General features: G+C 69.0%; 40 protein-coding genes, 1 tRNA gene and 2 riboswitches. Of the genes, 29 read left to right on the top strand and 12 right to left on the bottom strand.

Going from position 1 to position 45,275, the window contains the following annotated elements; genetic code table 11:
• Positions 1-847 (bottom strand): glycoside hydrolase family 3 protein (locus VE172_RS07245; RefSeq protein WP_324799210.1); only part of this gene is annotated, 847 nt, incomplete at its 3' end.
• Positions 848-989: 142 nt separating this feature from the next.
• Between VE172_RS07245 and VE172_RS07240 the strand changes: the two genes are divergently transcribed.
• On the top strand, positions 990-1,568 hold the full coding sequence (locus VE172_RS07240) for a TetR/AcrR family transcriptional regulator (protein WP_414715070.1): 579 nt from the start codon (positions 990-992) through the stop codon (positions 1,566-1,568).
• On the opposite strand, the gene VE172_RS07235 is transcribed toward VE172_RS07240, so the two are convergent.
• Positions 1,500-2,012, bottom strand: coding sequence for a DUF5319 family protein (locus tag VE172_RS07235; protein WP_324799205.1), 513 nt, complete (start codon positions 2,010-2,012; stop codon positions 1,500-1,502). The genes VE172_RS07240 and VE172_RS07235 overlap by 69 nt on opposite strands.
• Before the next feature lie 105 nt (positions 2,013-2,117).
• Here VE172_RS07235 and guaB point away from each other — a divergent pair, with 105 nt between their 5' ends.
• The 3 genes from guaB to VE172_RS07220 are packed head-to-tail and all read left to right on the top strand — an operon-like array spanning position 2,118 to position 5,523.
• Positions 2,118-3,659 carry an IMP dehydrogenase gene (gene guaB / locus VE172_RS07230; RefSeq protein WP_324799203.1) on the top strand — a complete coding sequence of 514 codons (1,542 nt, stop codon included), beginning with the start codon at positions 2,118-2,120 and terminating at the stop codon, positions 3,657-3,659.
• Between the two features lie 42 nt (positions 3,660-3,701).
• Positions 3,702-4,817: a GuaB3 family IMP dehydrogenase-related protein gene (locus VE172_RS07225; RefSeq protein WP_414715072.1), complete on the top strand. Its 1,116-nt coding sequence runs from the start codon at positions 3,702-3,704 to the stop codon at positions 4,815-4,817.
• Between the two features lie 46 nt (positions 4,818-4,863).
• Positions 4,864-5,523: an O-methyltransferase gene (locus tag VE172_RS07220; RefSeq protein WP_324799198.1), complete on the top strand. Its 660-nt coding sequence runs from the start codon at positions 4,864-4,866 to the stop codon at positions 5,521-5,523.
• On the opposite strand, the gene VE172_RS07215 is transcribed toward VE172_RS07220, so the two are convergent.
• On the bottom strand, positions 5,520-7,613 hold the full coding sequence (locus tag VE172_RS07215) for an FUSC family protein (RefSeq protein WP_324799196.1): 2,094 nt from the start codon (positions 7,611-7,613) through the stop codon (positions 5,520-5,522). The genes VE172_RS07220 and VE172_RS07215 overlap by 4 nt on opposite strands.
• A 79-nt stretch (positions 7,614-7,692) precedes the next feature.
• On the opposite strand from VE172_RS07215, the gene guaA reads away from it, so the two are divergent.
• The 8 genes from guaA (at position 7,693) to VE172_RS07175 (ending at position 16,730) form a co-directional block, all read left to right on the top strand.
• A complete protein-coding gene (gene guaA / locus VE172_RS07210; protein ID WP_324799194.1) occupies positions 7,693-9,240 on the top strand; it encodes a glutamine-hydrolyzing GMP synthase in 1,548 nt (515 codons plus the stop codon).
• Between the two features lie 50 nt (positions 9,241-9,290).
• A complete protein-coding gene (locus VE172_RS07205) occupies positions 9,291-10,229 on the top strand; it encodes an NUDIX hydrolase (RefSeq protein ID WP_324799191.1) in 939 nt (312 codons plus the stop codon).
• Positions 10,230-10,522: 293 nt separating this feature from the next.
• Positions 10,523-11,467: a CDP-alcohol phosphatidyltransferase family protein gene (locus VE172_RS07200; protein ID WP_414715071.1), complete on the top strand. Its 945-nt coding sequence runs from the start codon at positions 10,523-10,525 to the stop codon at positions 11,465-11,467.
• Between the two features lie 145 nt (positions 11,468-11,612).
• Positions 11,613-12,422, top strand: coding sequence for an ABC transporter ATP-binding protein (locus VE172_RS07195; RefSeq protein ID WP_324799186.1), 810 nt, complete (start codon positions 11,613-11,615; stop codon positions 12,420-12,422).
• Entirely contained in the window at positions 12,419-13,177 is a 759-nt protein-coding gene (locus VE172_RS07190) for an MlaE family ABC transporter permease (RefSeq protein WP_414715069.1), read from the top strand. Before VE172_RS07195 ends, VE172_RS07190 begins: the two co-directional genes overlap by 4 nt.
• Before the next feature lies 1 nt (position 13,178).
• Entirely contained in the window at positions 13,179-13,967 is a 789-nt protein-coding gene (locus VE172_RS07185) for an MlaE family ABC transporter permease (protein WP_324799183.1), read from the top strand.
• Positions 13,964-15,322, top strand: a complete 1,359-nt coding sequence (locus VE172_RS07180; RefSeq protein ID WP_324799180.1) for an MCE family protein — start codon at positions 13,964-13,966, stop codon at positions 15,320-15,322. The genes VE172_RS07185 and VE172_RS07180 overlap by 4 nt, the downstream gene beginning before the upstream one ends.
• A 331-nt stretch (positions 15,323-15,653) precedes the next feature.
• On the top strand, positions 15,654-16,730 hold the full coding sequence (locus VE172_RS07175; RefSeq protein ID WP_324799177.1) for a glycerophosphodiester phosphodiesterase: 1,077 nt from the start codon (positions 15,654-15,656) through the stop codon (positions 16,728-16,730).
• A 370-nt stretch (positions 16,731-17,100) separates the two neighbouring features.
• On the opposite strand, the gene VE172_RS07170 is transcribed toward VE172_RS07175, so the two are convergent.
• From VE172_RS07170 to VE172_RS07150, 5 genes are all read right to left on the bottom strand, one after another.
• Positions 17,101-17,907 (bottom strand): ABC transporter substrate-binding protein, encoded by an 807-nt coding sequence (locus VE172_RS07170; protein WP_324799175.1) that lies wholly within the window; start codon positions 17,905-17,907, stop codon positions 17,101-17,103.
• 14 nt (positions 17,908-17,921) lie between these two features.
• A complete protein-coding gene (locus VE172_RS07165; RefSeq protein ID WP_349258286.1) occupies positions 17,922-18,851 on the bottom strand; it encodes an amino acid ABC transporter ATP-binding protein in 930 nt (309 codons plus the stop codon).
• A 7-nt stretch (positions 18,852-18,858) separates the two neighbouring features.
• The gene (locus VE172_RS07160) at positions 18,859-19,683 is read right to left on the bottom strand and encodes an amino acid ABC transporter permease (protein ID WP_324799172.1); all 825 of its coding nucleotides are present in this window, start codon (positions 19,681-19,683) and stop codon (positions 18,859-18,861) included.
• A 6-nt stretch (positions 19,684-19,689) separates the two neighbouring features.
• A complete protein-coding gene (locus VE172_RS07155; protein WP_324799169.1) occupies positions 19,690-20,466 on the bottom strand; it encodes an ABC transporter substrate-binding protein in 777 nt (258 codons plus the stop codon).
• Positions 20,467-20,643: 177 nt separating this feature from the next.
• Positions 20,644-21,099: a GatB/YqeY domain-containing protein gene (locus tag VE172_RS07150; protein ID WP_324799166.1), complete on the bottom strand. Its 456-nt coding sequence runs from the start codon at positions 21,097-21,099 to the stop codon at positions 20,644-20,646.
• A 25-nt stretch (positions 21,100-21,124) separates the two neighbouring features.
• Between VE172_RS07150 and VE172_RS07145 the strand changes: the two genes are divergently transcribed.
• The 10 genes from VE172_RS07145 (at position 21,125) to VE172_RS07100 (ending at position 31,321) form a co-directional block, all read left to right on the top strand.
• Positions 21,125-22,015, top strand: coding sequence for a metallophosphoesterase (locus VE172_RS07145; RefSeq protein ID WP_324799163.1), 891 nt, complete (start codon positions 21,125-21,127; stop codon positions 22,013-22,015).
• Between the two features lie 96 nt (positions 22,016-22,111).
• Positions 22,112-22,188, top strand: a tRNA-Pro gene (locus VE172_RS07140).
• A gap of 175 nt (positions 22,189-22,363) precedes the next feature.
• Entirely contained in the window at positions 22,364-23,542 is a 1,179-nt protein-coding gene (sucC, locus tag VE172_RS07135; RefSeq protein WP_324799161.1) for an ADP-forming succinate--CoA ligase subunit beta, read from the top strand.
• A 1-nt stretch (position 23,543) separates the two neighbouring features.
• The gene (gene sucD, locus VE172_RS07130; RefSeq protein ID WP_324799159.1) at positions 23,544-24,431 is read left to right on the top strand and encodes a succinate--CoA ligase subunit alpha; all 888 of its coding nucleotides are present in this window, start codon (positions 23,544-23,546) and stop codon (positions 24,429-24,431) included.
• Between the two features lie 140 nt (positions 24,432-24,571).
• On the top strand, positions 24,572-25,618 hold the full coding sequence (locus VE172_RS07125) for a ComEA family DNA-binding protein (RefSeq protein WP_324799156.1): 1,047 nt from the start codon (positions 24,572-24,574) through the stop codon (positions 25,616-25,618).
• Positions 25,619-25,651: 33 nt separating this feature from the next.
• The gene (locus VE172_RS07120) at positions 25,652-26,944 is read left to right on the top strand and encodes a cell division protein PerM (RefSeq protein WP_324799153.1); all 1,293 of its coding nucleotides are present in this window, start codon (positions 25,652-25,654) and stop codon (positions 26,942-26,944) included.
• 55 nt (positions 26,945-26,999) lie between these two features.
• On the top strand, positions 27,000-27,614 hold the full coding sequence (gene purN, locus VE172_RS07115) for a phosphoribosylglycinamide formyltransferase (RefSeq protein WP_324799149.1): 615 nt from the start codon (positions 27,000-27,002) through the stop codon (positions 27,612-27,614).
• A gap of 3 nt (positions 27,615-27,617) precedes the next feature.
• Positions 27,618-27,721: riboswitch (ZMP/ZTP riboswitch) on the top strand.
• Positions 27,722-27,774: 53 nt separating this feature from the next.
• The gene (gene purH / locus VE172_RS07110; RefSeq protein WP_324799146.1) at positions 27,775-29,331 is read left to right on the top strand and encodes a bifunctional phosphoribosylaminoimidazolecarboxamide formyltransferase/IMP cyclohydrolase; all 1,557 of its coding nucleotides are present in this window, start codon (positions 27,775-27,777) and stop codon (positions 29,329-29,331) included.
• Between the two features lie 103 nt (positions 29,332-29,434).
• Positions 29,435-30,385 carry a malate dehydrogenase gene (gene mdh / locus VE172_RS07105; RefSeq protein WP_324799144.1) on the top strand — a complete coding sequence of 317 codons (951 nt, stop codon included), beginning with the start codon at positions 29,435-29,437 and terminating at the stop codon, positions 30,383-30,385.
• A 213-nt stretch (positions 30,386-30,598) separates the two neighbouring features.
• Complete coding sequence (locus VE172_RS07100) at positions 30,599-31,321, top strand: hypothetical protein (protein ID WP_324799142.1); 723 nt, start codon at positions 30,599-30,601, stop codon at positions 31,319-31,321.
• 82 nt (positions 31,322-31,403) lie between these two features.
• On the opposite strand, the gene VE172_RS07095 is transcribed toward VE172_RS07100, so the two are convergent.
• Positions 31,404-33,416 carry a translation factor GTPase family protein gene (locus VE172_RS07095; RefSeq protein ID WP_324799140.1) on the bottom strand — a complete coding sequence of 671 codons (2,013 nt, stop codon included), beginning with the start codon at positions 33,414-33,416 and terminating at the stop codon, positions 31,404-31,406.
• Positions 33,417-33,601: 185 nt separating this feature from the next.
• On the opposite strand from VE172_RS07095, the gene VE172_RS07090 reads away from it, so the two are divergent.
• The 4 genes from VE172_RS07090 (at position 33,602) to VE172_RS07075 (ending at position 39,832) form a co-directional block, all read left to right on the top strand.
• On the top strand, positions 33,602-35,263 hold the full coding sequence (locus tag VE172_RS07090; RefSeq protein WP_324799138.1) for an ABC-F family ATP-binding cassette domain-containing protein: 1,662 nt from the start codon (positions 33,602-33,604) through the stop codon (positions 35,261-35,263).
• An 88-nt stretch (positions 35,264-35,351) separates the two neighbouring features.
• On the top strand, positions 35,352-35,681 hold the full coding sequence (locus VE172_RS07085) for a hypothetical protein (RefSeq protein WP_324799135.1): 330 nt from the start codon (positions 35,352-35,354) through the stop codon (positions 35,679-35,681).
• A 3-nt stretch (positions 35,682-35,684) separates the two neighbouring features.
• The gene (locus VE172_RS07080; protein ID WP_324799132.1) at positions 35,685-37,814 is read left to right on the top strand and encodes a M91 family zinc metallopeptidase; all 2,130 of its coding nucleotides are present in this window, start codon (positions 35,685-35,687) and stop codon (positions 37,812-37,814) included.
• Positions 37,815-38,188: 374 nt separating this feature from the next.
• Positions 38,189-39,832 carry a beta-N-acetylhexosaminidase gene (locus VE172_RS07075; protein WP_324799129.1) on the top strand — a complete coding sequence of 548 codons (1,644 nt, stop codon included), beginning with the start codon at positions 38,189-38,191 and terminating at the stop codon, positions 39,830-39,832.
• A gap of 605 nt (positions 39,833-40,437) precedes the next feature.
• Here the strand turns inward: VE172_RS07075 and VE172_RS07070 are convergent.
• Both VE172_RS07070 and VE172_RS07065 read right to left on the bottom strand, forming a co-directional pair.
• Positions 40,438-41,424, bottom strand: a complete 987-nt coding sequence (locus VE172_RS07070) for a C40 family peptidase (protein ID WP_324799126.1) — start codon at positions 41,422-41,424, stop codon at positions 40,438-40,440.
• A 119-nt stretch (positions 41,425-41,543) separates the two neighbouring features.
• Positions 41,544-42,494 carry a C40 family peptidase gene (locus VE172_RS07065; RefSeq protein WP_324799123.1) on the bottom strand — a complete coding sequence of 317 codons (951 nt, stop codon included), beginning with the start codon at positions 42,492-42,494 and terminating at the stop codon, positions 41,544-41,546.
• Between the two features lie 13 nt (positions 42,495-42,507).
• Positions 42,508-42,678, bottom strand: a riboswitch (cyclic di-AMP (ydaO/yuaA leader).
• A 212-nt stretch (positions 42,679-42,890) separates the two neighbouring features.
• On the opposite strand from VE172_RS07065, the gene VE172_RS07060 reads away from it, so the two are divergent.
• From VE172_RS07060 to VE172_RS07050, 3 genes are read left to right on the top strand one after another with little or no spacing between them, the layout of a single operon-like run.
• On the top strand, positions 42,891-43,178 hold the full coding sequence (locus tag VE172_RS07060; protein WP_324799120.1) for a metal-sensitive transcriptional regulator: 288 nt from the start codon (positions 42,891-42,893) through the stop codon (positions 43,176-43,178).
• A 23-nt stretch (positions 43,179-43,201) separates the two neighbouring features.
• Positions 43,202-43,417 carry a heavy-metal-associated domain-containing protein gene (locus VE172_RS07055; RefSeq protein WP_324799118.1) on the top strand — a complete coding sequence of 72 codons (216 nt, stop codon included), beginning with the start codon at positions 43,202-43,204 and terminating at the stop codon, positions 43,415-43,417.
• Entirely contained in the window at positions 43,418-44,350 is a 933-nt protein-coding gene (locus tag VE172_RS07050; RefSeq protein WP_324799115.1) for a hypothetical protein, read from the top strand.
• Here VE172_RS07050 and VE172_RS07045 read toward each other — a convergent pair.
• On the bottom strand, positions 44,331-45,275 hold a 945-nt coding region (locus tag VE172_RS07045; RefSeq protein WP_324799113.1), incomplete at its 5' end, for a class I SAM-dependent methyltransferase. The genes VE172_RS07050 and VE172_RS07045 overlap by 20 nt on opposite strands.

Below are 45,275 nucleotides of genomic sequence, written 5' to 3'. Positions count from 1 at the left end.
CCCGCCGCGCCAGGCCGTCCACCACGGACGCGTCGATGCGGCCGTCGCGCACCGCGGCGGCCAGGTGCTCGCCGTAGACGGTCCGCGGCCCCGGCATCGCCGAGTCGGTGCCGCCGAGCGCCGCGCGCACCGTGTCGCGGGCGGCCGTCCAGTCGGAGACCACGAAGCCGTCGAAGCCCCACTCGCCCCGCAGCAGGTCGTTCTGCAGGTCGGAGTTCTCGGTCATGGTGGCGCCGTTGACGCCGTTGTAGGCCGACATCAGACCCCAGGCGCCCGCGCGCACCACCGTCTCAAAGGGAGCGAGGTAGAGCTCGCGAAGCGTGCGCTCGTCGATGACATTGTTGACCGTCATGCGTTCGGTCTCGGCGTCGTTGGCCACGAAGTGCTTGGCGGTGGTGGCCACGCCGCCGTCCTGCACGCCGCGCACGAAGGACGCCGCCATCTCGCCGGTGAGCAGCGGGTCCTCCGAGTGCGCCTCGAAGTGCCTGCCGCCCAAGGGGGAGCGGTGCAGGTTGATGGTGGGCGCCAGCAGCACGTGGACGCCCTTGCGGCGGGCCTCCTGGGCCAGCAGCCGGCCGCTGCGCCGCGCCAGCGCCGGGTCCCAGCTGGCGGCCTGCGCGGTGGGACTGGGCAGCGCGATGGCCACGTCGCCGCTCCACACCCGGCCCCGCACGCCGATCGGGCCGTCCGACATCAGCACCGACGCCAGTCCGATGTGGTCGATGGCGGGCAGCGACCACGTGTCCTGGCCGGCCACAAGGGCGGCCTTGGCGTCCAGGTCCAGTTTGTCCAGTGCGGCGGCGACGGCGGTGTCCTGGGCCGCGCGGATCTCCTGTGGGGATGGCATGAGCGCACTCCTTTGTGCCGACTGCTTCGGATACGGCCCAGTCTGCCACCACTTACCGAGCGGTCGGTAGGGGATGTTATCGATTTGTTATTTTAGCTGTGAAACATTGGGCACGCACCGAGGCGGATCACCCGAAGGAGTCATGGTGGACAGGCGGCGATCGCGCGGCGACGAACGTCGCGCCGAGATCCTGGACGCGGCGCTGGAAACCTTCGCCGAGAAGGGGTTCCGGGGCGCGAGCCTGGCCGCGATCGCCGAACGGGTCGGCCTCACCCAGCAGGGCCTGCTGCATTACTTCCCCAGCAAGGAGGAGCTGCTGGTCGAGGTGCTGAAGCTGCGCGACGAGCGCGACACCGATGCCCTGGGGGACAACGCCGACGGCAGCACCATGTCGCTCAACGCCCTGTCCACCCTGGTGGAGGTGAACGCCGGGCGGCGCGGGATCGTGCAGTCCTTCACGGTGCTGTCGGCCGACAGCGTCACCGACGACCACCCGGCCCGAGACTACTTTGTGGACAGATATCGCCGGGTACGCCGCAAGTTCGCCGCCGTCGTGGCCGCCGAGTGCGGCGACCAGCTGCCGTCCGGAATGGACCCCGAGCAGGCGGCGACCCTGATCATCGCCGTCATGGACGGACTCCAGCTTCAGTGGCTACTGTCCGATGGGGAGGTCGACATGCCCGCCCTGTTCCGCCACTTCGTGGCGCTGCTGCGCGACTAAGCCGTCCGGGGTCTGCGGCCCGTCCGACCCGTCCGCGCCGTCGGGATCCTCCGGCTCGCCGAGCTCCTCGCCGGAGTCCTCCTCGCCGTAGATGTCCTGCCAGCAGTCGGTGTACCCCCGGGCGTAGTCCCAGGTCACGTAGTCCTCGGGCGTCGGGTCGTAGGCGGGCTCGTGCACCCGCGGGGAGTTGTCGCCCAGCACGTGGGTCAGGTTGTTCTTCAGCAGTCCCCAGTCGAAGTAGTGCGGCTCCCGGCAGTCGGGGCACTCCACGACCAGCCCGCGGATTCCGGCGGGCTCCAACAGCTTCTGGAAGGTCGCCAGATCCTCCAGGTCGTCCATCAACTCGGCGCGTTCGGTCTCCGACAGCGGCTGCTGCGGATCCACCCCCGGCCAGTGGTCCTCGGGGTCGTGGGGGAACGGGTCGGGTGGTCCTTCGTTGTTCATTCCGTCACCACCTCGTTGGTCTCCACTCGGCCAGCCTATCGTTTACCGCAACAGCGCGCAGGGCCGTAAGCGGAGTGCGAACCATCACGACACTATGATCTCAAGATGGCGTTTACAGGGGATTTTGACACTACTTCGGCCGGTGCCACGCACCCCTTGGGTGCGCAGGCCGGCATACCACTGGGGCTCACCTTCGACGACGTACTCCTGCTGCCCGGGGAGTCCGACGTCGTACCGTCCCAAGTGGATACGTCCGCCAAGCTGACCCGCAACGTGGTGCTGCGCACCCCGCTGGTGTCGGCGGGCATGGACACCGTCACCGAGGCGCGCATGGCCATCGCCATGGCCCGCATCGGCGGCATCGGCGTCATCCACCGCAACATCAGCGCCGAGGAGCAGGCGCAGCAGGTCGACCTGGTGAAGCGCTCGGAGTCGGGCATGGTGGCCGACCCGGTGACGTGCTCGCCGGACAACACGCTGGCCGAGGTGGACGCCCTGTGCGCCCGCTACCGGATCTCCGGGGTTCCCGTGGTCGACGAGGCCGGGACGCTGGTGGGCATCGTCACCAACCGCGACATGCGCTTCGAGTCCGACATGAACATCAGGGTGCGCGACGTGATGACCACCGGCTCGCTGGTGACCGCGGTGGTCGGCGTCTCCACGGAAGAGGCGCTGGATCTGTTGCGCCGCAACAAGATCGAGAAGCTCCCGATCGTGGACGCCGACCGCAAGCTGCGCGGCCTGATCACGGTGAAGGACTTCACCAAGCGCGAGCAGTACCCCAACGCCACAAAGGACGACCAGGGTCGGCTGCGGGCCGCCGCCGCCATCGGGGTGGGCGAGGACCAGTACTCCCGCGCCGGGACCCTTGTGGACGCCGGGGTGGACGTGCTCGTGGTGGACTCCTCCCACGGCCACTCCCGCAACGTCCTGGAGATGGTGGCCCGCATCAAGAAGGACTTCGGCGACCGCGCCGACGTGATGGGCGGCAACATCGCCACCTACGAGGGCGCCAACGCCATGATCGAGGCGGGGGCCGACGGCGTCAAGGTGGGCATCGGCCCCGGCGCCATCTGCACCACCCGCGTCGTGTCCGGGGTGGGGGCGCCCCAGATCAGCGCCATCATGGACGCCACCCGCGCGGCCCGACCGCACGGCGTCCCCGTGATCGGCGACGGCGGCATCCAGTACTCCGGCGACATCGGCAAGGCCATCGCCTCGGGCGCCGACACCGTCATGATGGGTCAGCTCCTGGCCGGCTGCGACGAGAGCCCCGGCGAGCTGGTGTTCCTGAACGGCAAGCAGTACAAGGCGTACCGCGGCATGGGATCGCTGGGCGCCATGCAGACCCGCGGCGAGGCGCGCTCCTTCTCGAAGGACCGCTACTTCCAGGAGGGGGTGTCCGCCGACGACAAGCTGGTGCCCGAGGGCGTCGAGGGCCAGGTTCCCTACCGCGGCACGCTGTCCCAAGTGGTTTATCAACTCGTGGGTGGGCTGCGCTCGGCCATGGGATACTGCGGCGCGGGTACCATCGACGCGCTGCACGAACGCGGCCGTCTGGTGAGGATCACCGCTGCGGGGCTGAAGGAAAGCCATCCGCACGACATCCAGATGACCGTCGAGGCACCCAATTACCACTCCAGGTAGGCCGAGCCCGGCCCGTGGAGTCGCACAGAGGCGGTGGAGGAAATTAGTTCAATCGAGATAGGCGGCGGCAAGACCGCCAGGCGCGGTTTCGATCTGTCCGATGTGTCGTTGGTGCCCTCGCGGCGCACCCGAGACGTCGACGACGTCTCCACCGCCTGGCAGCTGGACGCCTACCGTTTCGACATCCCGTGCATGGCGCACCCGTCCGACGCGGTGATGAGCCCCGACAGCGCCATCGCCCTGGGCGACCGCGGCGGCCTCGGCGTGCTGAACGCCGAGGGCCTGTGGTGCCGCTACGCGGACCCCCGCTCGCTGCTGGACGAGCTGTCGGAGCTGGACGCCGACACCGCCTCGGCGCGCCTCCAGGCCATCTACACCGAGCCGATCAAGCCCGAGCTGATCGCCGAGCGCGTCAAGGAGATGCGCGCGGGCGGCGCCACGGTGGCGCTGCGGGTCTCGCCGCAGCACACCATCGCGCTGTCGCCGGTGATCCTGGACGCGGGCGTGGACATGCTGGTGATCCAGGGAACCATCGTCTCCGCCGAGCACGTCTCCACACAGGACGAACCCCTGAATCTCAAGGAGTTCATCGCCGACCTCGACCTGCCCGTGGTGGTGGGCGGCTGCACCAACTACACCACCGCCCTGCACCTGATGCGCACCGGCGCCGCGGGCGTCATCGTCGGCGTGGGCGCCGACCTGTGGTCCACCACCGACGACGTGCTGGGCATCGCGGTGCCGATGGCCTCGGCCATCGCCGACGCCGCCGCCGCCCGCCGCGACTACCTCGACGAGACGGGCGGGCGCTACGTCCACCTGATCGCCGACGGCGAGATCGAATCCAGCGGCGACATCGCCAAGGCCATCGCCTGCGGCGCCGACTCCGTCATGCTGGGCAGCGCCCTGGCCGCCTGCGTCGAGGCACCCGCCTCGGGAGCCTGGTGGCACTCCGCGGCCAGCCACCCGAAGCTGCCGCGCGGCATGTATCGCGCCGCGGAGGAGGGCTTCACCCCCGTCCCCATGGAGCAGCTCCTGCACGGCCCCGCCTCGGAGCCTTATGGCGCGCAAAACCTCTTCGGGGGCCTGCGGCGCTCCATGGCCAAGTGCGGCTATTCCAACGTCAAGGAGTTTCAGAAGGTCGAGCTGCTCGTGTCGTAGCTAGGCTGAACCTCGTCAGTGTCGACCTACACAACGAGGTGAGTCCATGGGCCGCAACGTCATCCCGATATCCGACGAGATCTCCGGCTACCTGGCCGCGCACGGATCCGCGCCCGACGTCATCATGCGCGACCTGATCGCCGAGACCCGCCGGTCGCTGCCCGACGCCTCGGGCATGCAGATCGGCACCGAGCAGAGCGCGTTCATGACGCTGCTGACCAGGATCATCGGCGTGAGCAACGCCGTCGAGGTCGGCACCTTCACCGGAATGTCCTCGCTGGCGGTGGCGCGCGGGATGCGGCCCGACGGCAAGCTGATCTGCTTCGACGTGTCCGAGGAGTACACCGCGGTCGCCCGGCGCTACTGGGAACGCGCGGGCGTCGCCGACCGCGTCGAGCTGCGGATCGGGGACGCGCGAAAGGCGCTCAGGGAACTCCCGTCCGAGCCCCACCTGGACATGGTGTTCATCGACGCCGACAAGGAGGCGTACCCGGCCTATTGGGAGGAACTGGTTCCCCGCATGCGCCAGGGCGGCGTGCTCACGGTGGACAACACCCTGTCGGGCGGGCGCGTCGCCGACCCCTCCGCGAAGGACGGACGCACCGAGGCGATCCGCGCCTTCAACGACCTCGTCGAGGGCGACGAGCGGGTCGACGCGGTGCTGATGCCGATCGGCGACGGCCTCACCGTGGCGTACAAGCGCTAGGCGTCCCGCGCCCACTCCCTGACGATCAGGTCCGCGTCGGACAGCGCCTCCACCAGGATGTCGGACTCCCAGTCCAGCAGGCGGCGGCGCTGCACCGTGGCCACCGTGCCGCTTTCGAGGGCGCCGTCCAGGTCGTCCAGGGCGACGCGAAGATCCACGGGGCGGGGCTGGTGGCCCCGGACACGATCGGCCAGGGCGGAGTACGCGCGGTGCACCTCCTCGCGGAATTCGTCCACTCCGTACAGTTGGGCGGCGTCGCCGCGGCGCACCGAACCCTCCAGGACGATGAGGGCGCGGGCCGCCCGCGACAGGGCGGCCTCGACGTCCAGGGCGTCGGAGCTGTAGGGGCGGGGCCCGCCCACGGGTTCGGCGGCCGCGGCCTCGGCGGCGGCGTTGAGCTGGGCGCGGCGCAGGCGGATCTCGTCGACGGTGTCGCGGACCCTGCGCATGTCGCGCTCGGCCGGGCGGGCTTGCATGTCCAGCACCAGGTCGGCGTAGTCGCGGTAGCTCTCCACCAGGTCGGCCAGCAGGTCGGGCAGGCGGCGGGTCTGCCAGGTGGGCCACAGGGTGTACAGGGTCAGGGCCAGGACGCCGCCCACCACCGTGGCGACGCCGCGCTCGGCGGCCGCGGTGAGGGCCGACTGGCCCGCCAGGTCGATCTGGAACACCGAGAATCCCGCCACCGCGGCGCTGAAGATCACATAGGACACGGGCATGGCGAAGTAGCCCGCGAACGCGAAGGCGACCACCAACAGCACCGTCCACCAGGACTCGCCGAAGACCACGAGGGACAACAGCGAGGCCAAAACGACGCCGACGCCCGTGCCCAGCATCCGGGCCAGCCCGCGGCCCACCGTGGTGGCGAAGTCGGCCTTCAGCACGATCCACGCCGTCAGCGCCAGCCAGTAGCCGTGCTGGCCGGGCCAGTACGCCGACACCACCGTGGCGACCGCGATGACGACGCAGGAGCGGATGGCGTGGCGCATCGCGGGGGAGCGCAGGGTGAGGCTGGCGCGCAGGGTCTGCCAGTCCTCGGCGAGCCGGCCGCGCATCCGCACCCGCCGCGACACCACCGTGGTGGGCGGCTCCTCCTCGACGACGCGCTCGGTGAGGCGGCCGATCTGGTGCATGGCGCGGTAGAGGCGGCGGGACTCGCGCCCGGCCGCCGAGTGGCGGGCGGTGCCGTGCAGGGTGTCGTCGACGGGGGCGGCCTCCACGGCGGCGGCCAGCCGATCCTCCCAGTGCTCGCGCAGCGGGCGCAGCCTGTCGACGGCCTCGGCGAGGACCTCCAGCGTCGCGGCGGTGTTGCGCAGCACGGACGCGGTGTGGCGAGCCGCGGCGGGATCGGAGTCCAGCAGCCGGGCCCGCGCCGCGGCCACCGCCACGATCGAGGCCCGCAGCTCGTAAAGCGCCCCAACGGAATCCCGCATCGCCTCGGGCAGCCGGCGATTGCCGTTCAGCTCGTCGCGGGCCCGCAGCAGCGCGTCCGTCGACAGTGGCGTGTTCATGGCGTCGGCGAGGGCGCCGGCGTCGTCGGCCAGCGCGCGGTACGCCGCCGCCAGGGTCTGGCGTTCGTCCCGGAACCGTTGCCGGGGCGGCATCGCGGCGGTGACGGCCTGAATCACGCCGCCCAGCGCCGCGACCCCCGCCGCCACCAGGATGTTGGCGCCGCCGGTGAAGTGCGGCCCCAGCACCATCATCACGCCGCAGTTGGTGCTGACCACCGCCGCGGCGGGCCCCAGGGAACCCAGCAGCGCCATGAGAAACGCCCAGATCGCCGTCACCACGACCATGGCGATCGGGTGCCCGTACGTCAGGCCGCCCAGGGCCAGCGAGGCCCCCAGTGCCACCCCGGTGACCAGCGGCAGCCAGGGACGGGTGCGCACGCCCGCGGCCACCAGCGGTATCCCCGACGACCAGGTGCCCATCACCAGCGCGGGCGCCCACGGCGGCTCCCCCAGCGCGGCGCCGAGCCCCAGCGCGAACGCCACGCCGATGCCGGTACGCACGGCGATGCCCGGCGTGGAGGCGTTCGGATTCCACGCCATGAGGGAGCTGCCCACCTTCTTGGCGGGCTGCACGATCGCCATGGGACAGAACCCTATTAGGTAAGGCACCATCGGCGAGCCCGTTATGGCCCGCTTGTGGCCCGGCACTTAAGGTGAGCGCATGTCACAGCGCCCAGTTCTGGTGGTTGATTACGGAGCCCAGTACGCCCAGCTGATCGCGCGGCGGGTGCGCGAGGCGCACGTCTACTCCGAGATCGTGCCGTCCACGATGCCGGTGGGGGAGATGCTCGCCGCCGACCCCGCCGCGATCATCCTGTCCGGCGGACCCTCCAGTGTGTACGCCGAGGGGGCGCCGGGCGTGGACGCGGCCCTGTTCGCCGCGGGGGTTCCGGTGCTGGGCATCTGTTACGGCTTCCAGGTGATGGCCCAGGCGCTGGGCGGCACGGTGGCGGCGACGGGGACCCGCGAGTTCGGGGGCACCGCGCTGTCGGTGTCCGCCTCGGGCGCCCTGTTCGCGGGCCTGCCCGACAACCAGTCGGTGTGGATGAGCCACACCGACGCCGTGACCGAAGCGCCCCAAGGCTTCTCGGTGACGGCCCGCACCTCGGGCGCCCCGGTGGCGGCCTTCGAGGACGTGGATCGCCGCATCGCCGGGGTGCAGTTCCATCCCGAGGTGGCCCACACCCCGCACGGCCAGGCGGTGCTGCGCCACTTCCTGTACGACATCGCCGGTTGCCAGCCGGACTGGACGATGACCAGCGTCATCGACGAGCAGGTGGCGTCCGTTCGCGACAAGGTCGGCGACAAGCGCGTCCTGTGTGGATTGTCGGGCGGCGTGGACTCCGCGGTGGCCGCGGCGCTGGTCCACCGCGCCATCGGCGACCAGCTGACCTGCGTCTTCGTCGACCACGGGCTGCTGCGCGCCGGCGAGGCCGAGCAGGTCGAGAAGGACTACGCGGCCGCCACGGGCATCAACCTCAAGGTGGTCGACGCCGCCGACACCTTCCTCAAGGAGCTTCAGGGCGTCACCGACCCCGAGACCAAACGCAAGATCATCGGCCGCGAGTTCATCCGCAGCTTCGAGGACGCGGCCCGCGCCGTCGACGCCGACGGACACGTGGAGTTCCTCGTCCAGGGCACCCTGTATCCCGACGTGGTGGAGTCGGGCGGCGGCACCGGCGCGGCCAACATCAAGTCGCACCACAACGTCGGCGGCCTGCCCGAGGACCTGAAGTTCACCCTCGTCGAGCCGCTGCGCAGCCTCTTCAAGGACGAGGTGCGCCAGATCGGCACCGAGCTCGGCCTGCCCGACGCCATGGTGTGGCGCCACCCGTTCCCGGGCCCGGGCCTGGCGATCCGGATCATCGGCGAGGTGACCCGCCCCCGGCTGGAGACGCTGCGGGCCGCCGACGCCATCGCCCGCGCCGAGCTCACCGCCTCGGGCCTGGACCGCTCGGTGTGGCAGTTCCCGGTCGTGCTGCTGGCCGACGTGCGATCCGTTGGCGTGGCGGGGGACGGGCGCACCTACGGTCATCCCGTCGTGCTGCGCCCGGTGTCCAGTGAGGACGCCATGACCGCCGACTGGTCGCGGCTGCCCAACGAGCTGCTGGCGCGGATCTCCACCCGCATCACCAACGAGGTCGCCGAGGTCAACCGCGTCACCGTCGACATCACCTCCAAACCCCCGGGCACCATCGAGTGGGAATGACCCTCATCGCACGGTCATTTGTTGATCGCTTTCGGGCGTACCCTTGGACAATGCAGTCAAAATTCCGTATCGCGGCATACGGAGTGGTGTGGGACGACAGGGGACGAATTCTTCTGGCACGGTCGTCGAAGAAGGCTCACGATCCGGGCTGGTGGTTCCTGCCCGGCGGTGGCGTCGAGCACGGGGAGAATCCACGGGACACGGTGGTGCGGGAGTTCGCCGAGGAGACCGGGCTGTCCATCGCGGTGGACCGGGTCCGCGACGTCCTGTCGGCCGTCAGCTCCAAGAACGTGCACAACAACGGCGTGATCTTCGATGTCAAGGTCACCGGGGGCGAGCTGCGCCCGGAGGTCGACGGCACCACCGAGTACGCCGCGTGGGTACGCCCGGAGGACATCCGCGACGACCCGCGCACGCCCTACGTGTCGTGGGTGCTGGGCTGGGAGGAGCCCCGCTCCCAGGTCGGCGACAAGCACGCCGAGCAGCCGCGGCCCACCCCGCCGCGCCGCGCCAAGCGGGGCCGCAAGCGCCGCGGCCAGCGCTTCGGCGCCTACGGCCTCACCACCGACGACCGGGGGCGGGTGCTGTTGGCCCGCATCTCGGACGGTTACCCGGGCGCGGGCTGCTGGCATCTGCCCGGCGGCGGCGTCGACTTCGGGGAACAACCGCGCGACGCGCTGCTGCGCGAGATCGCCGAGGAGACGGGACAGAGCGCGGAAATTCAGGAATTGATGGATGTCACATCGTTCCGGCATCGCCGGGCGATCGGACCCGAGGGCTACCCGCTGGACTGGCACGGGGTGCGCGCGATCTACCGCGCCCACGTCCCCGAACCCAGCCCGGCCCGGGTGGTGGAGACCGCGGGGGGCTCGACCTCGGAATCCCGCTGGTGGCCCCGCGAGGAGGTGGCGGGCCTGAAGGTCTCCGCGGCGCTGGGGGATGCCCTGCGGATCGCCGGCGATCTGGACGCCCACCCGAGTGAACGGTGAGTGTCGGGGGCGTTAAGGTTTCGTCCGGCTGTTTTGTCCGGATTATGGGCTTATTCGGCATGATGTCGTAAACCAACGGCCGCCGGGAGTAGCGCGAAGCGGCACGGATGTGCCATGGTGTACTTCGGCTTAATGAACTTTGGCGTGTCGGGACGACATTCCAGGCGCGCCAAGGGCTACAGACAGCGGCGAGTCCGTGCGCGCAGGCACGGCCACGCCGGGGCGACAGCCCCGCGACACCAGCCGCCGCATGAGGAGGAGAAGTGCGCACGACCCCTTGGAGGCGTCGACGCATAAGCGACACCCCGCGTCCCGCCGGACGCGGGCTCAGCCGATTCCGGCGCAGCGGTTCGCTGGCCCGACGGCTCGTCGCCATCCGACCCATCCACCCGATCCGCACGCTCAGGCAGCGGCGATCCGGCACCAGCGTGCTGGAGGCCGTGGACCTGTCGATGGCTCCGGTCAGCCCGGCCCCCATCGGCGCCGCCCCGTCGCCCGAGCTCGCCGACGACCCTGACGCGCCCCCGTCTCCCATCGCCCTGTTGCCGGGCGTGGCGACGCCGCGCCGCCGCTTCTTCTTCGCGCTGGCCAACGCCTGCACCGTCACCAGCATCCTGCTGGGCATGTCGGCGATCATGCTGGCCATCGGCGGACACGTCGACGTCGCCGCCGGCCTGCTGCTGGGCTGCATCGTCGCCGACGCGCTGGACGGCCCGCTGGCCCGCAAGTTCGGCGTGGCCAGTCCCTTCGGCGCCCAAATGGACTCGCTGGCCGACATGTGCTCCTTCGGCATCGCCGCGCCCGTCGTGGTGTTCCAGTGGCTGCGCGGCGACCTGCCGGTGTGGCTGATCGGCGGCGCCTGCGGCCTGGTGGCCGTGTGCGCGGCGATCCGCCTGGCCCGGTTCAACGTCTCGCCGAAGGACGGACGCTACTTCTCCGGCGTACCCACCACGCTGGCCGCCACCGTGCTGGCCCTGGCCACCCTGCTGGTGGAAAACCCGCACTTCGAGGTCGCCGCGGGCATCGCGGTGCTGGCGCTGATGATGGTGTCGGGCTTCCCGTACGCCAAGCTCGCCCAGCTGCGCCGGGTCCCGGCCTGGCTGTGGCCGCTGCCGGCCATCGGCGTGGTGCTGTATCCGGAGGCCACTTTCCTGGCGCTGGTCAGCGTCTACCTGGTGAGCGGCCCGGTGCTGTGGGCGGTCCACCGCCGCAACAAGCAGCGCGCCGCCGTCGCCTGACGACACGCCGAAGCCACCGTTACAAAGCTGTAACCAGCGCGGGCATTCCCCGCGCTGGCCACAATTCGCTAAGCTGCCCTGATCAGTCGGACGCCCATCACATGCCCCGTCCCCCTACATGGCGCCCGGCGGGAAGGTCACACACATGGGCGTGGGTGCCGAGGTCGTCGGCCTGACAAAGTCGTTCAACGGCGGCCGACCGGTGTGGTCGGACGTGACGTTCACGATTCCGGCCGGCGACATCACCGTGCTCCTGGGACCTTCCGGTACCGGCAAGTCGGTGTTTCTCAAGACGCTCATCGGGCTGCTGCGGCCCGACACGGGCAAGGTCTACATCGACAACCAGGACATCACCTCGATGGGCGACCGCGATCTGTACGCGATGCGCCAGCGCTGCGGCGTGCTGTTCCAGGACGGCGCGCTGTTCGGGTCCATGAACCTGTACGACAACATCGCGTTCCCGCTGCGCGAACACACCCGCAAGCCCGAGCGGGAGATCCGCCGCATCGTCATGGAACTCATGGACCTGGTGGGGCTGAGCGGTGACGACGACAAGCTGCCCGCCGAGATCTCCGGCGGCATGCGCAAGCGCGCCGGACTGGCCCGCGCGCTGGTGATGAACCCCGAGCTGATCCTGTGCGACGAGCCCGACTCCGGTCTGGACCCGGTGCGCACCGCCCACCTCAGCAAGCTGATCGCCGAGCTCAACGCCGAAACCGGCGCCACCTTCCTCATCGTCACCCACGACATCAACACGGCCCGCACCCTGCCCGACCACATCGGCATGCTCTACCTGCGCGAACTGATCGCCTTCGGGAGCCGCGACGACATCCTGGCGTCGGAGGAACCCGTGGTCAAACAGTTCCTCAACGCCGCCCTGGACGGACCGATCGGCATGTCCGAGGAACGCGACGCCGTCGACCCGATACCGCACGAGTTCGGGGCCGCCCAGTGAGCGTGTTCGCCGAGGTCGGCAAGTTCACCGGGTTCTGCGCCGACAGCATCCGGTCCCTGCCGCGCCGACCGTTCCAGTGGTCGGAGTTCGTCAAGCAGGCGTGGTTCATCGCCAGCGTGTCGATCCTGCCGACCGCGCTGGTGGCCATCCCCTTCGGCGCGGTCATCGCGCTGCAGCTGGGTTCGCTGTCGCGTCAGATCGGCGCCGAGTCGTTCTCCGGCGCCGCCAGCGTCCTGGCCGTGGTCCGCGAGGCCGGCCCGATCGTCACCGCGCTGCTGATCTCCGGCGCCGGCGGCTCGGCGATGTGCGCCGACCTGGGCGCCCGCAAGATCCGCGAGGAACTCGACGCCATGGAAACCCTTGGCGTGGACCCGATCCAGCGCCTGGTCGTCCCGCGCATGATGGCCGGGGCCGTGGTGGGCTTCCTGCTCAACGGCGTGGTGTCGGCGGTGGGCATCGCCGGCGGCTACTTCTTCAACGTCTTCATGCAGCACGGCAGCCCGGGCGCCTATCTGGCGTCCTTCTCCGCGCTGGGCCAGGTTCCCGACATCGTCTCGGGCCAGTTGCGCGCCCTCATCTTCGGGTTCATCGCCGCGCTGATCGCCTGCTATCTCGGCATGAACGCCAAGGGCGGGCCGAAGGGCGTGGGCCAGGCCGTCAACACCTCGGTCGTGGTCAACTTCATGGTGCTGTTCGCGCTGAACTTCGTGATGGTCGCGATCTACTTCCAGATCATCCCGCAGAAGGGTTCGTGACATGTTGACGACCTTGGGGACCCAGCTGCTGTTCTACATCCGCGCCATCGTGTGGATGCCCAAGACCATGGTGCGCTACCGCAAGGAGATCGCCCGCCTGCTCGGCGAGGTGAGCTTCGGCGCCGGCGGCCTCACCGTGGTCGGCGGCACCGTCGGCGTCGTGGTGTTCCTGACCTTCTTCACCGGCACCGAGGTCGGCCTCCAGGGCTACCAGGCCCTCAACCAGGTCGGCACCAGCGCCTTCACCGGCTTCATCTCCGCGTACTTCAACACCCGCGAGATCGCGCCGCTGGTGGCGGGCATCGCCCTGTCGGCCACGGTGGGCGCCGGGTTCACCGCGCAGCTGGGCGCCATGCGGGTCAACGAGGAGGTGGACGCGCTCGAGGTGATGGGCGTGCGGTCCATGCCCTACCTGGTGACCACCCGGATGATCTCCGGGCTGGCCGCGTGCGTCCCGCTGTACGTGCTGGCGCTGTTGTCCAGCTACGTGGCGACCCGCGGCGTCGCCATCCTCTACTTCGGGCAGTCCTCGGGAACGTATGACCACTACTTCGCGCAGTTCCTGGTTCCCGGCGACGTGATGTGGTCGTTCGGCAAGGTGGTGGTCTTCTCCATCGTGGTCATCGGCGTGCACTGCTACTACGGCTACCACGCCTCCGGGGGCCCGGCCGGCGTCGGTGTCGCCGTGGGACGCGCCGTGCGAACGGCTATCGTCGCGGTGAACCTCATCGATTTCTTCGTTTCCCTCGCCGTGTGGGGAGCCACCACGACCGTAAGGATTGTGGGATGAAAGAACGACTCGCCGGTATCGGCTTCCTGCTCGTCATGGCGGCGCTGCTGGGCGTGTGCGTGGCGTCCTACATGAAGGTCTTCACCCCCGGCGTCGACGCCGTCGTGGAGGCCCCGTCGGCGGGCATGCAGATGTCGATCGGTGCCGACGTCAAGCTGCACGGCGTCCTGGTCGGCGAGGTCCGCGACGTGGAGTCCAAGGGCAAGGGCGCCCGGCTGTCGATCTCCCTGGACCCGGTCAGCGTGGACAAGGTCCCCTCCGACGTCACCGCCCGGCTGCTGCCCAAGACCCTCTTCGGCGAGAAGTACGTGGACCTGGAGGTGCCCAAGCACCCCAGCGGCGGCACCATCACCGCCGGCTCGGTGATCAAGTCCGACCGCTCCGCCACCGCCGTCGAGCTGGACGACGTGCTGGACGGCGCGCTGCCGCTGCTGCGCGCGGTGCCGCCGGAGAAGCTGTCGGTCACCCTGACCTCGATCGCCGACGCCCTGGACGGCCGCGGCGACAAGCTGGGCGAGACGATCGTGAAGCTCGGCGACGTGGTGCGCACCCTGAACAAGGAGATGCCCACCATCAAGAAGGACATCAACGCGCTCGCCGACGTCCTGGACAACTACCGCGGCGCCCTGCCGGACCTGGTGAAGGTGCTGCGCAACCTGACCGTCACCAACAGGACGATCGCCGACCAGTCCGACCAGCTGCAGTCGCTGTGGACGTCCACGCAGGACTTCAGCGACGAGACCCGCACCTTCCTGGACCGCTACGAGGGGCGCCTGGTCCAGTTCGGACAGGTCTCCGAGCCGGTGCTGCGGGTGCTGGCGGAGTACGCGCCGGAGTACCCGTGCCTGTTCGAGGGCCTGCAAAAGCTCCAGCCCAACATCGAGGACGCGTTCTCCAACGGGCGGCTGCACATCACCCTGGAGATCGTGCGCAACAACGGCAAGTACGAGTCCGGCCGCGACGAACCCGACTGGGCCGCCGACCTGGGCCCGTCCTGCCGTAACCTTCCCAACCCGGGCTCGCACGCCCCCGAACGCCACTACGACAACGGTTACGACTACGACGGCTCCCGGGTGAACCTGCCCATCGAGATCCCCGGTCTCACCGACGCCACGTCGTCCACCGAGGACGACTCCGACGCCACGGGCTCCGGCAGTGGCTCCGACGGCTCCGACACCGGCGTGGACCTGCCCTTCGACCCCGACATGGGCTACGCGGGCACCAAGACCGAGCAGAAGGCGTTCGCGCCGTTGGTGGCCGCCTCGACGGGCCGCAACCTCGACGAGGTCAACGGCGGGCTCATATCCATGTTGTACGGACCGATCTTCCGCGGCGCCACCGTTTCGGCGTACTGATAAAAAACCTCGACGGGGGACAACCGTTTCCGGCCCCCGAGGCGTCTTTCTATGTGAGGAGAACGCCTGCCGGTGACACGGCGCCTCGCGCGCCGCGTCACCGGCAACCCCAGCCAAGTACCACGCTGAGGTCCGAACTCCACACAACCGTGACGGCTTCCTGTGCTGGGGAAGCGCTCGCGCGTCGTTCGGACCAATGCCGTCGGACTCCATCATGGGCGGATGGAGTCCGACGGCCTTTTCATGTTCATGTGGACTTAACTTTCGGCAACCATTGACGGACAGACGGCTCCTGTCGGATCATCATGACCGAGGATAAGGAGCCCTGCCCATGAATCGAACCCTTCTCGCAAGCGCTGGCGCCGTCGGTATCTTCGCCGGCGCCCTGTTGATGTCGCCGACGGCGCAGGCCGCCGACCATCAGGCGCACCGCCCACATTGCGACGTCCTGATCACCGGGCACAGAGGAGCCGCCGGCTACCGCCCGGAGCACACCATCGAGTCGTACACGGTCGGCGCCGACCTGGGCGCCGACTACATCGAGCCCGACCTGGTGCCCACCAAGGACGGTCAGCTGGTGGCTCGGCACGAGAACGACATCTCGCAGACCACCAACGTCGCCGACCACCCGGAGTTCGCCGATCGCAAGACGACCAAGGTGATCGAGGGGAAGTCCATCACGGGATGGTTCACCGAGGACTTCACGCTCAAGGAGCTGAAGACCCTGCGCGCCAAGGAAAGGCTGCCGGAGCTGCGTCCGTACAACACCCAGTACGACGGCAAGTTCACCATTCCGACGTTCGAGGAGGTCATCAAGGCGCGCGAGGACCTCAGCCACGACACGGGCCGCACCATCGGCATCTACCCCGAGATCAAGCACCCGGCCTACTTCAACTCCATCGGCATCAACGTGGAGAAGCTGATCGCCGACACGCTGAAGCGCCACAGCCTCGCCGACGCCAACGACCCGGTACTCGTCCAGTCCTTCGATCCCGACTCGCTGCGAAAGATCGACGGCATGGTCGACAACAAGTTGGTCTACCTGATCCAGGACACCGCCCCCACCAAGGCGCAGCTGAGGTCGATCGCGGGCTGGGCTTACGCCGTCAGCTACGAGAAGAACCTCATCATCCCGCGCGAATCGGACGGCTCGCTAGGCAAGCCGTCCAGCGTGGTGCGCGATGCCCACGCCGCGGGCCTCAAGGTGCACGCCTGGACGTTCCGCAACGAGAACACGTTCCTGCCAACGGATCTGCGCAACGGCGACTACCCGGCCGACTGGGGCAACTATCAGGAGGAGTACCGTCGCTTCTTCGCCACCGGCCTGGACGGGTTGTTCAGCGACTTCCCGGACGCGGCCGTGGCCGCCCGCGAGGCGTGTCAGAAGGACGCCGAGAGGGCGGGCTGAGACTTCATCCGAAACACTCCCCGGGCCGCCCACCATCCATCGTGGGCGGCCCCCATCGCCGAACCGGCGGCGACGCCACCCCGGCGAGTTAGGCTTACGCGATGAACAAACACGCGGACCTGCGCGAGTTGTCGAACCGCCTTGCCACGGACATCCGGCGGTTCGAACGCGGCGAGGTCCCGGTTACCGAGCACAACCTGCAACGCCTGCGCTCCATGGAAAGCATGCTGAAACGCCAGCGCCTGGCCTATAAGGAGCTGTACGTCTACTTCTGCCACCAGATCGACCAGGCATTGGACATCGTGGACGATAAGATCACCCGGCTGGAGGACCGGCTCCCCGAGCTTCCCGAGGGGCTGTCCGATCTGGATCAGCCGCCGTCGCCGGAATCGTTACCGCTGGCGCACTTCTCACCGATCCACTTCTTGCAGATCTTGTCGTACTGTCCGTCCTTCTTGGCCTCGTCGAGCACCGCGTTGATGGTCTTGAGCAGGTCGGCGTTGTCCTTGGAGACGGCGTAGCCGTACTTCTCACCGGTGTCGTATCGCTGGATGATCCTCAGGGGCTCGGGCGCCTTGTCCACCTTGGACGTCCACAGCGGCACATCGTTGATGGCCGCGTCCACCACGTCGTAGATCAGCGCCTCGCGCAACTGGTCGAGGTTGTTGTAGGGCCGGATCTTGTAGCCGTACTTGTCCTGGTTCTCCTCGGCGTAGGCGGCGCCGGTGGTGTCGCGCTGGACGCCGAGCTTCTTGCCCTTCAGGCCCTTCAGGTTCTTGAGCTTGGAGTCCTTCTTGGCCGCCAGCGCCTGGTCGGCGTAGTAGTAGGGCTGCGAGAAGGACATCTTCTTCTGGCGATCGGGGGTGATGCTCAGGGCGGCGGCGGCGACGTCGCAGTCACCGTCCTCCAGGACGCTTCCGGAGTCGATGGAGTCGAAGCCCGAGTCCACGATCTTCTGCTGGGCACCGAGCTTCTTGGCGACCAGATCCATCATGTCGACGTCGAAACCGACGATCTTGTTGTCTTTCCAGGAATCCTTGTACTGGAACGGTTCGTAGGGGATCGAGGTACACACGGTGAGGGTGTTCGGGCCGCCGCATGCGCTCAGGCCCGTGGCCATCGCCACGGTCGCCAGGGCTGCGGACAACACCCTGACCATCAGGGAGAGGCGTGTCAAAGGGGATTCTCCTTTTAGAAGCCAACCTCCCGAGGCAGGTGGGGTGGGGGCGCCGCCGGGAGGCGTCGCCTATGGTGCCACACCCGAGCCGATCTTTGGTTCCCCTCCGTCAAGTTTCCTGCATGGACATATATGAGTAGTCCATAATTAACGCACCGTCCACATAAGGACGAGGTGTCCACCGCGTGTGTGGGGTCGAGTACTCGCTTGAGGAACTCCTTCGCCCGCTCGGTGCGGGGCCGTTCCAGCAGCTCGCCGGGCGCGCCGTCCTCGACGATGACGCCGTCGTCCATGAACACCACCCGGTCGGCCACGTCGCGGGCGAAGCTCATCTCGTGGGTCACCACCATCATGGTCATGCCCTCGGCGGCCAGGGACCGCATCACCGCCAGCACGTCGCCCACCAGCTCGGGGTCCAGCGCCGAGGTGGGCTCGTCGAACAGCATCAGGTCCGGCTCCATGGACAGCGCGCGGGCGATCGCCACCCGCTGCTGCTGCCCGCCGGACAGCTGGGCCGGGCGGGCGGTCTCGCGGTCGCCCAGGCCGACCTTGGCCAGGTTGTCGCGCGCCACGGTCTCGGCCGCGGCGCGGGGCCGGCCCAGCACCTGCTGCTGCGCGACGCACAGGTTGTTGAGCACGTTCAGGTGGCTGAACAGGTTGAACTGCTGGAACACCATGCCGATGCGGCGCCGCGCCAGGTCGACGTCGGCGTCGGGGTCGTTGAGGTTCTCGCCGTGCACCTCGACGGTCCCCGAGGTCGGCACCTCGAGCAGGTTCACGCAGCGCAGCAGGGTGGACTTGCCGGAGCCGGACGGCCCGATGACGCACACCACCTCGCCGCGCCTGATGGTGAGATTGATGCCCTTGAGCACCTCGTTCTTGCCGAAGTACTTGTGCAGCTCGTCGATGACCACGACGGGCTGCGCGTCGGCGGCGTCGCTCATGACTTCCTCACTTGGTCGGGGACAGACGGGCTTCGAGCCGGCGCGCCAGGTGCGACAGCGGGATGGTGATGACCAGGTACAGCAGACCCGCCACCAACAGCGGTGTCGGGCTGGCCTCGGCGTTCATCGTCTGCTCGCCCAGCTTGGTGATCTCCATGGTCATGGCCGTGACGCCCAGGATGTACGCCAGGGCGCTGTCCTTGGTCAGCAGCACGAACTCGTTGGTCAGCGGGGGGATCACGATGCGGATCGCCTGGGGCAGAACGATGCGCCGCATCGTCCTGCCGTGCGACATGCCCAGCGAGCGGGCCGCCTCGAGCTGGCCGCGCGGCACCGCCTGGATGCCGGCGCGAATGGTCTCGGCCATGTAGGCCGCGGCCACCACGCCCAGACCGGCGGTCACCTGGCCGTAGACGTCGCCGGGGAAACGGAAGCCCGGGAACGCCCGGGGGATTCCGTAGCCCACGATGAACAGCACCAGCAGGGCGGGCAGCCCGCGGAAGATCTCCACGTAGATCCGCGCGATCCAGCGGTACGGTGCCACGGACGACAGGTGCATCATCGCTAGGACCACGCCGCCGACGATGCCGAAGACGAAGGCGCCCAAGGTGAACAGCAGCGTGTTGCCCAGGGCGCGCAGCACCTCGGGCCACATGTCGGCGGCCACCGGCAGGTTCAGGTAGGCCTCGGCGAGCCGTCCCCAGTCGACGAGGTAGCCGATCACCAGGATCACGATCAGGCCGATGACACCCTGGATCAGCAGCGAACGGCGGCGCCGCGCGCGCGGGCTGCGCGGCCTGGGAGCCTCGGGAGTCCCGGAGCTGTCAGTCATCCGCTTTTACCTGCACTTCTCGTGAATCCACTTCTTGCACAGCTTCTGGTAGTACCCGGAGCTCTTGACGTCCTTGATGACCGCGTTGATGGCGTCCAGGGTTTCCTTGTCGCCCTTGGCGACCGCGTAGCCGTACTTCTCGCCGGTGTTGTAGCGGGCGGCGATGACGATGCTGCCGGGGTCCTTGTCGAGCTGGTCGGTCCACACCGGAACGTCGTTGATGGCGGCGTCGATCTGCTCGCCGATCAGGGCCTCGCGCTCCTGGCCGAGGTCCTTGAACGACTTGATGGTGTAGCCGTACTTCTTCTCGCGCTTCTTCAGGTACTCCTCGCCGGTGGTGTCGCCCTGGGCGCCCACGGTCTTGCCCCTCAGATCGGACAGGTCCTTGATCTTGGACTTCGGCACGACGGCCAGCGACTGGTAGGAGTTGTAGTACGGATCGGAGAAGTCCATGACCTTCTTGCGTTCCGGGGTGATCGTGATGGCCGCGGCGGCGATGGCGCAGGTGCCGTTGGCCATGGCCTCGCCGGACTTGATCGGCTGGAAGCCGGTGTCGACGATTTCCTGCTTCTTGCCGAGCTTCTTGGCGACCTTGTTGATCATGTCAACATCGAAGCCGACGATTTTGTCGTCGTTCTTCTTATCCACGTATTGGAATGGCGGATAGGGCAGAGTGGTGCAGACCTTGAGGCTGTCACTGTCGGAACACCCGGCGGTGGTCAGGGATGCCAGACCAATCAGGACGGCGGTGGCCAGGCGCGCGGATTTGGCGAGTCGAGTCATGGCTGTGATTCCTGCTCTCCATGCTGGTCAGGGTGGGATCATACTGTCATATATGAACATGCGTATGGATTTCGATTACGTAACGCTTAGTCCATCGCTTTCCAGTGGTATTAACGATAGGCGCATTAAAGTAGACGGACGTCGGATACCCGACATCCGTCCACAAGGTCCCTTTTGTCAGCGCGCGAGTCGTGCCTTCACCAACTCGGCGACCGTGCGCCCCTCGGCGCGCCCGGCCACCTTCGCCTGAACCGCCTTCATCGCCTGCCCCATCTGGCTCGGCTCGGTGAACCCGCCCTCGGCGAACACCTCGTCGATCAGCGCGGTCAGCTCCTCGGCGCCCAGCCGCTTCGGCAGGTAACGCGCCAGCACCTCGCCCTCGGCCCGCTCCCGGGCCGCCGACTCCGGGCGTCCGCCGCCCTCGAAGGCCTCGGCCGCCTCGGCGCGCTGCTTGGCCTGCTTGGCCACCACCTTCAGCACCTCGTCGTCGCTGAGCTCGCGGGCCCGCTTGCCGGCCACCTCGGCGTTGCGGATCGCGGTCAGGGTCATGCGCAAGGTGTTGAGGACCAGCTCGTCGCGGCCCTTCAACGCCGATGCCATGTCTTGTTCCAGGCGGGTCTTGAGACTGCTCATAGCGAAACAAACTACCGTTGTCCCCATGAAGAAGCGAAGCCTTATCACCGCCACCGGGCTGCTGGCCGCCGCGGGCGCCGCCGCCCTCGCCTACGCCTCGCTGGTGGAACGCAACCAATTCACGCTGCGACGCTTCGACGTTCCCGTGCTGCGCCCGGACGCCGAACCGCTGCGCATCCTGCACATCTCCGACCTCCACCTGGTCCCGCACCAGGACAAGCTGGTGCACTGGGTCGCCTCGCTGGCCGCCCTCGACCCCGACCTGGTGGTGCTCACCGGCGACAACCTGGCCCACGCCGAGGCGGTGTCCACCGTGTCGGCGGCGCTGGAGCCGCTGTTCGACTTCCCGGGCGTGTTCGTCTTCGGGTCCAACGACTACTACGCCCCGGTGCTGAAGAACCCCTTCACCTACTTCAACCCCAACCGCGAGCACAAGTACGGCGCCGAACTGCCCACAGAGGAGCTGCGCAAGGTGCTCACGGGCGGCGGCTGGCTGGACCTCAACAACGCCACCACCCGCGTCAACACCAACGGCGCGACGATCGCCATCGCGGGCGTCGACGACCCCCACTTCGACCTCGACGACTACGACCTGATCGCCGGGCCCGCGCCCAGCGACGTCGACGTGTCCATCGGCCTGACCCACTCGCCCGAACCGCGCGTGCTGGACGAGATGGCCTCCGACGGCTACGAGGTCCTGCTGGCGGGCCACACCCACGGCGGCCAGGTGTGCGTCCCCGGCTACGGAGCCCTGGTCACCAACTGCGGCATCGACCGCACCATGGTCAAGGGCCTGCACCGCTACGGCGCGTCCTGGCTGCACGTCTCCGCGGGCCTGGGCACCAGCCCCTACGCCCCGGTGCGCTTCGCGTGCCGCCCCGAGGCCAGCGTCCTGACCCTGATCCCGGCCGCCTAGATACCGGCTGGCGCCACCCCGAGGGCATTAGCTACGATTGCTCAGCGCGAAACTTGACTTATCTGTTTCTGGTTTGTCAAGCGACGCGGCAGGCCTCGGGTTGTAGCGCAGCTTGGTAGCGCACCTCGTTCGGGACGAGGGGGTCGCAGGTTCAAATCCTGTCAACCCGACCAACACGAAAGTCCGTCGATATCGCATCGGCGGACTTTTCTTGTGGCTGTGACGAAACAGCACTCGCCCCACCCGGGGACGGGCGGCGGGCCGCCGTCCCGATACGCTGCGGGGATGGGTCGCGCCAGCGCGGCTTAATCAACGTTCGACAGTTTCTTCAGGAGCGGACTACTAACAGTGGACCTGTATGAATACCAGGGGCGCGCGCTGTTCGCCCGGCACGACGTGCCGGTGCTGGACGGTGGCGTAGCCACGACCGTCGACGAGGCCGTTGGCATCGCCGAGCGTCTCAACGGGCGCGTGGTCGTCAAGGCACAAGTCAAGGTCGGCGGCCGGGGCAAGGCCGGGGGCGTGAAGCTCGCCGACACCGTGGAGGAGGCGCGGGCGCGCGCCACCGACATCCTCGGCATGGACATCAAGGGCCATACGGTGAAGAAGGTCATGATGACCGTCACCGCCGACATCGATTCCGAGTACTACTTCTCCTTCCTGCTGGACCGCGCGAACCGCACGTTCCTGTGCATCGCCTCCACCGAGGGCGGAGTGGAGATCGAGCAGGTCGCCGAGACCGCGCCGGACAAGGTGCTCAAGCTGCCTATCGACGCCATCGCCGGCGTCGACGAGAAGGTCGCCGGCGAGATCGTCGACCGGGCCGGCTTCCCCGCCGACCTGAAGGACCAGCTGGTCAGCATGTTCGTCAAGCTGTGGGAGACCTTCGTCTCCGAGGACGCCACCCTGGTCGAGGTCAACCCGCTGGTGCGCACTCCCGCGGGCAAGGCGCTGGCGCTGGACGCCAAGGTCACCCTCGACGACAACGCCGACTTCCGCCACCCCGATCGCGCCGAACTGGCCGACGCGGGCACCCAGGACCCGCTGGAGCTCAAGGCGAAGGAGGCCGACCTCAACTACGTCAAGCTGGACGGCCAGGTCGGCATCATCGGCAATGGCGCGGGCCTGGTCATGTCCACCCTGGACGTCGTGGCCTACGCGGGCGAGCGGCACGGCAACGTCAAGCCCGCCAACTTCCTCGACATCGGGGGCGGCGCCTCGGCCGCGGTGATGGCCGCGGGCCTGGAGGTCGTGCTGTCCGACCCGGACGTGCGCAGCGTCTTCGTCAACGTCTTCGGCGGCATCACCGCCTGCGACGAGGTGGCCAACGGCATCGTGGGCGCCCTCCAGATGCTCGCCGAGCGCGGCGAGAACGTCAACAAGCCGCTGGTGGTACGCCTCGACGGCAACAACGCCGAGCTGGGACGCTCGATCCTCAACGAAGCCGACCACCCGCTCGTGACGCAGGTGGACACCATGGACGGTGCCGCCGACAAGGCCGCCGAGCTCGCTGGAAAGGGGGCCTGAGATGTCGATCTTCCTCAACGAGAACTCCAAGATCATCGTCCAGGGCATGACCGGTGCCGAGGGCACCAAGCACACCCGCCGGATGCTGGCGTCCGGGTCCAATGTGGTGGGCGGTGTCAACCCGCGCAAGGCCGGCACCAAGGCCGACTTCGACGACAAGCAGCTGCCGGTGTTCGCGTCGGTGACCGAGGCCATGGCCGAGACCGGCGCCGACACCACCGTGGTGTTCGTGCCGCCGAAGTTCGCCAAGGACGCCGTCATGGAGGCCGTCGACGCCGAGATCGGGCTGGCCGTGGTCATCACCGAGGGCATCCCGGTCCACGACTCGGTGGCGTTCTGGGCCCAGTCACAGGCCAAGGGCGGGGCCACCCGCATCGTCGGCCCGAACTGCCCCGGCGTCATCAGCCCCGGCAAGTCCAACGCGGGCATCATCCCCGCCGACATCACCGGCCCCGGCAAGATCGGCCTGGTGTCCAAGTCGGGAACCCTGACCTACCAGCTGATGTACGAGCTCGGCGACGTCGGGTTCTCCAGCTGCGTGGGCATCGGCGGCGACCCGGTCATCGGCACCACCCACATCGACTGCCTCGAGGCCTTCCAGGCCGACGACGAGACCGCCGCGATCGTCATGATCGGCGAGATCGGCGGCGACGCCGAGGAGCGAGCCGCCGACTACATCAAGGCCAACGTGACCAAGCCGGTCGTGGGTTACATCGCGGGCTTCACCGCGCCCCCCGGCAAGACCATGGGCCACGCCGGCGCGATCATCTCGGGCTCGGCGGGCACCGCCGACGCCAAGGCCAAGGCGCTGGAGGCCGCCGGGGTGAAGGTCGGCAAGACCCCGTCCCAGACCGCCCAGCTGATGCGGGAGATCGTCAAGGGCCTGTAGGCCACGAGCACACCGCGACGGTGCCCCGGAAGCCATTCCGGGGCACCGTTTGTCACGTTCTGGGGATACAGGCCGGTGGCGGCGTTCAGTAACATCGAGCGCACCCACCATGTAAGACAGACACCTCAACGGAGCCCGCCATGAATCCCCAGTCGTTCGAAGGCGTCAGGGTATTGCTTCTGGGCACGGGGCCCCGAATCCACCGTGCCCGGCAGATGTTGAGCCTCGGCGGCGCCGTCATCGCGCACCGCTTCACCCCCTCGCTCACCTACGTCGTGGTGGACCGCACCGTTCCGCAACACGCCCCCCAGGTGATCGCCGCCCGGCGCTCGGCGATCCCGGTGATCACCACCCTGGAACTCCAGGAGTGGCCCGGCATGGAGTCGCTGGCCGACGCGATCCCCGCCGCTCCCGGCGGCGCGTACCTGTCGCCGCAGCGGGCGCCGGTCCCCGCGTACTACCCGCCGCCGCCCGCGGTGATCCCCTTCCGTCCCACACCGGTCAAGATGGACCCGCTGATCGTGGCGCTGGGCTGGGGCGCCCTGCCCCTGATCACCGGCGGCTTCGCCACCCCCTTCATCGTCGGGCACGTGGCCCACCGGATGCGGTCCCGCTCGCTGGCCCTGATGGCGGGCGGCTACTCACTCGGGCTGATCACGGCCTTCGCCTGCTGGGTAACGATGTCGACCGTCGGCGCGGCCGACGTCCTCCTCCCGGTGTGGCTGATCCTGTGGTTCGTGTGCTGGCTGGGCGGCGGCGTCCACGCCTTCCTGCTGGCCGAGAAGGTCCGGCGCCACGAGGACGCCCGCGACAGCCCGCTGCCGCTGAAGCGGCTGTCCAGCGACCCGGTCAACGCCCAGGCCCTGGCCGCGGTGAACCACCGCCGCACCCTGCGCAACGAGGCCCGCGACCTGGCCGTCAACGACCCCGTCGCCGCCCGGGAACTGGGCATCGGGCGCCCCGACAAGCTGCGCGACTTCGACGACGGGGGACTGGTCGACGTCAACCACGCCGACGCCGACGCCCTGCGCACCCTGCCGGGCGTCACCCCGGAGATCGCCGAGGAGATCATCCGATTGCGAGAGACCAACGGCCCGTTCCTGTCCACATCGGAACTCATCGTGCACACCGATCTGGATCCCCGCATGGTGGACAGATTGGACGAGTTGGCGCTGTACATGTCCTAACTCGCCCCGCCCGTCGTGACACACTGACTCACGATGAATGATCGGCAGGACAGGATGTCTCAGCGCGGCAGACAGCGCGAGACCGTATCGGTGTCCCGGGACCTTCCCCGGCAGCGCGGCGGCAAGCCACCCCGCCGGGCCCGCGGGGCGCAGCGCGAGACCGTCGTGGTGACGCCGCGCATCCCGGCCCGACTGCGCGGGGTGATGACCGCGGGCGCGGCCACCAGCGTGTGGAACCTGCTCATCGTGGTGCTTCCGGTGTTGGCGGTGGTGATCCTGGCCTGGTGGGGCGCGGGATTTCCCGGCTCGGTGGCCGCGGCGGTGCGGATGGCCGGGGCGATCTGGCTGCTGGCGCACGGCGTACCGGTCGGGGTCGCGGGGCTGACGGTGGGCCTGCCGCCGCTGCTGCTGTCCGCGGTGGTGGTGTGGCGGCTGTCGCGCGCCGGTGCGCACACGGTGCGCGCCATCGGGGGACGCGACTTTCCCGCGGTGCGGGCCGCCACCCTGTCGGTGACCCTGTCGTACACGGTGATGACCACCGTGGTGGCGTACCTGGTCTCCGACGACCCCTTCGGCGTGACGATCTGGCGCGCCGCGGTGCACGCCGCTGTCCTGTCGCTGGTGGCCGGAAGCCTTGGGGCGCTGGCGGAGTCGGGGGGTGGCACGGCCCTGTGGCACCGGATCCCGGTGTGGCTGCGGCGCGGCATGCGCTCCGGCGCCCTGACCATGGTGGTCGTGCTGGCGGCCGGCGCCCTGCTGGCCGGGGTGGCGATCGCGGTGCGCGGCGGCTCGGTGGCCAAGACGTTCGCCGCCTTCGGCGGGGGAGCGGTGGGCGCCGTCGGGGTGGGCGTGGTGTGCCTGCTGTACCTGCCGACCGTGGCGATCTGGGCGACGGCCTACCTGCTGGGCCCGGGCTTCGCGGTGGGCGTCGACACCCACGTGTCGGTGATCGGCGTCGACATCGGACCGTTGCCGGCGTTCCCGCTGTTCGCGGCGATTCCCGACGCCCCGCTGGACTGGCGCGGCACCGCCCTGTGGGGGGTCCCGCTGGCGGTGGGCTGCGTCTTCGGCGTGGTGCTGGCGATCCGCTCGATCGACCTCGCGCTGCCCCAGCTGACCTACGCGTCCATTGTGTCTGGTGTCTCGGCGGGCCTGGTGACCGCGGCCCTGAGCTTCGCCGCCGCCGGGCCGATGGGCGTGGGACGCATGGCCGAGCTCGGCCCGCCGGTGTGGAAGACGGCGGCGACCGCCGCCGGGGTGGTGGCCGCCGCGGTGTGCCTGGGCGCCCTGGTCGCCCGCCTGGTGGGGGTGCGCCGCGTCGAATGACGCGGACGTTAGGGTTGCGCGTGATCGTTCGCGGAGCTCAAACATTGGGGAAGTCATGACGGCGCGGCTGGTCGTCCTTGTCTCGGGGGCGGGCTCCAACGCCCAAGCGCTGATCGACGCGTCCGCCGCCGAATCGTACGGTGCCACGGTGGTGGCCGTCGGCGCCGACCGCCCCGACATCGGCGGCCTGGAACTGGCGCGCCGCGCCGGCATCCCCAGCTTCGTCCACAGGGTGAGCGACTTCGACGGCCGCGACGCCTTCGACGCCGCCGTGGCCGCCTCCACCGCCGAGCACGCGCCCGACCTGGTGGTGTCGGCGGGTTTCCTGAAGCTGCTGGGCGAGCCGTTCATGAAGCTGTTCGGCGGGCGCTTCGTCAACACCCACAACTCCCTGCTGCCGTCGTTCCCCGGCATGCGCGGCCCCGCCGCCGCCCTGGAGTACGGCGTCAAGGTCACCGGCGCCACCCTGTTCATGGTCGACTCCGGAGTGGACACCGGCCAGATCATCGCGCAGGTTCCCGTCCCCGTCCACGACGACGACACAGTGGACACACTCACCGAGCGCATCAAGGTCGCCGAGCGGGCCCAGCTGGTCGAGTCCGTGGGCCGCATGGTGCGCGAGGGCTGGCGGGTCGACGGACGGCGGGTCATCATCGGCCGCCCGGTGTAGGGTTGCCCGCGTCGCGACTGGCGAAACGGCGAGACACGCCGAGGTGGGGCACCACCGGGAAGCGACGTTCACACAGCAGACTGAAGTCGTACGCCTGGGCTTTGAGGTCACGTGACTACTCACGCGGCCGCTTGGGGCCGCAGTTTGCTTCAGGAGAGACATGACTTCCGCATCCGATGCACGCAAACCGATCCGCCGCGCCCTGATCGGGGTCTACGACAAGAACGGCCTCGACCGCCTGGCCCTGGGCCTGCACGAGGCGGGCGTGGAGCTGGTGTCCACCGGCGGCACCGCCGCGGCCATCGCCGACCTCGGCGTCCCGGTGACCAGGGTGGAGGACCTGACCGGCTTCCCGGAGGCGCTGGACGGGCGCGTCAAGACCCTGCACCCCAAGGTGCACGCGGGCCTGCTGGCCGACCTGCGCAAGGAATCCCACGCCGCCCAGCTGGCCGAGTTCGGCATCGCGCCGTTCGACCTGCTGGTGGTGAACCTCTACCCGTTCGCCGAGACCCTCGCCTCGGGCGCCGGTTTCGACGAGACCATCGAGCAGATCGACGTGGGCGGGCCGTCCATGGTGCGCGGCGCCGCCAAGAACCACGCCAACGTCGCCGTGGTGGTCGAGCCCGGCGACTACGCCGAGGTGCTGGGGGCGGTGGACAAGGGCGGGTTCACCGAGCCAGAGCGCCGGGTGCTGGCGGCCAAGGCGTTCGCGCACCTGGCCACGTACGACTCGCAGGTCGCCACCTGGCTGAATCTTTCCACATCGGACGGATTCCCTCCGTTCGTCGGAACGCCGCTGCACAAGGTCGCCGACCTGCGCTACGGCGAGAACCCGCACCAGGGCGCGGCCCTGTACGCGGACCCGCGGTCGTCCGACGGCCTGGCCCAGGCCGAGCAGCTGCACGGCAAGCCCATGTCCTACAACAACTACGTCGACACCGACGGCGCCTGGCGGGCCTGCAACGACTTCGGCCACCCCTGCGTGGCCATCATCAAGCACACCAACCCCTGCGGCATCGCCACGGCATCCAATGTGGCCGAGGCGTACCGCAAGGCCCACGTCTGCGACCCGGTGAGCGCCTACGGCGGCGTGATCGCCGCCAACACCGAGGTGAACGTCGAGATGGCCCGCCAGGTCGCCGAGGTGTTCACCGAGGTGATCGTGGCGCCGTCCTTCCACCCCGAGGCGCTGAAGGTCTTGCAGGGCAAGAAGAACATCCGCATCCTGCGGGCGCCGCAGTGGGTCGCCGAGCCGGTGGAGTACCGCGCCATCTCCGGCGGCGCGCTCGGCCAGATCCCCGACCGGGTGAACGGCCCCGGCGACGACCCGGACAACTGGAAGCTGGTGACGGGTGCGGCGCTCGACCCTGAGGCGCTGGCCGACGCCGCGTTCGCGTGGTGGGCGGTGCGCGCGGTGAAGTCCAACGCGATCCTGCTGGCGTCCAATCTGGCCACGGTCGGCGTCGGCATGGGCCAGGTGAACCGGGTGGACTCGGCGCGGCTCGCCGTCAACCGGGCGGGCGAGCGGGCCCGGGGCGCCATGGCGGCGTCCGACGCGTTCTTCCCCTTCGCCGACGGCCTGAAGATCCTGGCCACCGCGGGCGTGCGCGCCGTGGTGCAGCCGGGCGGGTCGATCCGCGACGACGAGGTGATCGCGGCGGCCGCCGAGGCCAACCTGACGATGTACTTCACCGGGACGAGGCACTTCTTCCATTAGCCGGTGCGGGGGGTCGCGCCTCACTCGGCGCCACCCCCCGCGTTCGCGCGCGCGCCGCCGACATACTGTGCTTGCAAAAGCACACTTATACGCAGGAGTCTTCATGGGTAAGAAGGTCACCGTCGTCGGCGCCGGTTTCTACGGCTCCACCACGGCGCAGCGACTGGCCGAGTACGACGTCTTCGAGACCGTCGTGCTCACCGACATCATCGAGGGTCGGCCCGAGGGCCTGGCGCTCGACATGAACCAGTCCCGCTCCATCGAGGGTTACGAGACCAAGGTGGTCGGCGCCACCACCGGCACCGATGGCAGCGGCTACGAGGTGATCTCGGGCTCCGACGTCGTGATCATCACCGCCGGCCTCCCGCGCAAGCCCGGCATGAGCCGGATGGACCTGCTGGAGGTCAATGCCAAGATCGTGCGGGGCGTGGCCGAGAACGTCGCCAAGTACGCCCCCAACGCCGTGATCATCGTGGTGTCCAACCCGCTGGACGAGATGACCGCGTTGTCGCAGATCGCCTCGCGGTTCCCGAAGAACCGGGTGCTGGGCCAGGCGGGCATGCTCGACACCGCCCGCTTCACCAACTTCGTCGCCGAGGAGCTCGGCGTCGCCACCGCCTCGGTCAAGACCCTGACCCTCGGCTCGCACGGCGACACCATGGTCCCGGTCCCGTCGCAGTGCACGGTGGACGGCAAGCCGCTGGCCGACGCGCTGTCCGCCGAGAAGGTCGAGGAACTGGTGGACCGCACCCGCAAGGGCGGCGCCGAGATCGTGGGCCTGTTGAAGACCGGCTCGGCCTTCTACGCCCCGTCCGCCGCGGCCGCCCGGATGGCCAAGGCCGTCGCCGAGGACGCCGGAGCCGTGATGCCCGTGTGCGCCTGGGTCGACGGCGAGTACGGCATCTCGGGCGTCTACCTGGGAGTCAACGCCGAGATCGGCGCGACCGGCGTTCGCAAGGTCGTCGAGACCCCGCTGTCGGACACCGAGCTGGCGGGCCTCAAGGAGGCCGCCGAGGCGGTGCGCGCCAAGCAGGCCGACGTGGCGAACCTCTGACACGCGCGAGCTTTATGGCCGCGGACGGAATCACCGTCCGCGGCTTCTTTATGGATCAATGTGCGGAAAGGGAATCTATCCGCGCAATTTCCTCAATAGTCCTATTTGCAGTCAAATAGGCTCTCACCAGGTACGATACCGCTCCCACGCGTGCGCGGGCCGGGCAAATATGGTTCAATGTCCGTGCCCCGCAGGAAGAGTGGTGATCCGCCAATGACTTCACAGTGGAATAACAACTTCGGTCAACAGCCCCCGCCCGTTCCCCCGGGACGCGACTCCTTCAAGAACAATCGCCGCGGCAGGACCAGCACGATCCTGGCGGTGTCGATCGCGGTCGTCGCCGTCGCCGTGATCGTCGGGGTCCTCACGATCACCTGGTTCTCCCAGAAGCACACCCCCGGCGGCGCCGCCGACGACTCCTCGAGCGCGAGCCACGACGCCACCTCCGACGCGGACGCCTCCAAGGCGGGCGGCACCGCCGACGACGGCCATTACCCCGACAAGGGCTCCTACCGGCTCAAACAGGTCGCCTCCGACCTGTGCATGAGCTGGGGCCCCGAGAAGGGCAACAAGCAGCGCGAGGTGACGGTCTTCGCCGACTGCGCCAAGGCCACCCCGAAACTCACCTGGACCCCGCAGTCCAAGCGCGAGTTCGTGGTGACCATGGCCTTCGCCAAACCCGCGTGGACGGCCTGCCTCACCGCCGACCCGCCCGCCACCAAGCCCGGATACCTGTTCGGCGCCAAGGACTGCACCAAGGGCGCTCCACTTCAGACCCTCGTCCTGACCGCCGAGGGCAGCGGCGAATACATCCTTCAGGTCAAGAGCACCAAGATGTGTCTCGGCCCCCTGGAACAAGAAGCCAAGCGGGGCATGGCATTCAGCACCGAGAAGTGCTCCGATGCCGACAAGGCGCTCCGCTTCACGCTGGAGTGAGACTCCGACCGTCCGACCCGTCCGCGAAGGGAACAGTAGTCGGGTCGGACGGTCGGCCTCCCCCCATCAGGCTGGAGCCTTGTCACCGATTGTTGAGAAATCGGAGGTAGCTGTCGCGATCCAGCGGGTTGCCGTCGGTGCGGGCCCGCCGCGGGGGTTCTCCCGTCAGGGGACGGTGGCCGTCCACATGGGAGGTGAACGTCGCCTCGCCCGCGGCCAGGCCGGGCAGTCGGCGCTGGATTCCCTTCACGGCGGCGGTTCGCATCGTTCCCGACAGCCGCCACACGCCGCTCGCGGCGTCGGTCTCCTCCACGGTCGATCCGACCTCGGCCAGGGCCGACAGGACCGACGGCGCGGCGGCCTCGGGGAGGTCGAGGACGAAGCGGCTGATCGGTTCGCACACCACGGTTCCCGCGCGCCGCAGGGCCCGCGCGACCACCAGCGGGGTCAGCTTGCGGAACTCGCTGGCGGTGCTCGCGGGTGGCATGTAGCCCGAGCGGATCAGCGTGACCTCGCAGTCGTGGACGGGCCAACCGTGCAGTCCCTGCCCCAGGGTGGAGTACACCATCTCCTCGATCGCGTTGCGCATCGACGACAGCAGCGACCCGCGCTCCACGCCCAGCTGGTATCGCACGCCCGAACCCGCCGGGCCGGGCGCGACCCGCAATCCGATGGTGGCGTAGAAGTGCGTGCTCGCGTCGTCTCCCATCACCTCCTCGGCCTCCCCGATGCCCGTGGGGAGTTCGATGTGGAGCATGCGGGAGTCGGAGAACTCGACGGCGATCCCGAACTCGTCGTTCAGCAGCGACGCGATCACCTCCTTCTGCACCTCCCCATAGAGGTTCACCAGGCACTGCTCGCCCTCCCATCGCGGCTCCACCAACGGATCCCGCTCCGCCAGGCTCCGCAGCGCGGCGTGCAACGCCATCCGATCCCTCGGGTTCTTCGGCGTCACCACGGTTTCCCAGCTGGGGCGGGCGAAGAGGGTTGGTGTGGGTTCCTCGGCGGTGTCAACCGTGGTGGGGGGACCGTCGGTTCGTGGTTGGGCCGTGGAGGGGGAGGTCTTCGAGGCCGCACCCGTGATGACATCGCCGATGCGAACGTCGGTCATACCCCAGACCTTGGCGATGCTGCCCGCGACGGCGTCGCTGGTGATGGTGGTGGTGCCGTGGCCGAAGACGCGCACGGCGGTGATCTTGGCGTCGAGTGTGGAGGTGCCGCGTCGCACGGCTGGCCGAGTACGGGGACGCAAGGTTCCCGCGCGCATGCGTACGTAGGCGATCTTCTCCGAGGCGGGTCCGCGTTCGACCTTGAACACCAGGCCATCGGGTGCGCCGTCGGGGCTGGCCTGCGTCGACGGTAGATGGTCGTGAATGGCCGCCGTCAGTTCGGTGATGCCTGTCGCTGTTGCCGCCGAACCGAACAACACGGGGTGGAGGAGTCCCGCGTGTGTTTGACGGGTGAGTTCTCGTCGGCAGGTGTCGGTGTCGGGGAGGTCTCCGTTCACGAAGGCGGTCATGAACGCCTCGTTGTTGTCGGCCAACGCCTCGGTGGCCTCGGTGAGAAGTTCGGTGTCCCACGGGCGTGCCGTGGCCGTGGCCGTTCGTGCCCCGATGCCGTCGACACGGGACAGGGCCACGACCCGTACTCCCAGTGCGGCACGGATCTCGTCGACGAGTTCGGCCTCGCGGGCTCCCGCGCGGTCGATCTTGTTGACGAAGATCAGCGTGGGTACACCCAGGCGTTTGAGGGTGCGCATCAGTACGCGGGTCTGCGCCTGGACGCCTTCGACGGCCGACACCACCAGCACCGCGCCGTCCAACACGCCCAGCGCCCGCTCCACCTCGGCGATGAAATCACTGTGCCCAGGCGTATCGATCACATTCACGGTGACGTCGTCCAACCGAAACGTCACCACCGCCGAGGTGATGGTGATGCCGCGACGTCGCTCCAGCTCCATCGCGTCGGTCTGCGTGTCACCGTCGTCGACACGGCCGATCGTCCTTATGACGCCAGCCTGAAACAGCAGGCGCTCAGTGAGAGTGGTCTTTCCCGCGTCGACATGGGCGAGGATGCCCAAATTCAAAAAGGTCAATGGATGAGGTCCTTGAGGAGGCGAACAGCTGACTCGTGGGTGCAGTGATCTGTCGCCGCATCTCGGGGCCTCCATCTCGAACGGACCTGTGGTCGTCGGCATGTTATGGCGGGCCACCCATGTGCCGCAAACCATTTTCGGCAAATTCCCTGGACGTTGGTCACCGCGCACGGCACACTTCCGCCATGGGCTACATCGACGTCTCTGGGGTGACGCACGTCCTCGCCGACGGCAGGACGCTGTTTCGCGACGTGAACTTCCGCGTCGGCGAGGGTGCCAAGGTGGCGTTGATCGGCGCCAACGGCACGGGAAAGACCACGCTGATGCGGATGATCGCGGGCGACCTGGATCCCGTCGAGGGGGGCGTCGCCCGCTCGGGTGGGTTGGGGGCGATGCGGCAGTTGGTCGGGATGCGCGAGTCCGAAAAGCCACTGTGGAGGCTGGCGCTCGACCTGGCGCCGCCGCGGTTGCGCGCGCCGGGGGAGCGGCTGATCGCCGCCGAGGCCGACCTGGCCGCGACCGAGAAGCGCGGCAAGTACTCGACCTCATCGGAGAGGGCGCAGATCGCGTACGCCGATGCCCTCAGCGCCTGGGGCGACGGCGGCGGGTACGAGTTCGAGGTGTTGTGCGACACCGTTTCGGTGCTGATCCTCGGCAAGCCGTGGGAGGAGACCAAGGACCGTCCACTGAAGACCCTGTCGGGCGGCGAGCAGAAGCGCTTCGCCCTGGAGCTGTTGCTGCGCGGCCCCGACGAGGTGCTGCTGTTGGACGAGCCCGACAACTTCCTCGACGTGCCCGCCAAGCGCGAGCTCGAACGGCGCATCACCGAATCCGACAAGTCGATCCTGTTCGTCTCCCACGACCGCGAGGTGCTGGCCAACACGGCCGAGCGCGTCGTGACCCTGGAGTCGGGGGACGTGTGGATTCACGGCGGCGGGTTCGCCACCTGGCACGAGGCGCGCGTCGCGCGGCACGAGCGCCTCGAGGAGCTGCGGCGCCGCTGGGACGAGGACCACCAGAAGCTCAAGGACCTGGTGTTGATGTACAAGCAAAAGGCCGCCTACAACTCCGACATGGCCTCGCGGTACCGCGCCGCCCAGACCCGCCTGGCGAAGTTCGAGGCGGCGGGGCCGCCGCCGCTGCCTCCCCGCGACCAGGACATCAAGATGAAGCTGCGCGGCGGGCGCACGGGCAAGCGCGCCATCATGTGCGCGGGGCTTGAGCTGGAGGATCTCACCTTCCCGTTCGACCTGGAGGTCTGGTACGGCGACCGCGTGGCGATCCTGGGCGCCAACGGCACGGGCAAGTCCCACTTCCTGCGGCTGCTGGCCCAGCTCGGCGACGGGCTCGGCATGGAGCACGAGAACCTGAAACCCGTGAGACACAACGGTTCCGCCCGGCTCGGCGCCCGCGTGGTGCCGGGGTTCTTCTCGCAGACGCACGACCGCCCCGAGCTGGCCGAGCGCACCCTGCGCCAGATCCTGTGGGAGGCCGACGACAACCGTCCCTCCCTGGACCGATCGGCCGCCATGAACGCGCTGAAGCGCTACGAGCTCACCGACTCCTCGGAGCAGACCTTCGGCACCCTGTCGGGGGGCCAGCAGGCGCGGTTCATGGTGCTGCTCTTGGAGCTGTCGGGCGCCACCTGCCTGCTGCTGGACGAGCCCACCGACAACCTGGACCTGGCCAGCGCCGAGGCCCTGGAGGAGGGGCTGAAGTCCTTCGAGGGCACGGTCCTGGCGGTGACGCACGACCGCTGGTTCACCCGCGGCTTCGACCGCTTCGTCCTGTTCGGGGGCGACGGCGAGGTCACCGAGACCGACGAACCGGTGTGGGACGTGAGGTGACGCCGCGCGCGGCAAGGTTCTGACAAGGTGGGCGCGCCAAGGTTGGTCGCGAAGTCTTCCTCCGCTCCCCGCCCCCTTGGAGTTCCTCGTGTCCCACCCCCCGGGCGTCCTCGACGCCGATCCCGTGGCCCTGGCCACCCTCGCCACCGAGTGCGTCGAGCACGGTTCCGACCTGCGCGACACCGTCACCGGTGCCCGCCTGGTGATCGTCGTCCCGCCGACCGCCTTCGGCAACTCGCCGGGCGCCGAATCACTGGGCAATGCGTACGACAGGCTGATCGACGCCTGCGGCCTGGCCATGGAGGGGATGGCCGATGTCGTGGAGTCCGACGCCGACAAGGTGCTGGGCATGGCCTTCGCGTTCAGGCAGCAGGACGAGGCCAACGCCGCCAACGTGCGCGACGCCGGGGCGGTGTGATCGATGACCCGCAATGACGACATCGGCGGCGCGTCGGCCACGCCCATCCGGGTTCCCGCCAAGCTGTGGCGCCTGGACGCCGACCCCGCCAAGCTGACCGAGGCCGCGAACATGTGGCGGTACCTGGACAAGGACACCACCGACATCGGCGAGGCGCTCAACGGCTCCGCGTCCAAGGTGTACAACGCGGGCTGGCAGGGTGCGACCCGCACTTCCTATGAGCCGCATCAGAAGTCGCTGTCGCTGAGCATGATCGCGGCGGGTTCCCACGCCGCGGACGCGGCCTCCATCATGGACGCCGTCGCCTACGTGGTGAACTCCTCGGGGGTGCGGTTGTTCGAGGGGTTCGGCAGGATCACCGCCGCCGTGCCGAGTTCCGCCGGCGACGACATCGTGACGTTCCTGCCCACCGACGACGACCAGAAGGCCAAGGTCTTCGCCGCGGTGGCCGAGGCGCGCACGATCCGCTCCGACCTCGACGCCGCCCTGGCCGAGCACGCCGCGAGCCTCGGCAGGACCGCCGAGGCCTGGACGGGCCTGACCAACGGCATCCCGCGGCTCGCCGCGGTGCCCGAGGGCAAGGCGGGAACCCTGCAGCTCGCCGACGGCATCGTCGTCGTCTACTCGGGTGCGGGCGACGACAAGGTCGAGGTCAGGACCGACGGCGACGGCCACACCGTCGTCATGGTCAACGGGCGCGAGAACAGCTTCCTGCCCAACGAGCGGGTGTTCGTCCGGGGTGGACAGGGCAACGACACCATCTCGGTGAAGGCCAAGGGGGACCTCCCCGTCACGGTGCTCGGCGGGGACGGCGACGACAAGGTCACAGTGGACGGTAACGGCACGGGCCACACGGTGATCACCGGCGACGGCAACGACACGGTCGACGCCTCCGACGGCGACCACACGATCTCCACGGGCTCGGGCAACGACGTCGTCAACACCAAGGGCGGCAACGACACCGTCTACACGGGCTACGACCGCGACACGGTGAACGCGAAGGACGGCGACAACACCGTCTCCACCTCCACCGGGGACGACCGGGTCACCACCGGCGGCGGCACCGATCGGATCTACACCGGACCCACCGAGAACGATCCCGCATACCCCGGGAAGCACTGGGACGAGGTGCACAGCGGCGGCGGTGACGACACCATCGTCGGCGGCAGCGGCAGCCAGGAGATCTACGGCGGCGACGGCAACGACACCGTGTACGGAGGCGACGGCGAGGACTACGCCGACGGCCAGAACGGCGACGACAAGCTGTACGGCGGACAGGCCAACGACACCCTCTACGGCCTCAACGGCAACGACGAGATGTACGGCGGCGACGGCAAGGACTACGGCGAGGGCGGCCAGGGCGTCGACGCCATCAGCGGCGGCGGCGGGGACGACGCGCTGTCGGGCGGCGGGGGCGACGACAGGCTGTACGGCGACGGCGGCGACGACGTGCTCTACGGCGGCCAGGGCCGCGACGCCGCGATCGGCGGCGACGGCGACAACACCGCGTACACGCAGCCCGACGACAACGTCGCCGACGCCAGGTCGGTGCGCGTCGACATCAGCCCCAACAACCACGCCTACGACGTCAAGGGCGGCGACGACTTCAAGACGCGGGTGCAGGCCGACCTCGACATGATGGCCGCCTCGCCCCGGGGACAGCAGATGCTGGACGAGATGGCCCACACGCACACCGATCCCCGCATCGAGGAGCTGAAGAACGACCACAATGGATATGCTCTTCCCCGGGACAAGCCCCTGATTCGCTACAACCCGGCGTTTCGATTGGACTCCGAAAGCACGCCGTCGTCCGTGCTGTTCCACGAGATGGCCCACACCTACGACTTCACTCACAACAATGTGGACGAAACGCTGTACGTCGACCGCGACCACCCCGACTCGATCTACCACGACGACACCGACAACCATCGCGACGACGGGTACTACACGGCGACGCCCACCATCGAACGCCAGGCGGCGGGACTGCCGATCGACGTCGACCACAATCCCGACACCGCGCCGCGCATCGACCCCGATCACCGCATCGAACTGACCGAGAACGGCATGCGCCAGGAGCAGGGCCGCGACGCCCGCCTGGTCTACGGCTCCGCCCACCAGCCCACCCGCGGGTAGGGTCGCCGCCGCGTCGAAGATCACGAACCCCTTGAGAGGCAAGCGGTCTCCTTATAGACGCGATATGGACGATCGCGTTAACGTTGATTAACACCATGGTGTAGGTCCGCGCCTGTCCTTCCCGTGCAGCGCCGCGGACCCACGCGCCGTTCGGCCCTCCGTGAGCCGACCGGCGCCGCCCGCCTCGGCCGTCCCCCCGTGCCGCCGAGGCGGGCCACATTCTTGTTGGGGCCGTTCACACCCCGGGCACCGCCGGGCCGCGGGGAACATTTCGGATTCTGAACAAAATCCATTCGGATGTTTCCTTAGTCCGGCGCGGTGCCGTACGGTGTCTGAACTCCTCTTCCGTCTCGAGTCCTGCGAGGTGCCCGCCGATGGTCGTGCAACTGATACCCCAGCCGAAGTCCGTCACCGAACACGCCGGGCCGCCGTTTCAGCTCGACGCCCGCGCCGTGATCGTCGCCCGCGGCGAGGCGGTGGACGCCGCGTGGCTGCTGCACGGATACCTGCACGCGGGCACCGGCCTGCGGCTGGCCGTGGTCCCCGACACCCCGGCGGGACGCACCGTGATCAGCCTGGATCTGGCGGGGGAGCGGCCCGAGCCGGGCACCGTCGCCGCCGAATCCTACCGGCTGTCCACCGACGTCTACGGCATCCGCGTCGTGGCCGGGCATCCGGCCGGGCTGCTCAACGGCGTCCAGACCCTGCGCCAGCTGCTGCCCGCCGACACCCTGCGCGCCGCGCCGATCGACGCCGGGCCGGTCACCGTCCCCAGTGTCTCCGTCGACGACGAACCGCGCTTCGCCTGGCGGGGGCTGATGCTCGACGTGGCCCGCCACTTCATGCCCAAGCCCTTCCTGCTGCGGATGATCGACCTGGCCGCGCTGCATCGCCTCAACGTCATCCACCTGCACCTCACCGACGACCAGGGCTGGCGCCTGGAGGTACCCGGCTGGCCCCGGCTCACCGAGATCGGCTCCTGGCGCGACGAGACCATCACCGGCCACGCCCGTGACACCAAGGGATACGACGGCACCCCGCACGGCGGCTACTACACCGCCGCCGACCTGCGCGAAATGGTCGCCTACGCCGCCGCCCGCAACATCACGATCGTCCCGGAGATCGACCTGCCCGGCCACGTCCGCTCGGTGCTGGCCGGCTACCCCGAGCTCGGCAACACCGGCGAGTCCCAGCCGGTGGCCACCACCTTCGGGGTCTTCCCCGAGGTGCTGGCGCCCACCGACGCGGCGCTGCGCTTCGCCGCCGACGTCTTCGACACCGTCTGCGACATCTTCCCCTCCGAGCACATCCACATCGGAGGCGACGAGGTGCCGCGCACCGAATGGCGCGACAGCGCCGCCGCCCGCGCCAGGGCCGCCGAGCTGGGCCTGGACAGCGTCGACCACATCCAGTCCTGGTTCACCCGCGAGTTCGCCGAACACCTGGGCGCCAAGGGAAGGAAGATCATCGGCTGGGACGAGGTGCTGGACGGCGGCGCCCCGCCCGACGCGGTGATCGCGGTGTGGCGGGACTTCTCGATCGCCGCCAAGGCCATCGAGAAGGGACACCGCGTCATCGTGATGCCCCACGACGCGGTGTACCTCAACTACTACCCGTCGACCTCGCCCGACGAGCCGCTGCACATCTTCATGAACACGCCGCTGGAGAAGGTCGCGGCCTTCGAGCCGGTGCCCGACACCGCCGACGACGCCGCGGTGCTGGGCGTCCAGGCGGCGCTGTGGAGCGAATACCTCCCCGAACCCTCCGATGTGGAGTACGCCGCGTTCCCGCGGCTGGCGGCGGTGGCGGATCTGGCCTGGTCCCTGCGCGCCCAGCGCGAGGAACACCCGGTGGCCGACCGCGTGGCGACCCACCTGGCCCGGCTGGACGCCCTGAGCGTCAACTACCGCCCGCTCGGCGGCCCCCACCCTTGGCAGCGTGGCGGCACCGGCGCGCGGGCCCGCTTCGACTTCCGGCCGTCGGCCGCGGACGAGACCCGCGACCTCCCCGGCCGGTAGCCGGGCACCAAAGTGGCCGGGAACCCCTGGAGGGGGCACCCGGCCACGGTCGCGGAACTAAGGGACGGACGGCAGCGACGGCGCGCCCGGGACGCTCGGCACCGACGGTACGCCGGGCACCGACGGTACGGACGGAACCGACGGCGCGCCAGGCACCGAAGGCAACGGGCATTCGGTTGACGGCGTCGTCGGGTCCTTGGCGTGTTTGGCGTCGCCGGTACCGCCGGCGTCCGCCGGCGCCCCGCCAGTGTCCGCCGGCGCCCCGCCAGTGTCCGCCGGCGGCGGAGACGTGTCGGACGGCGGTGTCGGGCAGTTGGGCAGCGACGGCGCCCCCGGCACCGAAGGTACGCCCGGTACGGATGGCACGTCGGGCACCGACGGCACGGACGGTGCCGCCGGTTCGGCCTGCGCCGCGGTCGATGTGAGCCCCAGTGCCGCGATACCCACGCCGCTGGCGATCAACAGTCCCGCAATGGTGCGTGAGGTGACCCTCATGTGTTCCCCCTGGATCCTCGCGAATCACGCGTGGTGATCTGTCGATTTTCACCGTAGGTGACTTCGGACACTCGTGTTTCGCGAATCGGGGATCCGGTCGTTACCGACGCTCAGCCCGGGCGCCCGTAACCGACGATCGGTCCCTGATCGATGGTCGCCACCCGCACCGTCTGCCCCTCGTTCGGGGCGTGAATGATCTTGCCGTCGCCGACGTACATCCCGACATGGTGGATGTCGGAGTAATAGAACACCAGGTCCCCGGGCTGGAGCTCGCCGCGGCTCACGTGGGCGATCGTGGCGTACTGCGCCGAGGCGCTGTGCGGCAGGCTCACCCCCGCCGCACCCCAGGCCGCGCTGGTCAGCCCGGAGCAGTCGTAGCCCGGGTTGCCGGTGCCTCCCCATTGGTACGGGGCACCCAGCGCGCCGTTGGCGTAGCTCACCGCCGTGGCGGCGGCACCGGCGCTGCCGCCGGGGACCGGGGGAGCCTTCAGCCCGGGCGTGTCCTGATAGCCCTGTCCCATGGCGTTGTCGCGCAGCCGGCGCAGGGACGCCTGGTCGGCGCGGATCGCGGCTTCCTTCTTGTGCTTGCGGGACTCCAGCCGGGCGCGCTCGCTCGACAGGTCCTTGATCTTCGCCGACTCGGTGTCCAGCAGCCTGGTCGCCTCGGTCAGCCGCGACACCTTGGTCTCGCGGTCGGCGGCCAGATAGTCCAGGGTCGACATCCGATCGGCGAGGTCGTCGGGCGTGGCGCCCACGAACGGCGTCACCGTCACCCACGGCCCGCTCTCGTACAGGGAGGCCGACAGGTCGCCGACCTGGCGTTCGGACTCCCGCACGCGATCGCGCAGCGGCGTGATGGTCTCGCGGTCGGCGGCGTGCCGCTTCTTGAGGTGATGCAGCTTGTCGACGGTGTCGTCGTAGTCCTCGACGATGGCCTCGAGCTGCGAGGATGCCTTGTGGACTCGAGATTCGAGTTCCTTCATGGACGGCTGGGCGGAGGCGGTGCCCGCGTCCAGCAGCGTCATGGCCGCGCCGATGAGGCCGGCGACGAGCAGCGACGCCACCGTACGGCGATGAAATTGGGAAACGGTCGACATGACCGTGCTCCTGTGGGTCCCCGGGGGTGGTGACACATGCAGGGGTCAGCAGCTAGTGAGCGTACCACCACGCCCCCGGGGAGTCAGCGGCCGGATTCGGTTCCGGTAGGGGGAAGCGGCTAGGACGGACGCCCGTAACTGTTGATCGGCATGTCGTCCATGTTCGCCACCTGGACGTTTTCGCCCTCCTGCGGCGCGTGGACGACCTTGCCCTCACCGACGTACAACGCCACGTGGTGAATGTCGCCGTAGTAGAACACCAGGTCGCCGGGCGCCAGCTCGCTGCGCGAGACGCTGGCGGTCTCGTTGCGCTGCGCCGAGGCCTGGTGCGACAGGGAAACGCCGGCCTGCCGCCAGGACATCATGGTCAGACCCGAACAGTCCCAGGAGCCCGGACCGGCGGCGCCGTAGCTGTACGGCTCGCCGATCTGGTTCTCGGCGTAGGCGACCACGGCCTTGGCGTGCCCGGACGGCGGCGGAGCCGTGCCGCCGGAGCCGCTGCCGATGCCGTACTGGTCGCGCAGGTCCTGGAGGTGGTCCACCTCGGCCTGGATCTTGCCGCGCTTCTTGCTGATGTCGGACTTGGTGTGTTTCTGGTCGTCCTTCAGCTCCTCAAGGCTCTTGCGCTTCTCCTTGAGGTCCTTCACCGCGCCGATCTCGTCCGCGACATCGGCGGCCTGGGCCGCGTTGATGGCGCCCAACACGGAGATGCGCTTGAGGGCCTCCTCGGGGGAGTCGGCCAGGGCGCTGCCGGTGGCGGTGAGGTGGTTGCCGGAGGTGTAGGACTCGTAGGCGATGTCGCCCAGCAGGTCCTTGGCCTTGCCGGCCTCCTTCTCGAGCTTCGGGAGGTCCTTCTTGATCTTGCTGATCTTCTTCTCGGTGGCCTTGAGGTCTGCCTTGGCACCGTTGTACTTCTCGGTGATCTTCTCCAGGTCGTTGCCCTTGTCCTTCAGTTCCTTCTTGACCTCGGACAGCGAGGAGGGATCGGCGGAGGCGGGGGCGGACGCGGGGACCGTCACGAACAGCAATGTGGCGGCTGCCGCGGCGATGAAGGCGAAACGCTTGTTCACCGGCAGTCGTGCTCCTTCTTCCTTCAACCGCCTACCGGGTTAGCTGACGGGTTCGGGCGGGAAGAAGCACATCTCGATCGCCCTACCATCGACCCGCCGTTTTCCACAGCGGACCGTCGGATTCACCCCGGGGAACCTGGGTCCCCGGCTCGCCGCTCGCGCGGCGACTCGGCGGTGTCTTCCGGTGCCGCCTGGAATGGCGAACGGGGGTCCGGACATGACAGCCCCCAAGACTAGAGGGGCGCGGCGAGGATCAGCAAGGTCTGGGAGGCTGTTATTTGCCCTGCGCGGCAAGATTTTTCCCCGAAACAACACTGCGGTGTCGGCGGTTTACGCAACGATGTCAACGGTGGCGGTTTTTACCCCCAGGGGGTATAGTGAGCGACGGAGGTTTTCATGACCGAGTACTGGTATTCCACGGACCGTGACGCGCTACTCAAGCGGCTTCGCCGCGTCGAGGGGCAGGTACGCGGTATCCAACGCATGGTCGACGAGGACACCTACTGCATCGACATATTGACCCAGATTTCGGCGGCCAACAAGGCGCTGCAGGCGGTGGCGCTCAACCTGCTGGAGGGACATCTGGGCCACTGTGTCGCCGAGGCGACCGCCAAGGGCGGTGACGAGGCCGCCGAGAAGGTGAAGGAGGCGTCCGAGGCGATCGCCCGGCTGGTTCGCTCATAACAGTCGCAAATGGAGGAAAGATCGTGACCACCCGGACCTACAAAGTCACCGGAATGACCTGCGAGCACTGCGTCAACGCGGTCAAGGGCGAACTGTCCGAAATCGACGGCGTGACCGCCGTCGACGTCGACCTGGCGGCCGGCGCGGTGACGGTGACGTCCCGCGAGGCGCTGGAATCCGACACCGTCGGTGCCGCCGTGGACGAGGCGGGCTACGCGTTGGCCGGTACCGTCGACTGAGTGAGGCTTCCGAAGCTCCCCGAAGCGCTGCATCGCTACGCGCCGATCATCGTCGGCGCCGTGGTGGCGGCGCTTCTGGTCGGCGTGGGGGTCGGCCGGCTCTCGGCGCCCATCAAGGACACCGCGAACCCGTCGGCCTCCGGCACCACCGGCCCGCCCTCGGTGGCGCCCGACGGCCACATCCACGGCATGGGCTCGATGCCGGGCATGGGCGGCGCCGGAACGCCCGGGGTCGGGGGCCAGTCGCTGTCGGAATCGGGGTACACCCTGGTTCCCGGCCGCACCAAGGTCTCCGCCAGCCCGAAGCCGCGCCCCTGGACCTTCAGCATCATCGACGCCGAGGGAAAGCCGGTCACGAAGTTCACGCGGGTGCACACCAAGCTGCTGCACCTGTTCGTGGTGCGCCGCGACATGACCGGTTTTCAACACATTCACCCGAAGCTGGATGCCAAGACGGGCAGGTGGAGCATTGACATCCGCTTTGACGCCCCCGGGACGTGGCGGGTCATCGCGGACTTCGCGGTGAAGACGTCCAAGGGACCCGTCGGTCTCGCGTTGGGAACCGACGTCACCGTTCCCGGAGAGTACGAACCGAGGTCGCTGCCCAAACCGTCCACCAACGACTCCGTCGACGGCCTCAAGGCGAGCATGGAGTTCAAGCCCAAGATCGGCGTGTCCGAGCCGCTGCTGTTGACGGTCACCGCGCACGGCAAGCCCGCCGAGATCCAGCACTACCTGGGCGCCTATGGGCACCTGGTGATGTTGCGGCAGAACGATCTGGGCTATGCCCACGTCCACCCCGACACGGCACTGGACGACGGCGCGATCCGCTTCTGGGCCACCGTTCCGTCTCCAGGGACGTATCGGCTGTTCATCGACGTCAAGGTGGACGGAAAGGTGAGCGACGTCCAGTTCACCGTCGCGGTGAGGTGAGCAGCTCCTCCAGCCGCGGGCGGATCTTCCACTGCTCCACCAGGTCCCGGTACTCCCGCCGCGCCGCCTCGTCGGGCGAAGCGCCGGTGCGGGTGGCGCGGAGCAGCGTGTTGCGCGGGGTGTGCGCCGAGTCGATGAACTCGATGACGTCCACCCGGTAGCCATTGAGCCGCAACAACATCGCCCGCAGGGTGTCGGTCAGGACGTCGGCGAAGCGCTCCCTCAGGATCCCGTCGGCGACCAGCCCGCCGTACGGTGCCGGGGCCTGGGAACCGCGCAGCTGGGCCGCGATGTCGTGGTGGCAGCAGGGCGCGGCCAGGATGTGCTTGGCGCCCAAGGCGACCCCGCGGGCCAACGCGTCGTCGGTGGCGGTGTCGCAGGCGTGCAGCGCCAGCACGACGTCCACCTCGTCCAGCGGGGCCTCGTCGATGGTGCCCGCGACGAAGCGGACCCGGTCCTCCCAGCCCAGCTGCTTGGCCAGCGCGGTGTTGCGTTCGCGCTGATCGGGGCGCACGTCCACCCCGGTGACGCGGACGTCCGCGCCGCTCATCGCCAGGTACCGGTACATCGCGAAGGTGAGGTAGGCGTTGCCGCAGCCCAGATCCGCGACGTGCCGCACGCCCGCGGCGTCGCCCAGCAGCGGCCGCGCCGCCCGCAGGAAGGCGTCCACCTGGCGGCGCTTGGCCGCGCCGGCGCCCAGCGCGCCGAACAGCGGGTCGTCGGGCGCGATCAGGTGCGGGGCAGTGCGGTCGTGGGCCAGGTCCTGGGCCCGCGCCGTGCCCTCGCGATGCACCTGGGCCTTGCCGCGCTTGGTGATCCGCAGCTGGAGCGTGGAGTACACCGTCTCCACCCGCCAGTTGCCGTAGGGCTCGGCGAGGATCGCGTCCAGCTCGGCGCCGCACGCGTCGAAGTCCACATTGGTCAC

It is taken from the genome of Stackebrandtia sp., assembly GCF_035643755.1.
In the GTDB taxonomy this organism is placed as follows: Bacteria; Actinomycetota; Actinomycetes; order Mycobacteriales; family Micromonosporaceae; genus Stackebrandtia.
The sequence above is the reverse complement of the archived record's forward strand: the minus strand, read 5'-3'. Positions and strand labels throughout refer to the sequence as shown.

Excerpts from the sequence above, each read along its gene's own strand:
- VE172_RS07240 (WP_414715070.1), top strand. The coding sequence starts at position 990 with ATGGTGGACAGGCGGCGATCGCGCGGCGACGAACGTCGCGCCGAGATC.
- VE172_RS07235 (WP_324799205.1), bottom strand. The coding sequence starts at position 2,012 with ATGAACAACGAAGGACCACCCGACCCGTTCCCCCACGACCCCGAGGAC.
- guaB (WP_324799203.1), top strand. The coding sequence starts at position 2,118 with ATGGCGTTTACAGGGGATTTTGACACTACTTCGGCCGGTGCCACGCAC.
- VE172_RS07220 (WP_324799198.1), top strand. The coding sequence starts at position 4,864 with ATGGGCCGCAACGTCATCCCGATATCCGACGAGATCTCCGGCTACCTG.
- VE172_RS07215 (WP_324799196.1), bottom strand. The coding sequence starts at position 7,613 with ATGGCGATCGTGCAGCCCGCCAAGAAGGTGGGCAGCTCCCTCATGGCG.
- guaA (WP_324799194.1), top strand. The coding sequence starts at position 7,693 with ATGTCACAGCGCCCAGTTCTGGTGGTTGATTACGGAGCCCAGTACGCC.
- VE172_RS07205 (WP_324799191.1), top strand. The coding sequence starts at position 9,291 with ATGCAGTCAAAATTCCGTATCGCGGCATACGGAGTGGTGTGGGACGAC.
- VE172_RS07195 (WP_324799186.1), top strand. The coding sequence starts at position 11,613 with ATGGGCGTGGGTGCCGAGGTCGTCGGCCTGACAAAGTCGTTCAACGGC.
- VE172_RS07185 (WP_324799183.1), top strand. The coding sequence starts at position 13,179 with ATGTTGACGACCTTGGGGACCCAGCTGCTGTTCTACATCCGCGCCATC.
- VE172_RS07180 (WP_324799180.1), top strand. The coding sequence starts at position 13,964 with ATGAAAGAACGACTCGCCGGTATCGGCTTCCTGCTCGTCATGGCGGCG.
- VE172_RS07175 (WP_324799177.1), top strand. The coding sequence starts at position 15,654 with ATGAATCGAACCCTTCTCGCAAGCGCTGGCGCCGTCGGTATCTTCGCC.
- VE172_RS07165 (WP_349258286.1), bottom strand. The coding sequence starts at position 18,851 with ATGAGCGACGCCGCCGACGCGCAGCCCGTCGTGGTCATCGACGAGCTG.
- VE172_RS07160 (WP_324799172.1), bottom strand. The coding sequence starts at position 19,683 with ATGACTGACAGCTCCGGGACTCCCGAGGCTCCCAGGCCGCGCAGCCCG.
- VE172_RS07155 (WP_324799169.1), bottom strand. The coding sequence starts at position 20,466 with ATGACTCGACTCGCCAAATCCGCGCGCCTGGCCACCGCCGTCCTGATT.
- VE172_RS07150 (WP_324799166.1), bottom strand. The coding sequence starts at position 21,099 with ATGAGCAGTCTCAAGACCCGCCTGGAACAAGACATGGCATCGGCGTTG.
- VE172_RS07145 (WP_324799163.1), top strand. The coding sequence starts at position 21,125 with ATGAAGAAGCGAAGCCTTATCACCGCCACCGGGCTGCTGGCCGCCGCG.
- sucD (WP_324799159.1), top strand. The coding sequence starts at position 23,544 with ATGTCGATCTTCCTCAACGAGAACTCCAAGATCATCGTCCAGGGCATG.
- VE172_RS07125 (WP_324799156.1), top strand. The coding sequence starts at position 24,572 with ATGAATCCCCAGTCGTTCGAAGGCGTCAGGGTATTGCTTCTGGGCACG.
- VE172_RS07120 (WP_324799153.1), top strand. The coding sequence starts at position 25,652 with ATGAATGATCGGCAGGACAGGATGTCTCAGCGCGGCAGACAGCGCGAG.
- purN (WP_324799149.1), top strand. The coding sequence starts at position 27,000 with ATGACGGCGCGGCTGGTCGTCCTTGTCTCGGGGGCGGGCTCCAACGCC.
- purH (WP_324799146.1), top strand. The coding sequence starts at position 27,775 with ATGACTTCCGCATCCGATGCACGCAAACCGATCCGCCGCGCCCTGATC.
- mdh (WP_324799144.1), top strand. The coding sequence starts at position 29,435 with ATGGGTAAGAAGGTCACCGTCGTCGGCGCCGGTTTCTACGGCTCCACC.
- VE172_RS07100 (WP_324799142.1), top strand. The coding sequence starts at position 30,599 with ATGACTTCACAGTGGAATAACAACTTCGGTCAACAGCCCCCGCCCGTT.
- VE172_RS07090 (WP_324799138.1), top strand. The coding sequence starts at position 33,602 with ATGGGCTACATCGACGTCTCTGGGGTGACGCACGTCCTCGCCGACGGC.
- VE172_RS07080 (WP_324799132.1), top strand. The coding sequence starts at position 35,685 with ATGACCCGCAATGACGACATCGGCGGCGCGTCGGCCACGCCCATCCGG.
- VE172_RS07075 (WP_324799129.1), top strand. The coding sequence starts at position 38,189 with ATGGTCGTGCAACTGATACCCCAGCCGAAGTCCGTCACCGAACACGCC.
- VE172_RS07070 (WP_324799126.1), bottom strand. The coding sequence starts at position 41,424 with ATGTCGACCGTTTCCCAATTTCATCGCCGTACGGTGGCGTCGCTGCTC.
- VE172_RS07060 (WP_324799120.1), top strand. The coding sequence starts at position 42,891 with ATGACCGAGTACTGGTATTCCACGGACCGTGACGCGCTACTCAAGCGG.